This is a genomic window from Dactylosporangium sp. CS-047395, from assembly GCF_050942185.1.
GTDB lineage: Bacteria > Actinomycetota > Actinomycetes > Mycobacteriales > Micromonosporaceae > Dactylosporangium.
This window is the reverse complement of record NZ_CP192015.1, coordinates 5,990,791-6,047,097: the sequence shown is the minus strand read 5'-3', so window position 1 is coordinate 6,047,097 and position 56,307 is coordinate 5,990,791. Positions and strand designations below refer to the sequence as shown.

At 72.6% G+C, this 56,307-nt stretch carries 53 protein-coding genes and 1 pseudogene (2 of these 54 cut by a window edge); 30 read left to right on the top strand and 24 right to left on the bottom strand.

The genetic code is table 11. The features are described from left to right. Positions 1-3,935 carry the 5' portion of a tetratricopeptide repeat protein gene (locus ACQP00_RS28490; protein ID WP_433200289.1) on the bottom strand. Its footprint begins 1,828 nt before the window's first position, so the window shows 3,935 of its 5,763 coding nt (coding positions 1-3,935); the start codon lies at positions 3,933-3,935; its stop codon lies beyond the left edge, outside the window. Between the two features lie 76 nt (positions 3,936-4,011). Here ACQP00_RS28490 and ACQP00_RS28485 point away from each other — a divergent pair, with 76 nt between their 5' ends. From ACQP00_RS28485 to ACQP00_RS28475, 3 genes are all read left to right on the top strand, one after another. Further along, the gene (locus ACQP00_RS28485; RefSeq protein WP_433200286.1) at positions 4,012-4,614 is read left to right on the top strand and encodes a hypothetical protein; all 603 of its coding nucleotides are present in this window, start codon (positions 4,012-4,014) and stop codon (positions 4,612-4,614) included. 164 nt (positions 4,615-4,778) lie between these two features. Further along, positions 4,779-5,441, top strand: a complete 663-nt coding sequence (locus ACQP00_RS28480; RefSeq protein WP_433200283.1) for a pentapeptide repeat-containing protein — start codon at positions 4,779-4,781, stop codon at positions 5,439-5,441. Between the two features lie 375 nt (positions 5,442-5,816). After that, positions 5,817-6,614 (top strand): hypothetical protein, encoded by a 798-nt coding sequence (locus ACQP00_RS28475; RefSeq protein ID WP_433200280.1) that lies wholly within the window; start codon positions 5,817-5,819, stop codon positions 6,612-6,614. Positions 6,615-6,725: 111 nt separating this feature from the next. Here ACQP00_RS28475 and ACQP00_RS28470 read toward each other — a convergent pair whose 3' ends face one another. Further along, positions 6,726-7,124, bottom strand: a complete 399-nt coding sequence (locus ACQP00_RS28470) for a hypothetical protein (RefSeq protein ID WP_433200277.1) — start codon at positions 7,122-7,124, stop codon at positions 6,726-6,728. A gap of 48 nt (positions 7,125-7,172) precedes the next feature. On the opposite strand from ACQP00_RS28470, the gene ACQP00_RS28465 reads away from it, so the two are divergent. Both ACQP00_RS28465 and ACQP00_RS28460 read left to right on the top strand, forming a co-directional pair. Next, on the top strand, positions 7,173-7,808 hold the full coding sequence (locus ACQP00_RS28465) for an ATP-binding protein (protein WP_433200274.1): 636 nt from the start codon (positions 7,173-7,175) through the stop codon (positions 7,806-7,808). Further along, the gene (locus ACQP00_RS28460) at positions 7,805-8,509 is read left to right on the top strand and encodes a response regulator (protein WP_433200271.1); all 705 of its coding nucleotides are present in this window, start codon (positions 7,805-7,807) and stop codon (positions 8,507-8,509) included. The genes ACQP00_RS28465 and ACQP00_RS28460 overlap by 4 nt, the downstream gene beginning before the upstream one ends. Here the strand turns inward: ACQP00_RS28460 and ACQP00_RS28455 are convergent. From ACQP00_RS28455 to ACQP00_RS28405, 11 genes are all read right to left on the bottom strand, one after another. After that, positions 8,483-9,148, bottom strand: coding sequence for a LuxR C-terminal-related transcriptional regulator (locus ACQP00_RS28455; protein ID WP_433200268.1), 666 nt, complete (start codon positions 9,146-9,148; stop codon positions 8,483-8,485). The genes ACQP00_RS28460 and ACQP00_RS28455 overlap by 27 nt on opposite strands. Beyond that, complete coding sequence (locus tag ACQP00_RS28450) at positions 9,133-10,881, bottom strand: sensor histidine kinase (protein WP_433200265.1); 1,749 nt, start codon at positions 10,879-10,881, stop codon at positions 9,133-9,135. The genes ACQP00_RS28455 and ACQP00_RS28450 overlap by 16 nt, the downstream gene beginning before the upstream one ends. A 54-nt stretch (positions 10,882-10,935) precedes the next feature. Then, positions 10,936-11,448, bottom strand: coding sequence for a hypothetical protein (locus tag ACQP00_RS28445; RefSeq protein ID WP_433200262.1), 513 nt, complete (start codon positions 11,446-11,448; stop codon positions 10,936-10,938). Between the two features lie 21 nt (positions 11,449-11,469). Then, positions 11,470-12,579, bottom strand: coding sequence for a TRAP transporter substrate-binding protein (locus tag ACQP00_RS28440; protein WP_433200259.1), 1,110 nt, complete (start codon positions 12,577-12,579; stop codon positions 11,470-11,472). Between the two features lie 108 nt (positions 12,580-12,687). Further along, the gene (locus ACQP00_RS28435; RefSeq protein ID WP_433200256.1) at positions 12,688-14,157 is read right to left on the bottom strand and encodes a sensor histidine kinase; all 1,470 of its coding nucleotides are present in this window, start codon (positions 14,155-14,157) and stop codon (positions 12,688-12,690) included. Between the two features lie 20 nt (positions 14,158-14,177). Then, a complete protein-coding gene (locus ACQP00_RS28430) occupies positions 14,178-14,825 on the bottom strand; it encodes a LuxR C-terminal-related transcriptional regulator (RefSeq protein WP_433200253.1) in 648 nt (215 codons plus the stop codon). After that, on the bottom strand, positions 14,810-16,015 hold the full coding sequence (locus ACQP00_RS28425; protein WP_433200250.1) for a histidine kinase: 1,206 nt from the start codon (positions 16,013-16,015) through the stop codon (positions 14,810-14,812). The genes ACQP00_RS28430 and ACQP00_RS28425 overlap by 16 nt, the downstream gene beginning before the upstream one ends. Positions 16,016-16,088: 73 nt before the next feature. After that, the gene (locus tag ACQP00_RS28420) at positions 16,089-16,640 is read right to left on the bottom strand and encodes a hypothetical protein (protein ID WP_433200247.1); all 552 of its coding nucleotides are present in this window, start codon (positions 16,638-16,640) and stop codon (positions 16,089-16,091) included. 57 nt (positions 16,641-16,697) lie between these two features. After that, the gene (locus tag ACQP00_RS28415; protein WP_433200244.1) at positions 16,698-17,423 is read right to left on the bottom strand and encodes a hypothetical protein; all 726 of its coding nucleotides are present in this window, start codon (positions 17,421-17,423) and stop codon (positions 16,698-16,700) included. A gap of 185 nt (positions 17,424-17,608) precedes the next feature. Further along, positions 17,609-18,643, bottom strand: coding sequence for a DNA glycosylase AlkZ-like family protein (locus ACQP00_RS28410; protein ID WP_433200241.1), 1,035 nt, complete (start codon positions 18,641-18,643; stop codon positions 17,609-17,611). Further along, positions 18,643-19,563, bottom strand: a complete 921-nt coding sequence (locus ACQP00_RS28405) for a TerC family protein (protein WP_433200238.1) — start codon at positions 19,561-19,563, stop codon at positions 18,643-18,645. Before ACQP00_RS28405 ends, ACQP00_RS28410 begins: the two co-directional genes overlap by 1 nt. Before the next feature lie 202 nt (positions 19,564-19,765). On the opposite strand from ACQP00_RS28405, the gene ACQP00_RS28400 reads away from it, so the two are divergent. Then, positions 19,766-20,320 carry a Chromate resistance protein ChrB gene (locus ACQP00_RS28400; protein ID WP_433200235.1) on the top strand — a complete coding sequence of 185 codons (555 nt, stop codon included), beginning with the start codon at positions 19,766-19,768 and terminating at the stop codon, positions 20,318-20,320. A gap of 25 nt (positions 20,321-20,345) precedes the next feature. After that, positions 20,346-20,759 carry a YkvA family protein gene (locus ACQP00_RS28395; protein WP_433200232.1) on the top strand — a complete coding sequence of 138 codons (414 nt, stop codon included), beginning with the start codon at positions 20,346-20,348 and terminating at the stop codon, positions 20,757-20,759. Between the two features lie 64 nt (positions 20,760-20,823). Here the strand turns inward: ACQP00_RS28395 and ACQP00_RS28390 are convergent, their stop codons facing one another. Further along, on the bottom strand, positions 20,824-21,006 hold the full coding sequence (locus ACQP00_RS28390) for a hypothetical protein (protein ID WP_433200229.1): 183 nt from the start codon (positions 21,004-21,006) through the stop codon (positions 20,824-20,826). Positions 21,007-21,040: 34 nt separating this feature from the next. Next, positions 21,041-21,406: a DoxX family protein gene (locus ACQP00_RS28385; protein ID WP_433200226.1), complete on the bottom strand. Its 366-nt coding sequence runs from the start codon at positions 21,404-21,406 to the stop codon at positions 21,041-21,043. Between the two features lie 43 nt (positions 21,407-21,449). Here ACQP00_RS28385 and ACQP00_RS28380 point away from each other — a divergent pair, with 43 nt between their 5' ends. Next, on the top strand, positions 21,450-21,836 hold the full coding sequence (locus tag ACQP00_RS28380; RefSeq protein WP_433200223.1) for a winged helix-turn-helix transcriptional regulator: 387 nt from the start codon (positions 21,450-21,452) through the stop codon (positions 21,834-21,836). Here ACQP00_RS28380 and ACQP00_RS28375 read toward each other — a convergent pair. From ACQP00_RS28375 to ACQP00_RS28365, 3 genes are read right to left on the bottom strand one after another with little or no spacing between them, the layout of a single operon-like run. Next, the gene (locus ACQP00_RS28375; protein ID WP_433200220.1) at positions 21,812-22,240 is read right to left on the bottom strand and encodes a hypothetical protein; all 429 of its coding nucleotides are present in this window, start codon (positions 22,238-22,240) and stop codon (positions 21,812-21,814) included. The genes ACQP00_RS28380 and ACQP00_RS28375 overlap by 25 nt on opposite strands. Beyond that, positions 22,237-22,512, bottom strand: a complete 276-nt coding sequence (locus ACQP00_RS28370; RefSeq protein ID WP_433200217.1) for a RidA family protein — start codon at positions 22,510-22,512, stop codon at positions 22,237-22,239. Before ACQP00_RS28370 ends, ACQP00_RS28375 begins: the two co-directional genes overlap by 4 nt. Then, positions 22,470-23,840 carry an RNA-guided endonuclease InsQ/TnpB family protein gene (locus ACQP00_RS28365; RefSeq protein WP_433200214.1) on the bottom strand — a complete coding sequence of 457 codons (1,371 nt, stop codon included), beginning with the start codon at positions 23,838-23,840 and terminating at the stop codon, positions 22,470-22,472. Before ACQP00_RS28365 ends, ACQP00_RS28370 begins: the two co-directional genes overlap by 43 nt. Positions 23,841-23,988: 148 nt before the next feature. Here ACQP00_RS28365 and ACQP00_RS28360 point away from each other — a divergent pair, with 148 nt between their 5' ends. Then, positions 23,989-24,123: a hypothetical protein gene (locus ACQP00_RS28360; RefSeq protein WP_433200212.1), complete on the top strand. Its 135-nt coding sequence runs from the start codon at positions 23,989-23,991 to the stop codon at positions 24,121-24,123. Between the two features lie 96 nt (positions 24,124-24,219). On the opposite strand, the gene ACQP00_RS28355 is transcribed toward ACQP00_RS28360, so the two are convergent. Both ACQP00_RS28355 and ACQP00_RS28350 read right to left on the bottom strand, forming a co-directional pair. After that, complete coding sequence (locus ACQP00_RS28355) at positions 24,220-25,290, bottom strand: IS110 family transposase (protein WP_433200209.1); 1,071 nt, start codon at positions 25,288-25,290, stop codon at positions 24,220-24,222. 345 nt (positions 25,291-25,635) lie between these two features. Beyond that, a pseudogene (locus tag ACQP00_RS28350) lies at positions 25,636-25,731 on the bottom strand (IS5 family transposase); the annotation flags it as partial. Between the two features lie 440 nt (positions 25,732-26,171). Between ACQP00_RS28350 and atzF the strand changes: the two are divergent. From atzF to ACQP00_RS28335, 3 genes are all read left to right on the top strand, one after another. Next, complete coding sequence (gene atzF / locus ACQP00_RS28345; RefSeq protein ID WP_433200206.1) at positions 26,172-27,776, top strand: allophanate hydrolase; 1,605 nt, start codon at positions 26,172-26,174, stop codon at positions 27,774-27,776. A 174-nt stretch (positions 27,777-27,950) separates the two neighbouring features. Next, positions 27,951-29,687, top strand: a complete 1,737-nt coding sequence (locus ACQP00_RS28340) for a sensor histidine kinase (protein ID WP_433200203.1) — start codon at positions 27,951-27,953, stop codon at positions 29,685-29,687. Between the two features lie 122 nt (positions 29,688-29,809). Then, positions 29,810-30,466: a response regulator transcription factor gene (locus ACQP00_RS28335; protein WP_433200200.1), complete on the top strand. Its 657-nt coding sequence runs from the start codon at positions 29,810-29,812 to the stop codon at positions 30,464-30,466. Here the strand turns inward: ACQP00_RS28335 and ACQP00_RS28330 are convergent. After that, entirely contained in the window at positions 30,432-30,800 is a 369-nt protein-coding gene (locus ACQP00_RS28330; RefSeq protein ID WP_433200197.1) for a response regulator, read from the bottom strand. The genes ACQP00_RS28335 and ACQP00_RS28330 overlap by 35 nt on opposite strands. Before the next feature lie 85 nt (positions 30,801-30,885). Here ACQP00_RS28330 and ACQP00_RS28325 point away from each other — a divergent pair, with 85 nt between their 5' ends. Together ACQP00_RS28325 and ACQP00_RS28320 are read left to right on the top strand one after the other, a co-directional pair. Next, positions 30,886-31,362 (top strand): hypothetical protein, encoded by a 477-nt coding sequence (locus ACQP00_RS28325; RefSeq protein ID WP_433200194.1) that lies wholly within the window; start codon positions 30,886-30,888, stop codon positions 31,360-31,362. Between the two features lie 67 nt (positions 31,363-31,429). Beyond that, on the top strand, positions 31,430-33,739 hold the full coding sequence (locus tag ACQP00_RS28320; protein WP_433200191.1) for an Hsp70 family protein: 2,310 nt from the start codon (positions 31,430-31,432) through the stop codon (positions 33,737-33,739). Positions 33,740-34,001: 262 nt separating this feature from the next. Here the strand turns inward: ACQP00_RS28320 and ACQP00_RS28315 are convergent, their stop codons facing one another. Then, positions 34,002-35,576, bottom strand: a complete 1,575-nt coding sequence (locus tag ACQP00_RS28315) for an ankyrin repeat domain-containing protein (protein WP_433200188.1) — start codon at positions 35,574-35,576, stop codon at positions 34,002-34,004. A gap of 556 nt (positions 35,577-36,132) precedes the next feature. Here ACQP00_RS28315 and ACQP00_RS28310 point away from each other — a divergent pair. The 5 genes from ACQP00_RS28310 to ACQP00_RS28290 all read left to right on the top strand — a co-directional run bounded on the left by ACQP00_RS28310 (position 36,133) and on the right by ACQP00_RS28290 (position 38,602). After that, the gene (locus tag ACQP00_RS28310) at positions 36,133-36,399 is read left to right on the top strand and encodes a phosphopantetheine-binding protein (RefSeq protein WP_433200185.1); all 267 of its coding nucleotides are present in this window, start codon (positions 36,133-36,135) and stop codon (positions 36,397-36,399) included. 63 nt (positions 36,400-36,462) lie between these two features. Beyond that, a complete protein-coding gene (locus ACQP00_RS28305; protein WP_433200182.1) occupies positions 36,463-37,242 on the top strand; it encodes a hypothetical protein in 780 nt (259 codons plus the stop codon). 39 nt (positions 37,243-37,281) lie between these two features. Then, positions 37,282-37,599: a PadR family transcriptional regulator gene (locus ACQP00_RS28300; RefSeq protein WP_433200179.1), complete on the top strand. Its 318-nt coding sequence runs from the start codon at positions 37,282-37,284 to the stop codon at positions 37,597-37,599. Between the two features lie 5 nt (positions 37,600-37,604). Then, on the top strand, positions 37,605-37,793 hold the full coding sequence (locus ACQP00_RS28295; RefSeq protein WP_433200176.1) for a hypothetical protein: 189 nt from the start codon (positions 37,605-37,607) through the stop codon (positions 37,791-37,793). Beyond that, positions 37,787-38,602 (top strand): hypothetical protein, encoded by an 816-nt coding sequence (locus ACQP00_RS28290; RefSeq protein WP_433200173.1) that lies wholly within the window; start codon positions 37,787-37,789, stop codon positions 38,600-38,602. The genes ACQP00_RS28295 and ACQP00_RS28290 overlap by 7 nt, the downstream gene beginning before the upstream one ends. A 29-nt stretch (positions 38,603-38,631) precedes the next feature. Here the strand turns inward: ACQP00_RS28290 and ACQP00_RS28285 are convergent, their stop codons facing one another. Further along, complete coding sequence (locus ACQP00_RS28285) at positions 38,632-39,204, bottom strand: hypothetical protein (protein ID WP_433200170.1); 573 nt, start codon at positions 39,202-39,204, stop codon at positions 38,632-38,634. Between the two features lie 9 nt (positions 39,205-39,213). Further along, complete coding sequence (locus ACQP00_RS28280; protein WP_433200167.1) at positions 39,214-40,572, bottom strand: condensation domain-containing protein; 1,359 nt, start codon at positions 40,570-40,572, stop codon at positions 39,214-39,216. Between the two features lie 126 nt (positions 40,573-40,698). Between ACQP00_RS28280 and ACQP00_RS28275 the strand changes: the two genes are divergently transcribed. The 11 genes in view from ACQP00_RS28275 to ACQP00_RS28225 are tightly spaced (at most 13 nt apart) and all read left to right on the top strand, a layout consistent with a single transcriptional unit that may run on beyond the window. Then, complete coding sequence (locus ACQP00_RS28275; RefSeq protein WP_433200164.1) at positions 40,699-41,400, top strand: hypothetical protein; 702 nt, start codon at positions 40,699-40,701, stop codon at positions 41,398-41,400. Next, the gene (locus tag ACQP00_RS28270) at positions 41,397-44,459 is read left to right on the top strand and encodes a non-ribosomal peptide synthetase (protein WP_433200161.1); all 3,063 of its coding nucleotides are present in this window, start codon (positions 41,397-41,399) and stop codon (positions 44,457-44,459) included. The genes ACQP00_RS28275 and ACQP00_RS28270 overlap by 4 nt, the downstream gene beginning before the upstream one ends. After that, positions 44,456-46,147: an AMP-binding protein gene (locus ACQP00_RS28265; protein WP_433200158.1), complete on the top strand. Its 1,692-nt coding sequence runs from the start codon at positions 44,456-44,458 to the stop codon at positions 46,145-46,147. Before ACQP00_RS28270 ends, ACQP00_RS28265 begins: the two co-directional genes overlap by 4 nt. Beyond that, positions 46,140-46,625: a phosphopantetheine-binding protein gene (locus ACQP00_RS28260; protein WP_433200155.1), complete on the top strand. Its 486-nt coding sequence runs from the start codon at positions 46,140-46,142 to the stop codon at positions 46,623-46,625. The genes ACQP00_RS28265 and ACQP00_RS28260 overlap by 8 nt, the downstream gene beginning before the upstream one ends. After that, on the top strand, positions 46,622-47,143 hold the full coding sequence (locus tag ACQP00_RS28255) for an acyl carrier protein (protein ID WP_433200152.1): 522 nt from the start codon (positions 46,622-46,624) through the stop codon (positions 47,141-47,143). The genes ACQP00_RS28260 and ACQP00_RS28255 overlap by 4 nt, the downstream gene beginning before the upstream one ends. Further along, positions 47,140-50,391 carry a condensation domain-containing protein gene (locus ACQP00_RS28250; RefSeq protein ID WP_433200149.1) on the top strand — a complete coding sequence of 1,084 codons (3,252 nt, stop codon included), beginning with the start codon at positions 47,140-47,142 and terminating at the stop codon, positions 50,389-50,391. Before ACQP00_RS28255 ends, ACQP00_RS28250 begins: the two co-directional genes overlap by 4 nt. After that, entirely contained in the window at positions 50,388-51,752 is a 1,365-nt protein-coding gene (locus tag ACQP00_RS28245) for an AMP-binding protein (RefSeq protein WP_433200146.1), read from the top strand. Before ACQP00_RS28250 ends, ACQP00_RS28245 begins: the two co-directional genes overlap by 4 nt. Beyond that, complete coding sequence (locus tag ACQP00_RS28240) at positions 51,736-52,890, top strand: 3-dehydroquinate synthase family protein (protein WP_433200143.1); 1,155 nt, start codon at positions 51,736-51,738, stop codon at positions 52,888-52,890. The genes ACQP00_RS28245 and ACQP00_RS28240 overlap by 17 nt, the downstream gene beginning before the upstream one ends. Next, complete coding sequence (locus tag ACQP00_RS28235) at positions 52,887-53,924, top strand: glycosyltransferase family 2 protein (protein ID WP_433200140.1); 1,038 nt, start codon at positions 52,887-52,889, stop codon at positions 53,922-53,924. The genes ACQP00_RS28240 and ACQP00_RS28235 overlap by 4 nt, the downstream gene beginning before the upstream one ends. A gap of 2 nt (positions 53,925-53,926) precedes the next feature. Next, complete coding sequence (locus ACQP00_RS28230) at positions 53,927-54,703, top strand: SDR family oxidoreductase (protein WP_433200137.1); 777 nt, start codon at positions 53,927-53,929, stop codon at positions 54,701-54,703. A gap of 13 nt (positions 54,704-54,716) precedes the next feature. Then, positions 54,717-56,307: the 5' portion of a non-ribosomal peptide synthetase/MFS transporter gene (locus ACQP00_RS28225; RefSeq protein WP_433200134.1), read on the top strand. Its footprint extends 3,605 nt past the window's final position; the window shows 1,591 of its 5,196 coding nt (coding positions 1-1,591); it begins with the start codon at positions 54,717-54,719; the stop codon falls past the right edge of the window.

Genomic DNA, 56,307 nt, shown 5'->3' with positions numbered 1-56,307 from the left:
TAGACTTCCAGCTCCTCGAGCTGTTCGGCGAGCATCAGACCGGCCAGTCTCGCCCCGACCCGCGTCTCCAGAGTCTTGTAGATCCACGCGACGATCTGGCGGCCTTCGGCGTCGGAGCCGTACTCGATGCCGAGCTCGGTCAGCAGGTCGGTGTTGATGGCAATCCTGGAATCCGTGGTCGGCTCGTCCTGCCCCTCCAATTGGCGGGCAGTGGCCACCAGGTCTTCCACCACTCGCAGTTCGACTGCGGCCCGCTGCAGGAACTCGAAGATGATCCGGTAGCCGGCGCGTTGGTCTCGGGCGATCGCCACGAACTCGCCGAGATCGGGCGCCAGCCCGTTGCGGGCCAGGGCGAGCACCAGCCGGTTGTGCCACATCGGCGGCATCTGCGCGATCGTCGTATCGAGCGGGCCGAGCGCCGGCGCGGCGCCGGACGTCTTCAGGAGGGCGAGCACGGCGTCACACCGCACGTTCCACGCCAGGTCTGGGTCCTGGGCAACGGTCTCCAGGCATCGGCGGCCGACCCGGCCGGCCTCGGCCAGGCGTTTCGACATATCGGGCCAGGAGGTGACGCCGCCGCTGCGCTCCCGGAGCACACTCATCAGCGCCATCGCGGCCGATGGCCGACCGTGCCGGGCCATCTCCACGATGATCTCCAGCCGCTCCCGCTGATCTACCGACTCCATCGTGGACAGCTCGATGCACGAGTCCTCGTCGGCGAGCGAGGGATCGTGCCGTAACAGGGCGTCGGCCAGTCGGACCCGGATCCACGTCGGCACCCCGCTGTCGGCGTGCAGGCTCAACGCGTGGGTGAGGCCACGCTCGTCGTGCACCTCCACCAGCGCGCAGAGGTGACGGATCTTCACCTCCAGCTCGACACCGCCGTGGTTGAGCTGACCCACCAGGAGGTCCCGGCCCGCGTCGCCGTGGCGGGCGAGGGCCCGGGCAAGTGCTTCCCGGACGGTCCAGCTCACGTTGCGATTCGCCAGGGCCAGCGCCGCGTGCGAGAAGGAATCGGGGACCCCGTCCTCGATAAGCGCCAACGCGAGCTCGGCCCGGTCGTCGTACTTCGGCTGCTCAGTGGCCAGCAGTCGTAGGCTGCGCTCGACAACGTCCGGGACCGCCGCCCGGACCAGGTCGGCATAGAGCTGGCAGCGCAGGCCGACCGTCATGGTGCGGTCGTCGGCGGTGTCGCGGACCGCCTCCACGGCAGCCTGGCCGCACTCCAGAAGCGCGCGTCCGATCTGAACCCGCCGCTCGGTCCGGAATTGGCGGTTGCCCAGCAGCTTGATTGCGACTGCGACGGCAGGGTGCGAATGTGGTCGCAAGGCTGTGAGGAACGCGGTCAGCTCCTCCTTGACCGATACCTCACGTTCCAGCACGTCGCGGACCGCCTCGGCGGCTTGCGCGGTGTTGAGCGCGACCAGTCCCGAGATGAGCCGTAGCCGCAGCCGCGCCGGGCAGTTCTCCGCGGCGACGAGGGTCAGCGCGCGCCGCACCGCCGTTTCGTCGCCGGCGTCGAGCAGGCTGGACATGGCCACGTAGGCGATGTCGGTTTGGGCGTCCGCCTCCGCCCTCTTCTCGACCGGCTCGTCCAGCGCCGCCGCTTGCTCGCCGGCCCACACGCGCAGCGGGCGGACGGGCGAACGCAACAGGATGCCGAGCGCGTCGAGGGCGCGACGGCGCTCGAAGACGAGCGGCGACTGGGTGGCCGCGAGGATGGCGTCGCGCACCGCCTCGGCCGACGCCTCGTCCCGGTAGTGGCTCGCCTCGGCGACGACTTGGGCCGCCAGTGTGCGCTGGGTGACCCACGGATCGCCGTCCTCGGAGAGAATGTGCGCCACCAGCGCGGCCGGATCAGCGGCGAGGCTCGCCGCGGCCACGAAAACCCGGGTCCAGCTCGTATCCATCCAGCGGTGTCGGTCGATGCACTTGACCTGCTCGTCGAGGGTCAGCCCGGCGAAGTAGGCGGCCAGCAGCGTCTCCCGCAGGATCGGGTGGATGAAGCGGACGGTTGGGCGCAGCGACACGTCGGCGGCGTCCAGTAGGAGCCCGTCGTACAGCAGCTCCCAGAGGACCGGCTCCGCCACGTCAGCGATCGGATTGCGGGCTGTCTCGACTTGCGTCCGCATGCGCACCGCGGCCGTCGCCGCCACTGCCGGATAGTCGGGATGGCGGCGGATCTCGGCGCCCAGCTCGGCCTTCGCGATGTCCTCGACGCCGCCCCGCCAGCGGTCCTGGAGCCGGCCGAGCACCTCGGCCAGCATCCGCATGCGCAGGACCGCATCGGGCATCGCCTCCGGGCCAGCCGCGCTGCGCCCGCCGTGCCACCGTCCGGACAGCAGGTGCCGGACCACGTCGCCGTACAACTGGGGCAACGTCGAACGGCGGTAGTTCTCGTGTTTGCCCGGATCGGCGAGCCGGCAGAGGAACGACAGAAGCAGCGGCACCTCGGCCAGCTGGGCCAGTTCGGGGCGGTCGCCGAAGGCCGCCAGGAGCCCATCGGCGTCGTCCGGCCGGTCGCCGAGCCAGGCCCGCACGAAGTTGACCGTTTCCCGCGAGGAGAAGCCGACCAGCTGAAAGTCCTCGCGGTTGCCGACGGCGATGTCGTCGATGATCCCGAGGGAGACCGGACGGGAGGTCACCAGCAAGGTGTTGTTCAGCGACAGCAGTGTGATCAGGCTCTGCTTCAGCCGCGCGGCCAGGCCGGTCGGCATCTCGTCAAGGCCGTCGAGGCACAGCAGTACCCGCCCGTCGAGGAGGGCGCGCTCAACCGTCGGAACGTACCCGCGGCCATCGCTGTCGTCGGCCTGCGCCGGGGACAGCGTGGCGGCGACGAGGGTCTTGGCCAGCCCGAGTGGTCCGGCGCCGTAGCCGTTGTCGGACGCGAGCGTCATGCAGGTCAGCCGCAGCGGGATGGTGCAGTCGTCGACCGACTCGGCGGCCGCGAGCTGCTCCTTGGCCTGCCGGGCGGCGGTCAGGGCGTGGTAGCGCAGCAGCCAGGACTTGCCGAAGCCGGGATCGCCGCTGACCACGGTCAGGCTTGGCATGGTCCGATCGCCACGCCAGCGATGCCGGACCGGGACGTCCTCTTCGGTTGCACGGCGGCGCCCGGAACTGCGGCGGCGCATCCAGATGGTCTGGTGCAGCGCCTCAACGTCGACGCCGTCCGGCAGCGTGTCGCGCTGAAACTCCGCCTCGTGGATGACGGCGTCGAGGATCTCGCGAGTGGCGGCAACGGGGTCCGGTCCCACGAAATCGCCGGCCACCGCCGCGCGCCAGGCCGGGTTGTTCTTGTGGTGGATCTCGTGGCGGGCCCACACCGTGTGCTCGAGTTGCTGGAGCATGGTCGCGGCGACGACGTAGGCGCCGTGCGGTTTGCCGGCGCCACGGGTCGCCTTCACGATGCCCACGACGCGGCCGGCCTCGCGGTCCAGCACCGGCGCGCCGCTCATCCCGGGGTCGACGGCGCCCAGCTTGACCTTGATGAGGTCGACGCCCTGCTCCTGGAAGGTTCCCTCGAAGGTGAACAGAGCAACGTTCTCGCCGATCGTGGTGCGCGGATCGACGGGCCGGCCGTTGTACCCGACCGCGAGCAGGTCCGCGGTGTCTCCCACCCCGCCCAGCTGCACGCACGGGGTGTCCTCGAACTCGCCGTCGCGGGCGACGAGCACGGCCAGATCGGGCAGCGGATAGCGGTCCGGTTCGGTGCCGGGCGCGACGTGCTTCGGGTGCCTCGGCCCGATCTGCAGCGCGCGCAGCACCCCCTGCCGGTCCGGCGCGAAGACGGTGTCGTCCACCGCGTCGAACAGGACGTGGGCGGCCGTGATCGCGATGCCGGGGGCCACGAAGAAGGCGGTGCCGAGCAGCGCGCCGGCCGCATCGGTCAGCGGCACGGTCGCCGACCGGACGAGGGTCTCGAGCTTCGTGGCCATTCGCGTCGCCACCCATCCGATCCGAGATGCGGGTACGAGTGGCCGAAAGCCTACGGTGGCGGCCACCGCCCGGTCCGTGCATCGTCACATCTCGAACCGTTTGGCCGATCCGCGCCGGTCGAACGACGCCGCAGGTGTCCCGTTTCGACGGCGTCATTCCGGATGCGTCGACCGATCCGATCAGCTAAGAATTGTGCGGTCGATCGCACTCGCCACGATCGGAAAGGTGACCATGCAGATCCGCTCCGCTCGCCGCCTCCTGGGCACACCTGTCCGCTCGTCCGACGGCCGGCCGCTCGGCCGGGTGGGGGTCGTCTACATCCCCGAGGGGCGGGTCCAGCCGCTGCTGATCGCGCTGCCGGCCGAGCGATCGGCCCCGTGGGTGGTGCCGCTGTTCGGTGCCCGGCTCGACGAGGACGGCCTGGTGCTCGCATACCGGGCGGACCTGATCACCGCGGGGCCGACGGTCGACGCGGAGATTCCGCTGTCGCTCGGCGAGGTCGGTGCGGTGCTGACGCATTACCGGCCGGGCATCGCCATGGGGTTCCCGGTAACGCGGCGAGCGCCCGAGGTCGGTGACGTCGGCGCCGGTCTCGTGCATCGCATCCCGCCGGTTCCCGGAGTCGAGGACGACGACCTGCCGCCCATCGTGATCATCAACCCGGGCGCGACCGGATGACCGCGTCGGAGCCGGGCGCGTCGCCGCTGAGCGCGGCCAATCAACGAATCCGGGACACGGCGAAGTGGCTTATCGCCAGCGCCGCGGGGGTCGGTGCCGCGCTCCTCGCGGGGAGCCAGCTGTCCAACATCGGCCGGCTCGACGCCGGTACCGTCCGGTTCTGGGTGGCCGCGGCCGGCATCCTGCTGGGGCTAACCGGGGTGGTGCTCGCGATCGGCGCGGAGATGCGCGTGCTGCTGCCGACTCAGGTGCTGGTTTCAGACCTGGACCGGCACTGGGACCATCCGACGCGGGAACTGCGGCCGGTGGTGGCGTTCTTCCAACGGGACTCGAAGTTCCTGCAGGGCACTGCGAGCCCGGCCGAATTGATCAAGCGCCGCGACGATCTCGTGGCGAAGCTGCGCGAGCCGAACCCGCCCGGCGACCTCCGCGCACGCATCGAAGCGCTCGACAAGCGCATCACCGCAGTCGAGGACCTGGCCAATCACCAGGCGCTGAAGGCCGCCTTCGAGCGCGGACTGCACCGCCTGCTGCTGGCCGCCGTAATCGCCGGCGCCGGGATCGTCGCCTTCGCCTGGGCCGCGAATCCGCCGAACCAGTCGAGCGGCCCTGACCTGCGCAATGCGTCCCTCGTCGACGCGCGGCTGCGCGATGCCGACCTGCGCGGCGCGAAGCTCGACGGGGCCGACCTGACCCGGGCCGACCTGACTGGCGCCGACCTCAGCGGGGCGTCGCTGGTCAAGGTGACCTGGTCACGAACCGTCTGCCCGGACGGGACCACGAGCGACGCCGATGGCGGCACCTGCCTGGGGCACCTGAAACCCTGAATCAGGGATGTCCAGGCAGGCGAGCGCGTCCAGGACGCGGCAGTTGGTGCAGCTCGGGCCTTCTCACCTCGCACCCCAGTGCGGAACACACGGACGAGATCGACCAGGCCAGCCGGTCCCCGACGACCGTCTGGCCGGGCTCACCGCGCAACAGTCCATCACACCGCAGGTACGGCTCGACCAGTTCGTGGCCAACGATCATCACCTCGCTCACGGACGCCATCGTGGGCATCCGGCATACTCGGAACGCCAGACCGAGCACGGAATGCGGCATGTGCGCGCATGCTCGCTCGCGGGCGGAACGGCTGGGTGAGCAGCCTGTTGTTTCCGGGGGTCACGATCCGCGGCGACAGTCTGTCCTCGCGAGGACCGTCGATGCAGTTCCGACCGTGGTTTCTGAAGCTCGGCCCCCGCTGCCGCCGGCTGATGCGTGACGGTATGAAGGCCGAGGCGGTGGTGCTGGAGTCCGAGAGCTGGGGCTGGGTCAGCGGCGCTCTGCAGCCCAACACCAAGCTCAGGCTCAGGGTGCATTTCGACGACGGCACCACAGCGGAGGTCGAACGGATAGCGCGGTACACCGTCACCCTCGGCCGCCACACCGCCGGGTCGACGCTGCCGATGCGCTACGAGGAGAAGGACCGGTCCTATGTCGAGATCGACGCGGCCGAGCTGCGGCGGCGCGAGACGGCCCGGGAGGCGAAAATCCACCGGGAGCTCGTCGCGTCCGCCGAGAGGCGGATCGCCCGCGGCCGGTCGACGGCCGTCACACGGCTGGGCTTGCCGGCAACCTCCGGCGCCGGTGACGCGGTCACCGCGGCGAGTGCCAAGCTGAATGACGACGTGATCCGGCTGAAGGTCGACCATCAGGCCAACCGGATCGGCGACGACGACTACGCGGTTCGGCATTCGGTACTTGCCGCGCAGGTCCGCGAGCTGCCGGACACCGACGATCCCGACGAGCACCGGCTCGCGGTGCTGGGCCGGATCGTCCTCGGCGAGCCCAGCGGCGTGGACGAGGCGGAGGAGTCCGAGGTCCGGCTCGGCGCGAGCTTCCTGGAGCGGACCGTCCGGCTGAAGGTCCGCCACGAGCGCGGTGAGATCACCGACGAGACGTTCGGCCAGGAGGCGGCGACCATCGCGGCGGAGATCGCGGCCTATGAGGACGACGCCTGAGCACGGCAGCACGCCCCGTGGCGCTTCGAGCCGGACGGCCCGGCGGCGGACCGTCCGCCGGGGCCGCCCGGGCGAGAATCGCGCCACCACCGGCCGGCTGGCCGTGGGTCGTCACCGGCCGTTGGCGGCGGCCGAGCGTACGGCCCAGACCAGCGCCAGGCCGGCCAGGACTCCGGTGGGCGGGTGCGGCGGGAGCAGCGACACCACGGCGGCCAGGCCGAGCAGCGCGCAGGCGCCGCGCGAGATGGCCCGCCGGCGCCAGCCCGCGATCGCCAGCGCGGCGAAGCCGGCCACGCAGAGCACCATTTTCGGCAGCCAGAACAGGTCCAGGTAGGTGCCGGACCGGTTGACGAGCTGTTCGACCTGCTCGTCGGTCAACAGCACGAGCACATGGTTGGCGTACATCGTCATGGTCCATGCCCCGGCGGCGATGAACGCGCAGCCGGCGGCGGCGATTTGCAGGGCCCACCCGGGCAGGCGGGTCGCCGGGGCGAGTCTCGGCAGCGTCACCGCGAGGGTGACGAAGGCGGCGGTGATGCCGCTCTGGTACTCCTGGCGGTGCTGGGGAGCCTGCCGCTGGCCTTACGGCGGCGGTGGCCGTCCGCGGTGTTCGGGGTGATGCTCGGTGCCTGGCTGGTGATCGAACTGCTGCGGTGGAATCAGGGCGTGGTGCCGGCATGCGTGCTGTTCGCGTCGGCCTCCTGGCAGCCGCTGAAGGCCGCGCTGGCCTGCCTGGCGGCGTTGTACGCGCAGTCCGGCGTCCTGGCGCTGCAAGGCGGCCCGTTCGCCGATCCGCTGAGCGTGTTCACGCTGCTGGGGCTCACGATCGTCTGGGCGAGCGGGCTGTCGGTCCGGCACCTGCGGCAACGACAGCAGCAGGCGGTCGCCCGGGCCCTGGTGGTCCGGCTCGTGCAGGAGGCGCTGACGAACGTCCGCAAGCATGCTCCGGGTGCCCGGGCGTGGGTCGACGTCGCCGCGGACGGCGGCGACGCCCGGATCGAGATCGGCAATGACGTCCCCACGCCCGGTCCACGCGGCGGGAAGGCCGCCGGCACCGGTGGGTACGGGCTGATCGGCATGCGCGAACGGGTGGCGATGTTCGACGGCCGGCTCGACGTCGGGCCGAGCGCCGGCGGCGGCTACCGGGTGCGGGCGGTGCTGCGCGACACCAGCGGGCGGGCGGCGTTCGGATGAGGCCGGTGCGGGTTGTCGTCGTCGACGACCAGGACCTCGTCCGGGTGGGCTTCGTCGCGCTGCTGTCGGCCACCGCCGGCGTCGAGGTCGTCGGCGAGGCCAGGCAGGGCGAGGAGGCCGTCCGGCTGGCCCGTACGAGCCGCCCGCAGGTGGTGCTCATGGACGTCCGGATGCCGGTGCTGAACGGCATCGAGGCGACCCGCCGCATCACCGGCGACCCGGAGTGCGCCGGCTGCCACGTCATCATGCTGACCACGTTCGGGCTGGACGATTACGTCTTCGGCGCGCTGCGCGCCGGCGCCGTGGGCTTCCTGCTCAAGGACACCCCGCCCGAGGACCTCATCCGGGCCGTCCGGACGGTCGCCGCCGGCGATTCGCTGCTGTCGCCCTCGATCACCCGAAGGCTGATCGAAGCCTTCGCCGCCACGCCGCCACCGCCCACGCTCGACCAGCCGGCCACGGTACTACCCGCCCGGGAAGCCGACGTGCTCGTCCTCGTCGGCCGCGGCCTGTCGAACGCCGAAATCGCCCGTAGCCTGCACATCGGCCCGGCGACCGTGAAGACCTACATCAGCCGCCTGTTCAGCAACGTCGGCGCGACGACGCGGGTGCATCCGGTGATCCACGCCTACGAGACCGGACTGCTCGGCAGCGGCCCGGCCGGCCGCAGCCGGCTATCCGGGCGGTCGGAGCGTGGATGAGCGCAGGTACGCGAGCACCACGAGCACGCGGCGATGAGCGTCCGGATCGTCGGCCACGCCCAGCTTTGCGAAGGTCCGGGTGATGTGGGTCTCGACCGTGCGTTCGGCGATGTGCAGCCGGGCCCCGACCGCCCGGTTGGACAGCCCCTCGGCGAGCAGCTGCAGGACCTCGCGCTCGCGGGCGGTGAGCGTCCCGAGCGGGTCGTCGTGACGAGGCCGGTTGACCAGCCGGCTGACGATGGCCGGGTCGACCACGGTCTCACCGGCGCGGATGCGGACCAGCGCGTCGGTGATGACCGCGGCGTCGAAGATGTGCTCCTTGAGCAGGTAACCGACGCCGCCGGGGCGCACCTCGAGCAGGCGCAGCGCGTAGCTCGGCTCGAGGTACTGCGAAACGATCAGCACGCCGACGCCGGGCTGCCGGGCGATGATCTGCCGGGCGGCGACCAGCCCTTCGTCGGTGTGGGTGGGAGGCATCCGGATGTCGACGATCACCGCGTCGGGCGCGTCGAGCCACGCCGTGCGGAGCAGCTCCGCAGCATCGGCGGCCTGACCGACGACGTCGTGCCCGGCGGTGGTCAGCACCCGGACCAGGCCCTCGCGGGTGAGCATGGTGTCGTCGGCTACGACCAGTCGCATGGGAGCTCCGCCCGCAGCTGTTGCCCGTCCGAGGTGACCTGTCCGCCCAGCGCGAGGACCCGGTCGTGGACGTGCTCACCGGGCTCCCCGGTGACCCCGTCGACGGTCACCACCACCCGCCCGGCGACGCATGCGACGCGCACCCGGAATCGGCGGACCGGATCGGCGGGCGCGGCACCGGCGGTGTGCTGCACGACGGCGTAGACCGCCCGTTCGAGCTCGGTGGGCAGCCGTGCCGCGACCACCTCGTCGATGTCGATCACGGCGGCGGCGGTCTCGGCGAGCGTCAGGAGCGCCGCCTCCAGGCCAGCCTCTTCAAGGATGGTGGGAAATATGCCGTGGGCGATCTCGCGCAGGTCGGCCAGGGCGGCACGGATCTCGATCAGCGCCTTGTCGATCAGGGCCGCGTCGGCACCGGCGCGCGCGGCCGAACGGGCCAGGTGCAGTTCGGCGGTGACGGCGAGCACGCGCTGCTGCGCGCCGTCGTGCAGGTCCCGTTCGAGCCGGCGGCGGGTCTGGTCCGCCGCCATGACGATCCGGGCCCGCGATGCACGAAGGTCGGCCAGGCGGGCGAGGAGGGAGGCACGCAGGCGCTCGTTGTCGATCGCCAGCCGCGTGGCCGAGCCGAGCTGCGCCGACAGGTCGTGCTCGTCGTGCCGGGAGCGATCGTGGACCAGGATCGCGAGCGGCTCACCGTGCCGCCGGATCGCGGTGGTGGCCTGGCCGGGTCCCGGTGCCGGGTCGAACGGGCCGCCGTCGGCATCGACGTATCCGGTCGAGCCGGGCAGGCGATAGCCGATGTCGAGGTGCTCGTCCCGCAGCATCGTGGCCAGTGCCCTGCGCAGCGCACCCGGCGGCGGCGAGGCGCCCAGGTCGGTGATCAGACGGGCGACCGCGGAGCGGCTGCGGTACCGCCGCTGCAGCGCCCAGCCGAGGCCGAGCGCGATCAGCGAGCATCCGGCTGCCCGCACCAGGAACACCGTCATGAAGGGGGCCAGACGTGGGTCCTCGGCCGGGTCGCGCAGCAGGGCCGCGGCATACAGCGCCTCGGCCAGGCCGGCGGCGGTGGTCGCGGCGAGCACGCCGCCGAGCAGCCGTCGTCCGGCCACGGTCGCTTGCGACACCCGCCGGATCGCGGCGATCACCACGACCGCGGCGGCGGTGACGGACCCGACCAGCCCGGCCCGCGCGAACAGGGCCGCCGCGGCCGGCATGGAGCGCACCAGCAGCGTGTTGCCGGTGCAGTCGCGCCAGCAGTCGGGATCGAAGAACGGGTCGTAGACGAGGGCGTGGCCGAGGCTGACCGATCCCGCGACGGCGTAGCCGATCGCGACCAGCCGGCGCTGGGTGGGTGCGGTGAGACGACCGGCCGGCGCCGTCAGCGTCAGGTGGATGAGCAGGGGACCCATCATGGGCGGCAGCAGCATGGCGACACTGCGCACTGCGAGCGGGCCGGAATACCAGCCGGCCCACACGGGAGACAGCCACACCGTGCCGATCGCCGCGACGAGCACGGCGACCGAGCGGCCGCCGCGGCTGAGCCAGGTGACGGACCCGGCGACGAGCAACGCCCATCCGACGCCGAGCTCGGCGGTGGCGGCGACCGGCCCCGTCGCCGCATAGGTCGTGATCAGCCGGTCCGGTCCGGCGATCACCGTCGAGCCGAGCCCTGCGGCCAGCGCGGCCAGCGGCAGCGCCAACGCGGCCGCGGTACCGCCGAAAACAGCTCTCATATGCGCCGGCCGCCTTCACCGATGCGTCACCTGGTCATCGCGTCACCCGGCCGCTCAGCCGATCCGGGTCCACGGGTTCGTGCTCCACACGAACCGGTCCCCGGCGTCCATCGGCTCCATCGCCCGCAGGGTCAGCTTGCCGCCGTCGAACGCGTATGTGAAGAGCAGGACGCTGTGTTCAGCCGGCCAGTTGAAGGTGATCCGGTCGGCGGTCGCCCCGTACGTGCCGCCGTAGAGGTCCGAGGAGGTCGTCTGCTCCATCGACCATGTCCCGTTACGTAGCGTCACCGTCATGGTGCTGGGAAAGTCGTGCTCGAGGGCCGTCTGGGTCTGGTCGTTGGGAGTGCCGTGGGCCAGGGCGTCCTCATCGGTCAACGTCCACCGGTAGATCCCTTCCAACTTGCGGGTCGTGGCGTCCGGGCCGGTCGCCCCGGCCGCGGCCGTGGTGGCGACGACCGGCGCCGGGGCCGGGCCGCCGTCCGAACTGTCGCAGGCGGTCGTGCCGAGGACGGCGAGGGTGATGATCACGGCCAGCGGATGGTTCCTTCGATAGGTCGAGTTGGGCACAGCCGCGCTCCGTTCGGTCGGTCAGGCGGGACTCGGCGCGGCCGGTGCCGGGCCGGTGCAGCCCGGGGGGATGACGAGCGGCGGCTCAGCCGTGGTGGTCTGCCGCAGTTGCCGCAGCCGCTCGATCGCCGTCTTCGTCGTCGGGTCCTCGGAAAGTTCGCGGTACAACGGTTCGAAGGCCGATCGCAGCGCCTCGATGTCGGCCGCGGACGCGTCGGTGAAGCGGGCGCCCGAGGCGCAGGCCTCAGCCACGAGCTGGACGTCCCGGTCGGCCAGGGCGGCCGAGCCGGCGGCGGCGTCCAGGGCCGCCCGCTGCAGCCAGCCGCGCTGCCGGTCGGTCAGCCCGGCCAGCCGGTCCGGATTGGCCAGGAGCGCGACCGGCTGCGGCCAGAGGTTCACGTTGGCCGTCACGTACGGCACCCGCGGGGCCATCGCGTTGATCTGCAATGCGAGCAGGCTCTTGTCGAAGCCCTGGATCTCACCGCGCACGATCCCGTCATTGAGCGAGCCGAACGCGTCGCTCGGCACGGCGCCCAGGGCACTGATCGCCCGGGAACGTCCTCGGGAGCGAAAGGTCTGGAAGGTGATGCCCTGCCAGTCCGCGGGCGCCAGCAGCGGCCGCCGCACCGCGATCGGCTTGCGCAGACCGCCGGGCAGGACGGCGACGCCGACCACGCCGAGCCGCCCGAGATCGACGAGCATTTTCCGGGGTACTTCGCTGTCGATCACCACCTGCTCCAGCGCGTAGCTGTCCACCAGCAGCGGCGCCGTCAAGGCCTGGAAGCTGTCCACGCCGAGGGTGTCGAACACGCCGGTGCCGACCCAGCCGAGATCGGCCCGGCCCGACGCCACGTCCCGGGTGATCCGCTGCTCGAAGTCGGGGGCGTACCCGCCCCAGCCGTCGGCCGGACGGACCCGCAGCGCGCCATTGGAGACCTGCTCCACCCGCTCCACGAACCGCGCCACGGAAGGCTCGTACGACAGATTCGAGTAGCCGTTGGCCAGCGACAACACGACCGGCGCGCCCGGTCCGCCGGCCTTGTCCCCGCCCCAGCCGGTGCAGGCCGTCACCGTGCCGGCCACGGCGATCGCCACCAGCCGGCGCAGGCCTCGCCCCGTACGCGATGCCATGCTCGCCACCACCAGTCCTCGATGTGCGCGACCGCTCGTGCCCCGAGCGGGTCCGACGGTACGCAGCGCCGCCGCCGGGGACATCGTGGCCAGCCACGACGCGTCCGGCTAGGAAACGTGCTGGAGCGGAATCCGCGCGACCAGCCGGGTGCCGCGCTCCCGCGGCGACTCGACCGTGAGCCGGCCACCCAGCGCCTCGATCCGATCGACGAGGCCGGCGATACCGCGTCCCCGCGCGACGTCGGCCCCGCCGGCCCCGTCGTCACTGACGACGATCGCCAGGCCTCCGGCCCGCTCGTCGATCTCGATCACGGCCACCGAGGCCGCGGCGTGCTTCTCCACGTTGGCCACCGCCTCCGAGCAGAGGAAGTAGGCCGCCGCTTCGACCTCGGCGGGGAAACGTCCGGCCGGCACCCGCAGCCGCACCGGGACGCCGGACCGGTCGGCGAGCGCACGCAACGCACCGGCCAATCCGTCGTCCAACTCCCGCGGATACAGCCCGCGACCCAGGGCCGTCAACGCCTCCACCGCCTGCTCCAGCTGCCGCTGTGCGCGGTGCAGGGCCGGCGCCTGACCGGTCTGCGGGCCGGGGCCAGCGGTCCGCAGGAGTTCACGGACGCGTGACAGCCGCCACTGCGGCCCCGTGTGGAGGCGCTGTTCGAGCCGCCGCTGCTCCTCGTCGCCGGCCCGCACCAGCCGTCGCCTGGATGCCGCGACCTCGTCGGCCAGGGAGCGCAGCTGTGCGTTCAGCGTCGCGTTGGACGCGCTCAGCTTGATCGCCGCCTCCACCGCCGCCGACAGCGCCGGGTCGTGCAGTGCGGCCGGGTCGTGAATCAGCACCGCGAACGGCTCGGCGTTGCGGGAGATGAACCGTACGGACTGCTCGGCACCGCCGCGCGGCACGGCGATCGGTTCGCCGGCCCAATCCGCATACCGGCCCGGGCTGGGCTGCCAGTAGCCGAACTGCAACGACGGATCCCCGAGGGCCCGCGCCAACGCGTCGCGCAGCGAGCCGGGCCGACCCTCGGTGAGGTCCACGACGAGGTCGGTGACGGCCGGCCCGCCGCGCCACCGGATCCCGGCCGCCAGCCCGGCCGCGAGCACACCCAGCACTGCCTCGTAGGCCAGCAGTACCGGCACGGCGGCACCGCCGGAGGGCACCAGCAGCCGGGCCGCCGCCGCCGCGGCCACCACACCACCGAAGGCGATTCCCGCCCGCTGCGCCACGGCCCGCAGCCGCCTACCGGTGCGGGCCCGCTCCGTGACCATGACCAAGAGGAACAGGCTCGACAGGCCGATCGCGGCGAGGTCGTCGTGCCAGATCGGGCTGAGGGCTAACCCGTAGCCGATCACCACGACGGCCGCGGCGCCGCCGGTGCGCGGTCGCCAGCCGGGGTAGGTGATCAGGAGATGCATGAGGAAGCCGCGATGCCAGTACAGGGCCACCGATTCGACGCTGCCGGCGAACCAGCCGATCCCGGTCAACGCCAGCAGCGCGCCGGTCGCCCGCCGGGCCGGCCAAGCCCACAGCCCAACGCCGATGAGGACCAGACCGGCGATCAGATCCGAAACCCACATGTGGAGACCGTTCGACGTGGTCAGGGGTTGTTGAGGTAGGCGAGCACGGCGAGGACGCGGCGGTTGGTGGTGTCGTCGTCGTTCAGGCCGAGCTTGCCGAAGAGCGATGTCGTGTATTTGCTGATCGCGCTCTCGCTCAGGAACAGCCGCGCCCCGATGGCCTGGTTCGACAGGCCCTCGGCCATCAGCCGCAGCACGTCGAGCTCCCGCGGCGTCAGCCCGTCCAGCAGCCGCTGCGAGGAGCCGCTGCCGAGCAGCCGGGCGATGACCTGCGGGTCCATCGCCGTTCCGCCCGCCGCGACGCGTTCCAGGGCGTCCATGAACTGGTCGGCGTCGAAGACGCTTTCCTTCAGGAAGTATCCGATGCCGCCCACCCCGTCGGCCAGCAGTTCGCGGGCGTAGAGCTGTTCGACGTGCTGCGACAGGATCAGGATCGGCAGGCCGGGAACGGCCCGGCGAGCCGCGAGCGCCGCGCGCAGGCCCTCGTCGGACTGGCCGGGCGGCATCCGGACGTCGACCACGGCGACGTCGGGGCGGTGGGCGAGCAGCGCGGCCAGGGTCTCCTCGCCGTCACTGGCGGTGGCGACGACCGTGTGGCCGAAGGCCTCGATCAGCCGGACCATGCCGTCGCGCAGCAGGTACAGGTCTTCGGCTACGACGATTCGCATGGCACCGTCATTGTCGCACGGGTCGGTCCACCGGGCGGGCTGGCGACCTGGAGGGTCCCGTCGAACGCGGCGAGCCGTCGGCGCAGGCCGGCCAGCCCGCCCTCGGCCGGGATCGTGGCACCGCCGCGGCCGTTGTCGGTGACCTCCACGACGAGGGCCGCGGCGTCGAGGCGAAAGGCGACCGTGGCTGACTTGGCTCGGGCATGTTTGACGGCGTTTGTGAGGAGTTCGGCCAGGCCGAAGTACACCGCGGCCTCGATCGGCGGGTCCAGCCGGACCGATTCGGGGGCGTCGACGGTAGTCTCCAGGGGACAGTCGAGGGCGAAGGCGCGGACCGCGTCGACCAGGCCGCGCTCGTTCAGCACCGGCGGGCTGATCCCGCGGACGAGTTCGCGCAACTCGCTCAGGGACGTGGCGGCGCCGGCGCGGGCGTCGCGCAGTACCGCTGCGGCCTGGTCTGGATCGGTGCGCATGAGGCGCTCCGCGGTGGCCAGGGACAGGCCCAGGGCGACGAGGCGGGCCTGGGCTCCGTCGTGCAGGTCGCGCTCGATGCGGCGGATCTCGGCGGCCTGCGCGACCGTGGTGTCGGCGCGCTGGGCCGTGAGCTGGTCGACCCGTTCCGCGAGGCGCATCGCCGGCGTGGGGCCGAGGAACCGCCGGCCGACCGGCGCGGCGACCCGCCACGCGAAGGGGGCCGTGGCCGCGGCGACCGGCACCAGGAGCAGCCACCAGCCGCCGAGGAACGCCAGGCCCAGCGCGACCGGCGGGACGGCGCACACGACGCCCGCCGTGCAGGGCGCGAGAAGGGCGAAACGCAGGTCCCGTCGTACCGCCGGATCGGTCAACCATCCCCGCAAGCGCTGGTCCTGCTCGGCGCGGCGGCGGCTACGCTCGTAGGAGTGGCCGTTCCACCAGTAGCCGGTGGACAGGCGGGTGATGGGGGCCGGCTCGCGGTACCCCGGCGGGATGCGCGTGCCGGTCCAGCGTCGCACCAGCGTGCGGTACCAATGGCAGACAGGGCGCGACAGCAGGACCGTCCCGGCGACCGCCCACACCGCGGGGGCGAACCACGACCAGGGGCTCTGCCGCCACAGGAAGGCCACGAACACCGCACCGGCCCAGACCGCCGCGACGGGCAGCGTGACGGCGGCGACCAGGCAGGACCGCCAGAAGCCCACGATCACCTTCATGCGCCCTACTGTGCACCCGCCGGCGGCCACCGGACGAGTGGGGCTGGACCCACCACCGCTGCCCCGGGGCGTTTCACCGGCTGGTGCGCAACTCCAGGGTGCGGACCGCGCCCATGACATCGAGCGTGACCGTGCCGCCGTCGACGCGGTACGACCATGGGGGCTCCACGAACGTCGACCACAGCTTGCGGCCGTCGCACGTCCACGCGGCGAGTTCGAGCTCGGCGCTCATGAGCACGGTCTTCCCGTGCCGCCGCCACTGCCAGAAGCCGCCCTCGGCGCGGTCCTCCCACTGCCGCCGCCAGGTCCCGCCTCGTGCCTCATAGGCCAGGAGGCGGGAGCCGGCCCCGATGAACACCTGCCGGCGCTTCGGCACGAGCAGGACCCCGGGCGCGAATCCGCCCCCGGCAGGGGAGTAGCGCTGCGTGACGACGAGCCGCGGCCAGTCCCCCTCGTCGCGGACGGCGACGAGGCTGAAGCCATCGGTCTGGGCACCCGGGAAGTCCTCGACAAGTTCAGCCTGCCGCTTGTACAGGCTGAGGCTCGCCGGCGCCGCCCCTCCCACGACGACGGTGAGGCCGCCGGCTCCTACCTCGACCAGCCCGTCATCGCGCACAGCACCCACCCGTTGATCATGCCCGCCGAGGCCTGGTTTGCCACGTGATCAACGCCTCTTGGTGAGCTATTCGCGGCCGGCGCCGCACCAGTCGACGACGACGAGGTCGAGGGCGCGGGCCAGGCCGGCGACCGGCGGCGTACCGATCAGCCCGAGCACGGTGACCCGCTCGCGCTGGACGATGCCGTAGCAGACCGCGCCGGCCCCGTATCCGAGCGCGAACGACCCGGCGACGCGGTTGGGGGCGTCGCGGAACCGGACCCCGCCGAGCTCCCGCTCGGGCCGCGGGAGGTTCGCCTGGACCTGCGCCCAGGACGGCAGCGGCTCACTGATCGCGGCAATCTCCCGGAGGTGGATCTGGTCGAACCCGGCGCCCCGGCGGTGCTCGGCGAAGATGCGCCGGATCGCCGCGAGCTCGCCGTCGACCGCAGCGGCGTTCGCGCGGGACGCGAGCTCGACCTGCCGCCAGTCGTCCTCGTGCAACACCAGCGCATCGGCCCCGGCGGGTTGATCGGCGAGCGGCGGCAGCTCGGCGCAGAGCGTCGGCAGCGAGTACAGGATGTCCTGCGGCGCCATCATCTCGACCCGGCGCAGCGTGAGCACCATCCGCCCGCGGGCGGTCGCCTCGGCCCGGGTCTCGGGCTCGGCCCGCTCGACAATCCACTGGTCCTCGCCGAGCTGGAGCGTGGTCTGCGCCGCGAAGCTCTCCGGCAGCTGCCCCGCCGGCATCTCGGAGCGCGCGAACGGCTGGCCGCTGGCGGCATCGACGAAGGTTACCCGGACCGTGGCCACGCGCCGACTGTACCGCCGTGCCCGGGGCGGCTTTCCAGCACCGGCTATTCGTCCAGGCCAGTCAGGAGAGCTGACGCCCGCCCGGGCCTGTACTGCTGAGCGGAACCGGCGGGCGCACAAGGAGCGCCGAGGGCCCGCGGACTCGCACGGACGGTGAGACCTTCCGCGGACCACCGCGCGAGGCGTTACAGGTCGAGGTGAAGCCAGGCGGCGAGGGCGGTGAGCTCACGCCGTACCGCTGCGGCCTGGGCTTTGGAAAACGGCGCGTCCTCGTGGACCGCATCGACGCGCAACACCCCGGCGCGGTGGTCGGCGGCCGCGTCCAGCTTTCCGATGAGGCGGTCGCCGTGCAGGATCGGCAGGGCCCAGTAGCCCCAGCGGCGCTTGGCGGCCGGCTTGTACATCTCCAGCTGGTACTCGTACTCGAACAGTTCGGTCATGCGTTTGCGGTCGTAGACGAGGCGGTCCAGCGGGGAAACCAACGCCGTGCGGCCGTGGAAGGCGGTATCCAACAGTTCGGGGATTACCCGCCACTCGCCGCGGACGCCCTCCACCACGGCCGGTTCGCCGGCGGGGCCGCCGCGGGCGATGCCCAGCGCGCGCAGGCGGCGCTCGGCGCGGATCCGCCGGGCCTCGTCCAACGGGACGATCTCATCGGGGTAGATGCGTTCGGCCAGGTCCCAGAGGCGCTCCTGACCCCGCCGGCCGGCCGCCGCCACCTCGCCGCGCTGGACCATGGCGTCGAGCATCCGGCCCACGTTGCGGTTGTTGGACCAGCCCGAGGACCGCCACGGTACGTCGCAGGTGTCCGGCAGGTCGCGCACGGTCAGCGGGCCGTCGGTGCGCAGCCGGGACAGGATGTCGAGACGGCACCCGGTGTTCGCCTCGACCCAGACGCTCAGACCCTCCTGCCAGTCCTGCGTCGGCCACGCCTCCATCTCGGCGCGGTACAACGCCAGGTCGCCCGGCACCATGATCATGCCCTGCAACTCCAGCAGCGCCTGCTCGTCGAGGGCGTCGCGCAGGTCGGAGGGCTCATACGCGGAGCCGAGGCGGGTCCACAGGACGAGGTCGGCGTTGCGAGCCACGTACGCCGTCGGGTCGTTCTGCAATTCCGCCAGGTGATGGATGACCTCGAACATGTCGGTCGGGCGTTGGTTCTCCAGCAGTTGGGCCCGCACGGCCAGGCGGCGGGCGTCGGTGCGGGACAGGGTCAGCATCAGCGGTCCGCCCGGGCGTCGCGCTTGGACTTGATGAGCGAGGCGACCGTGGTCACGGCGAGGGTGCCGATGATGACGCCGAGGGAGAGCGGGATGCCGATGTGCGGCGCCCAGTGCACGGGCTCGCCGCCGTTGACGAACGGCAGCGAGTTGTCGGCCAGAGCCTCCAGGAACAGCTTCACGCCGATGAAGCCCAGCACCACGGCCAGGCCCAGCGACAGGTACACGAGGCGGTCCAGCAGCCCGCCGATGAGGAAGTACAGCTGGCGCAGGCCCATCAGGGCGAACACGTTGGCCGTGAACACCAGGTACGGCTCGGACGTCAGCCCGAACACCGCCGGGATGGAATCCAACGCGAAGATGAGATCCGTCGTGCCGATCGCCACCAGCACCACCACGGTCGGCGACAGCACCCGCCGTGACCAGCGGACGAGCGGGTTCTCCTTGAATCCGTCGCCGTCGGGCTCGCCGTCGGTGACCAGGCGCACCGCGGTGTACACGAGGAACAGGCTGAAGATGTAGAACACCCACGAGAACCGGCTGATGGCGGCCGCCCCGGCGGCGATGAACACCCCGCGCAGGACCAGGGCCAGCAGGATGCCGACCATGAGCACGCGCTGCTGCTGCTCGCGCGGCACCCGGAACCGGGCCATGATGATGACGAATACGATCAGGTTGTCGGCGGACAGGCTGTACTCGGTGAGCCAGCCGCCGTAGAACGCGCCGGCCGGGTCGCGGCCCCACTTGAGCAGCACGAACAGGCCGAAGAGCAGCGCGAGCGTGATGTACACGCTGACCCAGATCGACGACTCCCGGATCGAGGGCTCATGCGGCCGGCGGGCGACGATCGCCAGGTCGACCAGGAGCATCACGCCCACGCCGGCCAGCGTCACGGCCCAGACCCAGGCGGAGACGGTCACGACGCACCACCTTAACAGCGGATACTCCCGTCCTTGGATACCCGAGCAGCGCGCCCACCAGACCTCCTGCGCAGTCCGAGTGTCAGTTCCTAGTTTCCTAGGACACGAGGCGCGGTGTGACCTCCCCGACGTGCGCACCTTTGGAGTGCGCTCACGGCAATGGGATGCAACGACCGTTGCGCTGTCGTGTTACGTTCGTTGCGTGGTGGATGCCGAGCCCTTCCTGCTGATCTCGGTCTCGACCGCCGGCGGCACCTCCGGCCTGCGTGTGACCGTGTGGCGTAACCTGCGCGCGCTCGGCGCCCTGTACCTGCAGCAATCGGTGTGCCTGCTCCCGGCCCGCGAGGAGATCGCCCGCCAGGTGCGCCGCCTCGTGGGGCAGGTGCTGGCCAAGGGCGGCACCGGCCAGGTCCTCACCGTCACGTTCGCCGACCCGCGCGAGCTGGCCAGCGTCGTGGACCAGTTCAACGTGGCCCGCGACGCCGAGTACGGCGAGATCCTGGAACGGACTCCATCGCTGCTGGCCGAGCTGGCCGCCGAGACCGTCCGCGGCCGCGCGACGTACGCGGAGGTCGAGGAGTCCGAGGCCGACCTGGAACGGTTCCGCACCTGGATCGCCAAGATCGCCGCCCGCGACTACTTCGGCGCCACCGGCCGGGCGGAGGCCGAGGCCGCGATCGCCCAATGCGCCGAGGCCCTGGCCGAGTTCGAAGCCGCCGCCGTGGCGGCCGAGACCGGCGACGGCACCCGGCCCTGACCCGCCGGCGAGAGGAGACACCGGCATGGCGTGGTGGTGGCAGGTTCTGATCAGCCTGGGAATCGCGCTGGCGGTCATCTGGCTCGCGCTCATCGCCGCGCTGCTCCTCGCCAGGCCCGGCATGGCCCAGCTCGTCGAGGCGCTCCGGCTGCTGCCCGACCTGTTGCGGCTGTTGCGGCGGCTGGCCGCCGATCGGTCTTTGCCGCGTGGCGTGCGCGTCCGGCTTGGCTTGCTCCTCGTGTACCTCGCGATGCCGATCGACCTGGTGCCCGACTTCATCCCGGTGCTGGGGTACGCCGACGACGCCATCATCGTCGTAGCCGTCCTACGATCGACGGTCCGCCGCGCGGGCCTCGACGCCGTCCGCGCGCATTGGCCGGGCACCGACGATGGATTCGCGGCCGTATGCCGCCTCGCCGGCCTCCGCGAAGTCGGCTGACCGGCACGCGAAGAGCCGACGCAATCAGCTCATCTGTCCAGAGTGGACACGCTGATACGAACCGTCAATGCGACGCCAGGGGCCGGAGGTAGAGGCTGACGCCCACGGTCAGCAGGACCAGGCCAACGGCGATGGCCACGACCATGGCGAAGCGGGATTTCAGCATGCCGACCGATGCGGCCAGCCCGATGAGGATGAAGACGCCGCCGGCGATCATCAGCGTCAAGGACTGGACCGAGGGTTTCATGCGGGGGAGTATGGCACCGCGCGGTGCCGGAACATCAGAGCCAAACGGTGGCGAGCCAGGCCGTGACGGCGGCGGCGAGCAGCAGGCCGATGTTGAGGCCGATGAGCTTGGCCTCGCCGCGGCGCAGGTGGGTGACGATGCCGCCGACCTGGATCAGCACCAGGCCGACGGCCGCCGCGAGGGCCAGGGGCGGGGCGATGCCGGTCAGCGGGGGCAGGATCAGGCCGAGGGCGCCGAGCAGTTCGAGGACGCCGATCGTCCGTACCAGCGGCATCGGCATGGTATCGACCCAGCCCATCATCGGCAGCAGCTGCTCGCGGCGCTGCACGACCTTCTTGCCGCCGGCGTAGACGTAGAAGAGGGCGAGCAGTCCGCCGAGAATCCAGTACGCAAGCTCCATGGGACCGATGATGGGGCACGGAATCGGGGCGTACAAAAGGAACATGTATGTGCCCAACCCCAGCAAGCTGTGCCTGATCCGCGGCGACGGCGGGCGGACGATCCGCCCCATTCTCGACCAGATCTGCAACAAGTGGACGCTGCTCGTGGTCGCCACCCTCGATCAGCGCACGGTGCGCTTCACCGACCTGCAGGCGCAGATTCCCGGCATCTCCCAGCGCATGCTGACGCTCACGCTGCGCAACCTGGAGCGGGACGGGCTCGTCGCGCGGACGGTGCATGCCGAGGTGCCGCCGCGGGTCGAGTACAACCTGACGGACCTCGGCCGCAGCCTGATCGCGCCCGCCCTCGCGCTGGCCGGCTGGGCGAGCGAGCACGGGCCGGACATCGAGAGCAGCCGCGCCGCCTACGCGAGCCGGGCCAGGGCCTGAGCGAGCACCGGCCGCAGCTCGTCGTCGGGCTCGTGGTCGCGGCACCAGGTCAGGAAGTCCGCGGCCGCGGCGGCCGCGTCCGGTCCGAGCGCGCGGGCCTCGTCGACCAGGCCGGCGACGATGCGGGCCGGGTTGAGGGCGCCGGCGCGGACGAGGACGGTGCACGCGAACAGCCGTACCAGCGGGGGCGCCCCGTGGGAGGCCAGTTCGAGGACCTCCCGCGGGGTCCAGTCCAGCTCCGTCGGCAGGTGCTTGACGAGCAGCAGCTCCCGCAGGGCGGCCCGGTGGGCGTCGACCTGCATGCCGTGGTCGCGGCGGGCGAGGTCGTCGAGCATCGCCGGGGTGAGCCGCGGCCGGAGCCAGTCGCGCAGGGCGAGCTCACTCCCAGCACCGTGCGAGGTCACGGCAGGGCGGCGGTCAGGTCGACCTCGATCAGCTGGCCCTCGTAGCCCAGCGCGGCGACGCCGAGCAGGGTGCTGGCCGAGGTGAACGCCGGGCCGAGCGGGGAGTCGTTGAGCCGCCGCCACACCGCCGACAGCACCGCGCTCTCGGCGCTCACGACGTAGATGACGGAGCGGACCACGTCGGCCGGGGTGGCGCTGGCGGCGGCGAGGACGGCCAGGCAGTTGGCGATCACCTGGTCGGTCTGGGCCGCGTGGTCGCCGACGCCGACCACCGCGCCGTCGAGGTCCAGGGGGCACTGGCCGGCGAGATGCGCGAGCCGGCCGGCGGCGGAGACGGTGAGGTGGCTTTGACATCCTCTTCGCCCAAAAGGGCGGAGATTCCCTCGACGCTGTGCGTGGACCGCGCGGCGTCCGGGTGGGTTACCGTTTCGCTGCGCGGTGCCGGGACGAGTCCCGGTCTTACCTGCGCTCCACGGTCGTTTGGGTTGTCCGCCTGTCCGGCGGCCAACACGTTCTTCCCGGCGTTGACGTCCCGGTCGTGGGTGCTGCCGCACGGGCAGCTCCATGCTCGGACGTTCAGGGCCATCGTGCCGGTGATCCGGCCGCAGTCCGAGCACATCTTCGTGCTGGGAAGGAACCGGTTCACCCTGGCGAAGGTGCGCCCGTACCGGCTGGCCTTGTACTCCAGCATGGCTGTGAACGCCGCCCAGCCGGCATCGTGCACGGACTTGGCTAGGCGGGTCCGGCCGAGACCGGCGACGCACAGGTCCTCGACGTACACCGCTTGGTTCTCGCGGATCAACGTCGTGGACAGTTTGTGCTGCCAGTCGCGCCGGGTGTCGGCCACCCGCACGTGCGCGCTGGCGAGCTTGAGGACGGCCTTCTTGCGGTTCTGGCTGCCCCGCTGCTTGCGCGAGACTGCTTGTTGCAGCAGTTTGAGCTTGCGGGCGGCGCGGCGCAGGAACTTCGGCGCGGCGATTTTCGTGCCGTCAGACATGACCGCGAAGTGCGTCAAGCCCAGGTCAATGCCGACCTCGGAGTCGGCCGGTGGCAGCGGCTCCTCATGGGCGGTGTGCACGACGAACGAGGCGAAGTACCGTCCGGCCGCGTCCCGAATGACGGTGACCGAGCTGGCCTCGGACGGCAGGCCGCGCGACCAGCGCACCTCCACGTCCCCGACCTTCGGCAAGCGCAGCCGACCGTTTCCGAGGACCTTGAACTTGCTGTTCCTGGTGAAACGGATGGCCTGCCGGCCGTTCTTCCGAGACCGGAACCGGGGCGGTGCCACCCTGCGGCCCTTACGTTTGCCCGTAACCGAGGCAAAGAAGTTCCGGTACGCGGTGTTGAGGTCGGCGAGGGCCTGCTGGAGCACCACCGACGAGACGTCTCCCAGCCATGCCCGCTCCGTGGTCGCCTTGGCCCGGGTGATGACCTGCTTCGACAGGTCTCCGTCCGAGATGTACGGCAGTCCCTCGGCTCGCGCCTGCTGCCGTGCGTGCAGCCCGTCGTTGAACACCACCCGAGCACACCCGAACGCCCGCGCCAGCGCCTCCTGCTGGGCGGTGTCCGGGTAGAGCCGGTACTTGTAGCGAAGCTGCACCCGCGCACCGTACCAACGGCCGACAGCAGAACGCGAAACGTCCAGACCGACCGACAGATGTGCTGCGCTGCACGCCCAGGTGGACTACGGGACGAAGCTCCCGCACAAGGTGTTCAGCGATCGGCACCCGACCAGGATGGAAAGCGTCATGCGCGACCTGCGCCGTGACTTCGAGGCGGAAGTGGCCGGGTTCAACGGCGAGAACAACCATGCGCACCTCCCTGTCAACCTTCCGCCCAAGGCGGCCGCGACCCGGCCGGTCAACCCGCTCACAGACGACTGAGGCGTGTTTGGTAGGTCGCGTCAGAGCCACTCGTCGATCGCGCAGAGGATGACGGTGGCCTGGTAGCGCACGGCAAGCTTGATGCCCCTATGGATGTCAAGCGGTTGAGGGCTGGGTCCGGGTGATGAGTTGGAAGAGCTCGCGGGCGATGTAGCGCTTGAGGCACCGGATGGCTTCCCGGCGGGTTTTTCCTTCGTTGGTGCGTCGTTCAACGTAGGCGCGGGTGCGTTGGTCCCAGCGGAGTCTGGCGATGGTGATGGTGTAGAGGGCTGAGTTTGCGCGGCGGTCGCCGCCTCGGTTGAGGCGGCGGCGTTGGGTCTTGCCCGAGGAGGCTTCGATGGGGCTGACGCCGCAGAGGGCGGCGAAGGCGGCTTCGCTGGTCATGCGTTCGGGGTTGTCGCCGATGGCGAGCAGGAGCGCGCCGGCGGTATCTGGTCCGACGCCGTACTGCTGCAGCAGAGCCGGCGTGTGGGCGCTGATCGCTTCGCTGATGTGGGCGGTCAGCTCCTCGATCTGCGTGGTGAGTTGGGCCACGCGCGTGGCCAGCAGCTGCAGCGTGTAGGCCGCTGCTGAGGCTGGGTCAGTCGGTGTTCCGGTCGGCAGTTCACCGCATCGGCGGATGAGCTTGGCCAGACTGAGTCCGGAAAACGCGTCGCGCAGGGCTGGGTCGGCGCGGACGAGGACGGCCTTGAGCTGGTTGATCGCCTGGGTGCGGGACTTGGTTGCGGAGTCTTTGGCCAGTCGGAACATGCGCAGCATCTCCACTGGCCCGTCGCTGGACTTGGCCAGGGTGGTGGCTCGGCCGGCCAGCACTGCGCGGGCTGCGGCTTCGGCGTCGATGGCGTCGGTCTTGCCGCGCCGGCGCCGTTCGCCGTGGTCGGGCTGGTTGACCTCGATAACCTCGACGCCGTCCTGGTGAAGGTGCCGGGTCAGCGCAACTCCGTATGAACCGGTGCACTCAACACCAGCGCGTCGCACCGGCCCGAACGTTCGCGCCCAGCGCAGGAGTTGCTGGTAGCCGGACGTGGTCATCGGGAAGGTTCTGGTGCCGGCCAGAGCGCCCATCGTGGTCACCACTGCCGCGACGTGCACATCCTTGTGCGTGTCGACGCCGAGAATAACCTCAGCCGCGTGGGGATCGTGACTGACAGCGGTGCGGTCGGGCATGCTGGACATGGTCAGTCGGCTCCTGAGGGCTCGGGAACGGATGGGCCGTCACCGGGCCGGCAGGGCGGTCAGGACTGTGATGGTGCCTTGTTCGCAGCAAGGCCCCTATTGAGACACGTCGGCCGGTCCGGTGGCAGCGCGTCGCCTCGGAGCCTGGGCCGACAGATCAAACTCAGGGCACGAACGTTCCGGCCGGTCGAAGCGCGGGTCAGGCCAAGGCTCCGAGGCGACCCATCAATATCCTCACAGTCGAAGCGGGTGGCCATGCCACGGTTGCGTTTGAGCTGGTTGATGCCACACTCCACGGCGTGGCGCTGCTTGTAGCGTTCGGGGTCAAAGGGCGTGCGGACGGCCGCCCGACGCCGCAGGCAGCACCACGGCCAAGACCGCCCACTGCGCGTCGGTGAGATCGTGCCGCCTCGTCACCGCTACGCTGGCCACGAGGTTTCCGGTATGAAGGTTTGCTTGGTCGCTAACCCACTTACCGGAGACCTCCCCATCTATCGACCACCGCCACACCGACGATCAGATGGCTTACCAAACACGCCTTAGTCACGCCGACTGCGACAGGGCCCTCTGATCTCGTGCACAATCACTATCAGGCCAATAGACTCCGGCCGGGCCCGTACTTCGGGGACTCCGCTGGCGGGGCATCGCTGAGCATTGTGCAACAGGACATTGAGCAGCAGAACCGCCCGGGATACGGTTCTGCTCGGCCTGGCGGCCCCTTCCAGCATGGGTCTGCGCGCTCGGCCTAATGGCCAGGGCGCTCGCCCGCATTCCAGTAGCCGGCCGTCGCGTGCGCGCCCGGCGGATTGCGGCGTTCGATCACCGGATCAGTATTCACGCGCGGGAAACACGGCGGTGGTCCCATTACAGCCATGATCTGGATCAGCCGCCTCGGTCCCGCCGAGGTCGAGCGGCGGCGCAGGGACGCGCCCGACGGGCCGCTGCACGGGCAGGCGTTCGCGGTCAAGGACAACATCGACGTCGCCGGGCTCGCCACCACCGCCGCCTGCCCCGCCCTCGAGGACCGGGTCGCGACACGGTCGGCGGCCGCGGTGCGGCGGCTGGAGGCGGCGGGCGCCGTGCCGCTCGGAAAATCCAACATGGACCAGTTCGCGACCGGCCTGGTGGGGACCCGCAGCCCGTACGGGATGAGCGGTTCGGTCTTCAGCGCCGCCCATGTGAGTGGCGGCAGCAGTTCCGGCAGTGCCCTGGCCGTCGCCGGCGGGGAGGTGCCGCTCGCGCTCGGGACCGACACCGCCGGGTCGGGGCGGGTGCCCGCCGCGTTCAACGGGATCGTCGGGTTCAAGCCGACCCGGGGGCTGGTCTCCGCCGCCGGAGTGCTGCCGGCCTGCCGGTCGTTGGATTGCGTCAGTACGTTCACCCGCACCGTCGTCGCCGCCCGCCAGGCCCTCGACATCCTCGCCGGGCCCGACCCGGACGATCCGTGGTCGCGGGCCGCCCCGCCGCGGCTGCCCGCGCACGTCGCCGCCCGGCCGCGGGTCATCGGCGTCCCCGACGGGCCGATCGACCTCGACCCCTTGCACGCCGTCGCCTGGGAGGCCGCGCTCGCCCACGCGGCCCGGGTCGGGCGGCTGGTGCCGGTGCCGATCGCGGATTTCCTGGCCGCCGCCACGCTGCTGTACGGCGGGCCCTGGCTCGCCGAACGCTGGAACGGCTTCGGCCATCTCCTCGAAGCCGCCGGAGCACACGCCGACCCGATCGTGCGCGGCGTCGTCACGCCGGGGAGGGACGTCACCGGCGCCGAGGTGTTCGCGGGCCTCGACCGGCTCGCCGGGTTCCGGCAGGCGACCGAGCCGCTCTGGTACGGCATCGACGCCCTCCTGCTGCCCACCACCCCGGGCCACCCGACGTTCGCCGACGTGGCCGCGGAGCCGGTGGCGGTCAACGCGCGGCTGGGGACGTACACCAATTTCGTCAACCTGTTGGATTTGTGTGCGGTCGCCGTGCCCGCCGGTCACCGGCCCGACCGGCTGCCGTTCGGGGTGCAGTTCATCGGGCCCGCGTTCGCCGACCGGCCGCTGCTCGACCTGGCCGCGCGGTGGACCGGGGAGGAAATCCAACAGCGTGAGGAACCGGGCACGACGCTGGTGGCCGTGGTTGGGGCGCACATGTCCGGGCTGCCGCTCAACGGGGAACTCGCCGCGCTCGGGGCGGCGCTGGAATTCCGGGCGCGCACCGCCGCCGGGTACCGGCTGTTCCGGCTCCCCGGCCCCGGCGTGCCCCGCCCGGGTCTGGTCCGCACCGGCGACGGGCCGGCCGGCGGGATCGCCCTCGAACTGTGGCGGCTGCCCCGGGCGGCCGTCGGCGCGCTGCTCGACACCGTGCCCGCCCCGCTCGGCCTCGGCCGGATCACCCTCGACGACGGCACGGAAATCCTCGGCTTCCTCGCGGAGGAACACGGAATCCGCGACGGCACGGACATCAGCGCGGCCGGCGGGTGGCGGCAGGCCGTCTGACGAGGCCGAGGAAACACGGAATCCGCGACGGCACGGATATCAGCGCGGCGGGCGGGTGGCGGCAGGCCGTCTGACGAGGCCGCGGCTCACGGGACCGCCCGAAAGCGCGGGCCTTCTGACGGATTTCCGTCGGGCGCAGGCACGGGACCGCCGGGGTGCACGACAATCCCCGCCATGCGCTGGTACCGTGCGCTGGTCCCGGTGGTGGCCGCGGCCGGCGCCGCCGTCGGGGTCACCGGCCTGACCCTCAAGGCCGCCGACGGTTCCCACCCCACCGCCGACCTGGTGTTCGGCGGCATCACCGGGTTCGCGTTCCTCGCCGCCGGCCTCGTCGCCGACCGCCGCCGCCCCGGCAACCGCGTCGGCCTGCTCATGGTCCTCTACGGCACCGGCTGGTTCGCCGAGGACCTGCAGTTCTCGTGGGTACCGTGGATCTTCGCCGTCGGCGGCCTGTGCGCGCACGTGTCGACCGCGCTCGGCGCCCACCTGGTGCTCGCGTACCCGACCGGCCGGCTCACCACCCGCGTCCAGCGGACCCTGGCCGCACTGTCCTACGTGGTCGCCGTGGTGTGGCCCGCGTTCGGGATGCTGTTCTACAACCCGGCCAGCCGCGGCCAGACCAAACCGCCGAACCTGCTCATGGTCTGGGACAACCCCGGCTTCTGCCAGTTCGTCGCCGACAGCATGGAACTCGGCGGCGGGATCGTCGCGGTCGGCGTCCTCGTCGTGCTCGTGCGCCGCTGGTTCACCGCCGGCCCACCGATGCGGCTCATCCTCGCCCCGGTGTTCATCACCGGCGTCGGCGGCGCCCTCGCGACCGCGGTCGGCGGCGTCGCCGGCTACGACAGCCCGAGCGGCCAGGCGGTCCTGCTCGCGTACAAGGCGTGGTGCTGCCTGCTGCCGCTCGGCTTCCTCGCCGGGGTGCTGCGGCTGCGGATCGGCCCGACCCGCGTCGACGAACTCCTCGTCGAGCTCGCCACCCCGGCCGGCGCCTCGGTCCCGGCCCTGCGTGCCCTGCTGCGCCGCAGCCTGCGCGACGACACCGTCGAGGTCGGCGTGTGGGACCCCGCCTCGCAGCGCTACCTCGATGCCGAAGGATCCGCGTTGGTACCCCCTGACGCCGACGAACCCCGCACGTCCACCCGCATCGACTTCGACGGGCGGCCGCTCGGCCTGCTGGTGCACGATCCGGCGCTGCGGGAGGACCCGGTCCGGCTCGACGCTGTGGTCGCCGGGGCCGCCGTCGCGCTGGAACGTCACCGACTCGCTGGGGCGATGCTAGCCGAGGTCGAACGCTCCCGGGAGCGCATCGTGGCCGCCACCGACGCCGAGCGCCGCCGCTTCGGCCAGGACCTGCACGACGGCGCCCAACAAAATCTTGCCGTCGCCGCCGCTTACCTCAGTCAAGCCGTGCACCGCCTCGACGGTACCGCCGACGAGCCCGCCCTCGACGCCCTGCGCCGCAGCGACCAGGCCCTGCGCGACGTCACCCGGGAACTGCGGGAGATCGCGCACGGCCTGCGCCCCGCCGCCCTGACCGACCTCGGCATCGGCCCGGCGGTGCGCTCCCTGGCCGCGACCATGCCGATCCCGGTGACGCTGACCGGCTTCGACGTGCCGCGGCTGGCGCCGACCGTGGAGTACACCGTGTATCTGCTGGTCAAAGAGGCCTTCGCGAACACCCTCAAGCACGGAAACGCGAGCCGCGCCGAGGTGGTGCTGCGGCACACCGGCACGGCCCTGCACGTGCGCGTCACCGACGACGGCACCGGCGGCGCGGCCCCGGACGGCGGTCGCGGGCTGCTCGGCCTGCAGGACCGCGTCCACGCCGTCGGCGGCACGTTCACCGTCACCAGCCCGCCCGGTCAGGGCACGGCCGTCGCCGCGGTGCTGCCCGCGCCCGGAGCGTGACGTGATGCGCGTCGTCATTGCCGAAGACCATCACTTGTACCGTGAACTGCTCACCGTCCCCAGCCCGCCCGGCCGGGGCACGGCCGTCGCCGCGGTGCTGCCCGCGTCCGGAGCGTGACGTGATGCGCGTCGTCATTGCCGAAGACCATCACTTGTACCGTGAACTGCTCGTCGAACACCTCAAGCACCAGGGCGTCGACGTGGTCGCCGAGGCCCCCGACGCGCCGCGGCTCGCCCAGGCCGTGCGGGCGGCGAAGCCCGACGTCGCCATCATCGACATCCGGCTGCCGCCCGGACCCGGCCCGACCGGCCTGCACGCCGCCGTGGAGATCCGCCGCCGCGACCCCGGCATCGGGCTGCTGCTGTTGTCGCAGTACGTCGAGGCCGAGTACTTCATGACGCTCGTCGCCGGCGGCATGCACCGCGTCGGGTACCTGCTCAAGGAGCGCGTCAGCGGCAAGGACGGGCTGCTCGGCGCGGTCCGGCGGATCGCGGGCGGCGGCTGCGTCGTCGACCCCGAGATCTCCGCGCTGCTGCTGCGCGGCCGCGCCCCGGCCGGCCTCGGCGCGCTCACCGACCGGCAGACCGACGTCGTGGAGCTGATGGCCGACGGGCTGAGCAACAGCGCGATCGCGGCCAGGCTCGGCATCAACGACCGTACCGTGGAGACCCACACCCGCGCCGTCTACCGCGCCCTGGGCATCGAGGACGAGCGGGACACCCACCAGCGGGTGCTCGCGGTGCTCATGTACCAGCGACTCCGCCAGGCCCGCGCATGACCCTGTCCGCCGTGAATTCGTCCTTCGGTACGAAGCCGTCGGCGCCGCACTCGGCGTAGGCGGGACCGTAGTCGGCGACCGGGTGGACCGAGCACAGCACGACCCGCACCGCCGGCCGCAGCGCGCGGATCGCCCGGCAGACCGCGAACCCGTCGGCGTCGGGGAGGCGGATATCGAGCAGTACCACATCAGGCGAAATCGTCGCGAGCAACCGCAGGGCCTCGGCTGCGGTCGCGGCCTCCCCGGCGACCGTGCCGCCGGCGGCCTCGAGGGACGTGCGGGCCAGTAGGCGGAACCCGGCGTGGTCGTCGACGATCAGCACCCGGGGCCTCATCGGGCCACCATGACCGGGTCCGTGCGCGCTGTCATCCGTGCCAGCCCTGACGACAGCGACCGGCCGGGCCGCGATCGTGGGGCGCATGAAGGTCCGCCTCGCCGCCGCCGTGGCCGCCGTGCTCCTGCTCGGCTGCGGGTTCACGAGCAAGCCGCAACCGCAGACCCAGCCCGAACCCGAACGGCCCGCGCCGGCCACCACGGCCACCAATCCCCAGGCCAAGGCCACCACGCCGCAGGCCAAGGCCACCACGAAGGCCGCCAAGACCGGAACGCTGTCCTCGCGCAGCACCGCGCAGACCCGGCAGCGGGTGTCCTGTTCGGACATTCAGACCGAGCTGCAGCTGGTCGCGGCGAACGGATTGGTCACCTGGACCTCGCGGGTCGTCGAGCCGGGCGGCAGCGTGACCGTCACCCCGGCCACCGGCACCCTCGCCGCCGGCGCGAGCGTCGTGGTCAGGATCCGCGGCACGTACCCGGCGGACCGGCGGACCTTCAGTGTCAAGTTCGAGTACGAGACGAATGTCGGCTCGGCCGGGATCGACTTCGACATCAATTGCTGAGCCTGTATCAAACGCGGGCCGCGTTCATCCGTCACACGGTGGACGTCGTCTTGGAGGTAGAACGATCATGCAGACCGCCCGGCTCGGGATCGACTTCGGCACCTCGCACACCGTCGCCGTCCTGGCCCGCGACGGCGGCCGGGCCGACGCCCTGCTGTTCGAGGCTTCGCCGCTGCTGCCCTCGGCCGTGTACCTCGGCGCCGACGGCCTGCTCGTCGGCCGCGACGCCGAACGCAGCGCGCGGATCGAGCCCAGCGCGTACGAGCCGCACCCGAAACGCCGCATCGACGACGGCAGCGTGCTGCTCAACGGGCACGACGTGCCGGTGCCGCGGCTGGTCGAGGCGATCCTGCGCCGCGTCGCCGAGGAGGCCACCCGCACGCTGGGCGGCCCGCCGGGCGCGACGGTCCTGACCCACCCGGCCGGCTGGGGTGCCACCCGCCGCACCCTGCTCACCGACGCCGCCACCGCCGCCGGGCTGCCCGCGCCGGCCCTCGTCGCCGAACCGGTCGCCGCCGCCATGTACTTCACCGGCGTCCTCGGCCACCGCGTCCCCGACGGCCACGCCGTCGTCGTGTACGACTTCGGCGGCGGCACGTTCGACATCAGCGTGGTCCGCCGCACCGGCGACGGCTGGCACGTGGCCGCCGCCAACGGCCTCGACGACGTCGGCGGCATCGACCTCGACGCCGCCATCATCGACCGCATCCGGGCCGGGATCGCCACCGGCAACCCGGAGGTGTGGCAGCGCCTCGAACAGCCGGCCACGGTCGCCGACCGCCGCCACCGCCGGGCCCTGTGGGAGGACGCCCGCTCGACCAAGGAACTGCTGAGCCGTTCCACGACGGCGGCGATGGCGATTCCGCTGCTGGACGTCGACCTGTACCTGACCCGGCCGGAGTTCGAGGCCCTCGCGCGGCCGTGGCTGGACCGGACGATCGCCCTGACGACCGCGACGTTGTTTGCCAGCGACGTCACCGCGGGGCGGCTGGCCGGGGTGTTTTTGGTGGGCGGCGGCAGCCGGGTTCCGCTGGTCGCGACGCTGCTGCACCAGGCGCTCGGGATCGCGCCGGTGATTCTGGAACAGCCGGAACTGGTCGTCGCGCACGGCAGCCTCCTGGCGGAAGCCCCGGCCACCGCTGCCTTCGCTGTTGCGGCCGCCCCGGTGTCGGCTGCCCCGGTGTCCGCTGCGCCGGGCGGTGGGTTCGACGCTGGGTTTGAGACGACGCCCGCGGCTGGTCTCGTCTCGGTGTCCGGGAACGGTTCGGCGTCGCGGACTGCCGTTGCGGTGGCCGCGCCGGTCTCGCCGCCGCCGGCTGCTCCGACTTCGCCGCCGCCGTCATCGTCATCGTCATCGCCGGACGCTGAGGCTGCGGTGCCGGAGGCTGCGGTGCCGCGGCGGTTGCCGGGGTTGTGGGCGGTCATCGCGTTCGCGGTCGTCGCCGGGCTGGGGGCCCTGTCGCTGCTGCTGCGCGAGACGTACGATCAGGTGTCCCCGCCCTTCGTGTCCGGACTGCTCACCCCGCTGCAGCCGGCCTCCGTGCTGGTCCTGCTGGCCATGATGACGGCCGTGGTGGTGGGCGGGCGGCCGGGCGACCCGGGCGGACCGGCGTACCGGGCGCTGGGTCCCGCCGTGGTCGCCGCCGCCGGAGGCGTCCTCGGGCTGCTGGTGCTCGCCCTGACCCACGAACCCGACGACGCCCTGTCCATCGACGGCAACGGCAACTCCGGCGGCGACCACGAGTACGCCGGCGCCGGCCCATGGATCCTCACCGTCGCCGGCGTCCTGGCCCTCCTCGCCGTGCTGTACCGCATCGCCCGGCCGCACACCGCCGACCCGCTCACACCGTCCCGCCCCGGCCGGGCCCGCTGGTTCGCGACGTGGGCCGCGGCCGGGGCGGTGCTGGTGATCGCGAGCAACAGCCCGGTCCGCCTGCCCTACGCCGCCCTCGACGGCGACGGCATGGAGGACATGCAGCCGCTGGGCGGGCTGCTCGGCTCCGGCGGCGAGCTGGCCTGGTGGGGCGGGTTCCTGTTCGGACTCACCCTGATGCTCACCGCCGGCCTGGCCCTGGCCGCCCTGCTGCGCCCCGCCGTGGTGCGCGACCCCGCCGTCCACACGGCCGCGTCGCGCGTCGGGTTCACGCTGATCGCCGGGCTCACGGTCCTGCTGCTCGTCCAGGCGGCCTGGGAGCAGTCCGAGGATCGCATCGCGCCGATGGTGCAGAGTTGGTACTGGTACACCTTCATCGGCCTCGAACCTAACTCTAACGGCCACCCGTGGTTCTGGCTCGTCCTCGCCATCGGCGCGTCCGCCGGCGTCGTGGTGCCTTCACTCGTTCGCAATGCTCGCCGTAAGGGCACCGGGCAGCCGTGACCGCGCGCGCGGCGTTGTCGCGCCGATTCCTCATCCGCCGCGGTCGACGCGTGTTCGCCGCGTTCGCGCCGCGTTCGCCGCGGCGCCGTGGCCGCGCGCGGCGTCGTCGTGCCCATCCCTCATCTGCCGCGTTTGCCGTGCGTCCGTCGCGCCAATGTGACCGCGCGAATTTTCCTGGCGCCGCCGTGAACCGAATCGGCCGCTCGATCCGATGAGGGTGTAGGAGCGAGCGAAGGGGGACAGGATGGAACACGGCAGCGGATCAGCCACCGGGCGCGGATGCCGTCAGGAGCGCGATCGTCGCCTCCTGCTGGAAGTGCCGGGCCCAGTCCAGCGGGGTACCGTCGAAGCGGCGGTCGTGTAGGGCCGGGTCGGCGCCCAGGTCGAGCAGCAACCGGGCCAGGGCCACGTCGCCGTTGGCCGCGGCGTGGTGCAGGGCGGTCTCCCAGGCGCCGTCGGCCGGGGCGTCGCCGCGGCCGTAGGCGTTGACGTCGAACCCCAGCTCGGCGAGCAGCGCGACGACCGCGGTCGGGGCCACGGCGGCGGCTGCCGAGGCCGCCGCATCGTCGCCTCCGGCGTCCGCTGAGGGGCGGCCGGCGGCCCACACCATGAGGCCGGGGCGGCGGCGCTTGGCCTCGGTCGCGGCACCCGGGTGCGCGGCGGTCAGGCGCTCCACAGTGGACCGGTCGGCCCGGAACACCGCGGCGATCAGCTCGTGGGCCGGATCGGCGGCCGGCCGCGGCACGCCCTGCGCGACGAGGAAGGAGGCGATCTCCGAGGAACCGTACAGTTCGGCCAGCTCCAGCGGGGTGCGACCGTCGCCGGGGGCCCAGGGCGGGCCGTCGTCGGTGAACGGGGCGGCCACGTCGACGCCGTGCGCGGACAGCAGGCGGACCCGGGCCGCCTGGCCGTGCTCGACCGCCCAGCGCAGCTGGATGCGCAGCATCTGCGCCGGGGTCTGCAGGGTGTCGATCCGGGCCTTCCACGGGCCGCCGTCGCCGGTGCCGAGACCATACTCGAAGAGCAGTTCCAGGTGGCTGTCGTCAGGTTCGAACATCCGGTTGTACAGCGTCTGCGCGTCGTTCGGGTCCGCGCCCGCGTCCAGCAGCAGCCGGCCCAGGGCGCGCCAGTGCGGCTGCGTCGGCTGGCGGTGGCGGCCCTGTTCGCCGGAGCCGAAGACACCGGTGAGGAGGGTGAAGGGGGAGGGGAGGCCGTCGAAGAGGTACCCGTCGTTCGGGTCGGCGCCGGCGTCGAGCAGGGCCCGGGCCGCCGCCAGCACGTCGGCTTGCGGCACGCCGGGGTCGAACCGGGAGTACACGAGGCAGAACAGCGGCCGCCAGCGCAACGGGCCGCCGGGTGTCGAGGCCAGGTCGGGACGGTCGGCGAGCAGCCGGCGCACGTCGTCGGGGCGGGCCGCCGCGGCCGCCGCCCAGATGTGCCCGCTCGTCAGGTCGGGGTGGCGGGTGAGCAGGTCGCGGGCCCGGGTCCAGCGGTCGGGGCCGTCCTCGCCGCTGTACGTCAGGCAGGCCAACCGGCAGAACTCGTCCGCCGGGTCGGCGGCCGCGACCGAGCCGAGCCTCGTGTTCCAGCCGTGCTCGGCGACGGTCCGGATGTAGCGGGTGAGCCGGGGCCAGCTGGCGAACCCGTACTCGCGGGCCACCACGAGCAGGGCGGCGCTGAGTGGGAAGGTGGGCAGTGGGGGTACCGGAGAAGGATGGAGCGCGGTGATGCGCTGCACGGCGCCGGTCTCACCCGCGCGGACGGACCGCTGCAGGGTGCGCGCCAGGCGGCGGAATCGCTCCAGGTTGGGGCGTTCGGGCATGCCTCGGGTCGGCACGATGGCCTCCTCTCGTCTGCCTGTGTCCGCGTTCAGGCCGAAAGGAAGCGAGGGTGTTGCTAGGTGCTCGCACCAGGTGGGCTGCGCCCATTCCCGCGGACCGGCGGCTCCCTGGAAGCCGGACCCCAGTGTAACCGCACCCGCCGCGGAGCCGTAGCGCCACACCCCGGCCTTCACGCCACACCGGCCGTAGCACCCACACCCGCCGTAGCGCCAAACCAGCCGTAGCACCCACACCGGCCGTAGCGCTGCACCGGCCGCGGGGGCCGTAACGCCACGCGCGTCAGGGACCCTTAGCCGCGGGGGCCGTAACGCCACGCGCGTCAGGGACCCTTAGCCGCGCCCGCCGCCCGACCGCAACCGCGCGCCGTAACGCCACGCGCTGCCGGGCCGTAACGCCACGCGCGCTGCGGTGCCGTAACGCTGCGCGCGTCGCGGAGGCCGTAACCGCGCCCGCCGCCGGGCCGTGACCGCGCACTGCGGGCCGTAACGATGCGCGCTGCAGGGCCGTGACCGGGGCCGCGGTGGATCGCCGGGGACCGATATGCTGGCGGGCGTGTCCGTGCCCGACGGTGAGTTGCCCCGCACGACGTCCGAGGAGTTCGTGGCCGAGGTCTGGTCGGAGGTGCTCGGGATCGAGCGGATCGGGGTGCACGACGAGTTCTTCGCGATCGGCGGGCACTCGGTGCTGGCGGCCAGGGTCGCCGCGCGGTTCCGGGCCGCGCTCGACCTCGACGTGCCGCTGTCGATGCTGTTCGTGAACACCACCGTCGAGCAGGTCGCCGCCGCGCTCGAGGAGTTGCTGGCGGCCGAGGCGGGCTGAGCCGGTGTCCGGTTGGCGTCCGTGGTTGGTGTTGATCGCCGTGGTTGCCTACCGTCGGGCGGCATGACGAAGGTGTTCTCGATCGAGCATCTGCGCGCGCTGCTGCTGGTCGTGCTGGGCGGGTTCCCGCTGTTCGGGGTCGCGATGTGGGGGTTGCTGCGGCTGACGCTCGGCGACGACGGCGAGCCGGGGGTGGTGACGCTCGTGAACTGGCTGGTGCCCGGGACGATCCTGGCGCTCATGGTGCTCACGCTGGGGATCACGGCGCTGGTGATGAACCCGGGGCGGTACCTGCGCGACTACGCGCGGCTCGCGGACGGGCGGGCGTGGGCGATCTGGCCGTACAGCCGGGAGGAGTGGGCCGCGGCGAAGCAGGTCGAGGCGGCGCGGCTGCGGCGGAGCCTCATCGGGCTGTACGTGACCATCGGGCTCGCGGTGCTGCTGGCCCTCATCGGGCTGGCCGCCGGGGACATCGCGCTGGCCGGAGTCGGCGGCGTGTTGTTCGTCCTCGCCGCGGTCATGCTGGTCATCGCGTACCTGAGCAGTGTCTCGCTGCGGCTGGCCGACGACGACTCCGGCGAGGTGCGCATCGGGGCGCACGGGGTGTTGCGCAAACCCGGCCGGTACACGGCGCTCGCGGCCGGCGGCACCCTGCACGCGGTCGAGGTCACCGGCGCGCCGGCGCGGCTGGTGTTCACCAGTGCGGTCCGCGGCCGGTACGGCGTGCAGCACCACAAGACCGTCGACCTCCTCGTCCCGCCGGGGCGGCAGGACGAGGCCCGAGCGCTGGCCGAGCGGTTCGACGCCGAGGTCATCCACGGCTGGAAGCACGACATGGACTGAAGGGCTTGACCCTATGTAGAGCGGCGATATAGTAAGCGCATGCGGATCACCGTGCCGACGGCCAGGGTGCTCGCCGCCCTGCTCGCCCGGCCCGAGGACGACCACTACGGGCTGGAGCTGATGCAGGCGGCCGGGCTGGCGAGCGGCACGCTGTATCCGATCCTGACCCGGCTCACCGAGGCCGGCTGGCTGCAGCGGCGCTGGGAGGACATCGACCCGGTCGCGGCCGGGCGGCCCGCGCGGCGCTTCTACCGGCTCACCGCCGAGGGAGTGATCGCGGCGCGGCAGGGCCTCGCGGAGTTGCGTGCGCAGCTGGACGGGCCGAGCGTGACCGGCGAGACGCGGCCGGCGTGGTGACGTGGGTGCGTACGGCCGAGAGGGTCACGTCGGCGCGGCAGGGCCTCGCGCAGCTGGACGGGCCGAGTATGGAAGGCGTGGTGACGGGGGTGCGCACCGCCGTGGACGTGATCGCGGCGCGGCAGGGCGTCGCGGAGTTGCGTGCGCAGGTGGACGGGCCGAGCGTGACCGGCGAAGCGCGGCCGGCGTGGTGACCGGGCTGCTGCTGCGCCTCGCCGGCCAGCGCTGGCCGGGGGAGCTGCGCGGGGAGATGCTGGCCGAGTGGTCGGCCGAGGTGCACGAGCTGGCCGCGGCCGGGCGGCACTGGCGGGCCTTGACGTTCGCGTTCAGCCTGGCCGCGACCCGCCCCCGGGTACGCCGCTTCTCGCTCGTGCCGGCCGCCCGCCAGGCCTGGTCCGGGGTGCGGCTGCTCGTGGTGCTGCCGGTCGCGGCGGTCCTCGTCGGGCTGACGGCGACCTGCCTCCCGGTGGTCGGGCCGCTCGTCGGGGCGGTGTTCATGGCGGTCGTCGGCGGCCGGTTCGTGCCGCGCCGGGTGCCGATCGCGCTGCTGATTCCGGCGGTGACGCTGCCCGGCGGCGCGCTGTACGTCCTGGCCTACGACCTGGGTGCCGGTCGGCCGGTCACCTTCGACAAGACGGCCCGCGAGGTCATCGTGTTCGGCTGGCTGCTCATGATTGCGCTGGCCGTCGCCGCGCTGCTCGTCCGCGACGGCCGGCAGCGGTGGGCCTGGATCGCCGGCATCGGGGGCTCGCTCGCCGCCGCCGACATAGGCTATGCGCTGCGGTACTTCGGGGACCCGTTCTCGCCGTACGATCTGGCGGGCTGGCCGCTGTGGATGCCGACGTCGCTCGGTGTTGGCGGCTTGGGCCTCACCTGGTCGGACAGCTTCGGGATCCGCGATGACGTGAACCCCGACGCGCCGGTGTTCCTCGTCCTGGCCGCCTACGCGCTCGGCTCAGTCATCGCGGCCCGGCTGCACGCCCGGCCGCGACCAGCACGCTGACGGCAAGGCGCCGCGCCGTCGCTGTGCCGTCAAGGTGTCCCCGGTGCATGCTCGGGCGCGAGCAGCAGGCTGACCGCAGTCGCCAGGTCGGCCGCGGACTCCGAACCGTCCACAGTGACCACCCGATAGCCGGCGTCTCGCGCCTGGTCGGCCACAATGCACGCGAAGGTCTCGTCCCGCCGCATCCACCGGTCGAACGCGTCCTCGGGATCGGCGGTGGCGGCAAGGAGCGTCCAGACCCAGGAGCGGCGACGGTACAGGCGACGCTGAAACTCCGCCGTGGGCACGACGAACACGGCGCGGTCGCGGGGCACCCCGTGGCCGGCGAGCGACTCCGGCAGCAGGGCCGCACCCTCCACAATCGACGGTGCGGTGAGCTCGGCGAGGATTTGCGGCCACTGCTCGCGGTACAATTGGAACTGCTCTTCGACCTGGACCTCGATCGGCTGGGCCAGGCGCTGCCCGACGCTCATTGCCCGGACCCGGTCGAACGTCGGGCCGCCGTGCCGGTCGAACGCGTCGTCGCAGGAGTAGACGGGGCCGCCGAGCATGGCCGCGACCGTGCTCTTGCCCGAGCACGGCGAGCCGCCGATCCACCACATCGGCCCAGCTTACGGCAGCTTGAGCTCGCCGATGCGCTGATCCGGGTCGGCGAGCAGGGCGCTGAGCACGGCCGTGTAGCCCTCCAGCGTCGCGAGCATGTCCGCGCGCGGGTAGATGGTCGGGTTGTAGTTCATCGATGCGCCGCGCCGGTCGTGGCGGACGATCAGGCCGGGCTCGCCGCGCTTGGACCACAGCATCGTGGCCCGCTCGTCGAGGACGGTGCCCGCCGGTTTGCGCGCGCGGGAGCGGTGCTCGCGGCGGTCCGGCGGCGGGTCGGTGGTGGGCGCGGCCGACTGGAACCAGGAGTGGTACAGCAGCAGGAACGGCCACGGCCGCTCGCCGTCGAAGGACGGGTTGACGGCCCGCGCGATCTCGGTGAACGACGCGGTGTGCCGCACGGCGTCGTACATCGCGCCCCGGACGAGGCCGATCGCGTCCAGCAGCGTCGTGTCGGGGCCCATGCTCGTCGCGATGTAGACGTTGTTCGTGAACTGCCCGACCAGGTCCTCGGCGCCCGGCTCGTCGCGGCCCGCCGTCGCCGTGCCGAGCACCAGCCGCGGCTCCCCGGTCCGCGCGCCGAGCAGGATCCGGTACGCGGCCAGGTACAGCAGGAACGGCGTGATGCGCTGCGCCCGCGCGAACGCGTGCAGCCGCCCGATCAGGTCCGGCTCGATCGGCAGGCCCAGCGTCGCCTCCGCCGTCACGTCAGGTGTACCACCCGAGCGCGCGAACGGCCACCGCGACGGCAACGGCGACAGGGTGCGCCGCCAGAACTCGTCCCGGCGGCGCCGATCCGCCGGGCCGAGGTCCGGAGCCGCCGTCACCGCCGCGTACGACAGCTTCAGCGGCGGCAGGGCCGGGCCGGTGCCGATCCGCGCCCGGTACGCGGCCCTGAGGTCCCGCAGCAGCACGCTCGTCGACCAGCCGTCGGCGATCAGGTGGAACAGCGTCACCGCCACGGTGTGCCGGTCCGGCGCCTCGCGCAGCAGCACGACACTCCACAGTGGACCGGTCTGGAGATTGAAGGGCCGGCCGCGCTCGTACCCGAGGATGCTGCCGCGCAGCAGCCCGCGCCGCGAGGACGGCTCGGCGGTGAGGTCGGTGAACGCAACCGGCGGCTCGACGATGTCCGGAAAACGAATCGACGGTTCGATGTCGATCGAATCGAAAACCATTCTCAGGGCATCGTGACGCGCGCCGACATCGGCGACGGCAGCACGAAACGCATTGACGTCAACCGACTCATGCCAGGTCGTGATCTCGAAAACGTTGTAGCCCAGCACGCCCGGATCGGCAGGCGCGAAGCAGGACACGAACTCCCACAGCGCCTCCTGACTACGCGCCAGCCGAGAGGCACCCCGACTCATGGTCACAAAGCCTTGCCCGGCCCCGCGCGCATTGTCAAGGCCCGGGACAGACATTGAAGTTTCGAAAAAAGTCGAAGTGCCCGAAACCCTCGACGTCACCCTAATGGGTGATTTACCGTCGTCGGCGTGGCGATCGGGGGATGGCGCCTGCTCAGCAGTGCGTCCAAGGCACGGACCGTGGTGGCGGTCGACTTCACCCTGGCGAAGGTCCGGGCCCAGGCCAACTTCGGCGACCTGGCCCCGCACCTGCCGGGCGACTGCGCGATCTGGGGCACCGACGAGACCGGCTGGCCGACCGGCCCCGGCGACCCGCGCGAACACCTCGCCGCCTGGCGCGAGCGCAGCGCCGCCCTGGGAAACTTTCACACCGCGCTCGGCTTCTGCGCCGGCGGCGCCCTCGCCGGAGCCCTCGCCGGTCCGGGCGGGCGGCTGGTGCTGTTCGACCCCGTGGCCGTGACCGCCCGCACGATCGCCGAGCACTACGCCGACGCGGTGCGCCGGATGGGCGCCGAGCCCGAACCCGAGCCGGGCGGCGATGCGGACGAACTCGCCGAGCGCTACGGCGTCGTCGCGCGAAAGGTCCTCGGCGAGCAGGGCGTGCCCGACTCGATCGCGGGCGAGCTGTGCGCGCGGGTGGGCGCGAATCTGCGGTACCTCGCGATGTGCCGCGCCGCCGGCCTCGACGGGCTCGCCCCCGACCTGGTCGTGCTCTCCCGTGACCACGAGCTGCCCGCCGCGCTCGCGGACCGGCCCCAGCTGCGCCTCGACGTGCCGCAGGAGCGGCTGCTGGCCGAGCCCGGCGCCGCCCGGGCGGCGATGCCGCGATGAGTGCGCTGAGCCGCAAGGAGGAGGCGTTATGGCTCTTCCAGCGCCTTGCCCCGGGCGTCGCCGTCGACAACCAGCCGCTCGCGATCCGCACCTCCGCGCCGCTCGATCCGGCCGCGCTGACGTCCGCGACCGCTGAGATTCTTCGCCGGTACCCCACGTTGCGCACCCGTTTCCCCCAGCGCGACGGGGTGCCCTATCGCTCCGTCGCCGCCCCGCCGTCCGACACTGTTCCGGTCGCGGTCCTCAGCGCGTCCGCCGCGAAACTCGGGACGGTGCTCACCGAGCTGGCGCTGCGGCCGTTCGACCTCGAGACCGACCTGCCGCTGCGGGTGTACGGCATCGCCCTCGACGAGGGCGGCAGCGTCCTGTGCCTGGTCTCGCACCACATCGTCTTCGACGGCGCGTCGGGCGGCGTGGTGCTGCCGGACCTCGCGACCACCTACCACCGGCTCGCCAACGGGATCCCACTTGAACCGGCCGCGGTCAGCGAGGCGTTCTCGGAGTCGCCGGCGTCGGAAAAGAGTCTGCGGTACTGGCTGGATCGGCTCTCCGGCGTGGATCCCGCCCGGCTGGCGCTCGCCTCCGCCCGGCCGGAACCGGCCCGGCCCACGTTCGCCGGAGCGCGGTTCGAGCGCGACCTCGATCCGGCGCCGGTCGCGCGGCTGCGGTCGCGGTTGCGGGTGACCGACAACATGGTGCTGCTGGCCGCGTACGCGACGCTGCTCGCCCGGCACGGCGCCGGCCCCGACCTCGTCATCGGGGTGCCCGCGAACGTGCGGCGGCCCGGTAATCCAACCGCTGTTGGATATCACATCAACACGTTGCCGCTGCGGCTGACCGTCGACCTGACCGGCGGATTCGCCGCGCTGGCGGCGCAGGTCCGGGACCGGATGGTGGAGGCGATCGAGCACGCCGACGTGTCCTTCGAGCATCTGCTGGGGGAGGTGCCGGGCGGGACCTGGCGCTCGCCGCTGTTCCGGCACATGTTCAACTTCCTGCCGGCGGCGCAGAACGCGGCGCCGGGGGAGCTGCCGGACGCGTCCTGGGTGACCGTCGACCTCGGGGCCGATCGGCACGACGTGCAGTTCGTCGTGGTGCGCTCGGCCGGGCGGGTCGCGCTGCAGGCCGTCTACAGCACCGAGATTCACGACGACGCCACGGTACGGTCCCTCGCCGACCGGTTCGAGCTCCTCCTCGCGGGCGCGGCCGCCGATCCGCAGCGTCCGCTCGCTTCGCTGCCGATGTGGACTGCCGCGGAGCGGCTGGCGGTGACGCGTGCCGTCGTGCCGGTGCCGTCGGTTTCTGTGGCGGCGTTGATCGCGGGGCGTTCCAGTTCGGACGAGCCGGCGCTGATCGACGCCGATGGGACTGTCCACACGCGACGGTCCTTGCTGGCGCGGGCCGCCTCGGTTCGGGGCGGGCTTGTCGCGCGGGGCGTCGGCCGGGGAGATGTCGTCGCGGTGGCGTTGCCGCGCGGGCCCGACCTCGCGGCCGCGGTGCTTGCCGTCTGGTCGCTCGGGGCGGCCTACCTGCCCGTCGACCCTCGGCAGCCGCCGGCCCGGCTCGACGATCAGCTTGCCCGGGCGGGTGCCGAGGCGACGGTCGATGGCCGAATCGTCGTTCGCGAGTCCATTGTGGACGTTGACGCGGTCGTGGCGGGGTTGGAGAATGTGGGGGACGAAGACCTCGCCTACGTGATCTTCACCTCCGGGTCGACCGGCCGGCCCAAGGGTGTGCAGATCCCGCACCGGGCCCTGGCGAACCTGGTGCGCCACTTCGCCAGCGAACTGGACGTCTCGGCAACCGACAGGGTGCTGTGGCTGACCACGTTCGGGTTCGACATCTCCGCGCTGGAGCTGTTCCTCCCCCTCGCCTACGGGGGCGGCGCGGTGGTCGCACCCGACGAGGCCCAGACCGATCCGGCGCTCATGCTCGACCTCGTCGCCCGGCACGACGTCGCCATCGTGCAGGCCACCCCGACCATCTGGCGCCTCGCCGCCGGCTCGACCAGTCCGGCCAGCGGCGGGCTGCGGGGGAGAAGGGTGCTGTGCGGGGGTGAGCCGCTCAACGCCGCGCTCGCCGAGCGGCTGCTGCGGACCGGGTGCGTGCTCTACAACGTGTACGGACCGACCGAGACGACCATCTGGTCCTCCAGCGCCCGGATCGGCCCCGGCGTCGCCGACCCGGTCAGCATCGGCGCGCCCATCGCCGAGACGTCGTTCCACGTCATCGACGAGCACGGCCAGGACGCCCCGCCCGGCCTCGTCGGCGAGCTGTGGATCGGCGGCACCGGCCTCGCCCGCGGCTACGCCGGCGCGCCCGACCTCACCGCCCAGCGGTTCGTCGACGACCCGGACCGCGGCCGCCTGTACCGCACCGGCGACCTCGCCACCTGGCGCCCCGACGGCACCGTCACCCTGCTCGGCCGGGCCGACCGGCAGGTGAAACTCCGCGGCCGCCGGATCGAACCCGGCGAGATCGAGGCCGCCCTCGAACGCCACCCCTCCGTCACCGCCGCCGCCGTCGTCCTCGCCGGCGACCCGCAGGGCGACGGGCGCCTCGTCGGCTACCTCCAGCCCGCCGACGTGGACCTGAACGCGGTGCGGGCCTTCGCGCGCGAACACCTGCCGTACTGGCTGGTGCCCGCCGACCTCGTCCCGCTCGACGCCCTGCCGCGCAACGCCAACGGCAAGGTCGACCACAAGGCCCTCCCGGAGCCACCGGCCGCCCCGGTCGCGACGAAGGAACCGGCGCCCGACGCACCCGACGCACCCGACGCACCCGACGCCGATCCCGTCGTGGCGCTGTTCCGCGACGTGCTCGGCCGCGACGACCTCGGCCCGGACAGCAACTTCTTCACCAGCGGCGGGCACTCGCTGCTCGCGGCCATCCTCGCCGCCCGCCTCGGCGGGGGCGTCACCCTGCTCGACGTGTTCGACGCACCCACCCCGGCCGAACTGGCCGCCCGGCTGCGCGCCGGCGGTGGCGGCGGGCCGGTGTCGCTCCACACGCCAAATCAGGCCGAGCCGGCCATCCGACCGCGCGAGGAGGTCTCATGAGGACGGTGCCCGATCTGCTGCGCCAGTCGGCCCGGCTCGTTCCGGACCGGCCCGCCATCGTCCTCGACGGCGACTCGCCCGACGCCAGCGCCCGCACCCTCACCTTCGCCGAGCTCGACGCCCGCTCCGACGCGTTCGCCCGCGGGCTGCGCGAGCACGGCGTCGGCCACGGCGACCGGGTCGCGCTGGCGCTGGGCGGGGCGGACTGGCCGCAGTACGCCATCGCCTATTTCGGCACCCTCAAACTCGGCGCCGTCGCCCTGCTCGTCGGCACCCGGTTCGGCGCGGACGAACTGGCCCGGATCGCCGACGGCTACCACGTGGCGAAGGTGGTCAGGGCCGGCGACGACCTCGGTGCCGGCCAGCCCCGGGAACCCCTGGCGGCGAGCGTCGCACCCGAGGACGCGGCCGAGGTCGTGTTCACGTCCGGCACCACCGACCGGCCCCGCGGCGTCGTCGCCACCCACGCCAACCTGCTGCGCGCCCAGGTCGCCTGGCCGACCGCGAAGCGCGCCAACCAGCCGTGCGCGCACGCCCTGCCCGTCGGGTCCGTCGCCGCGCAGGCGGTGCTGCTCAACTGCGTCGGCGGCCAGCACACCCTGCTCGCCACGCCCACCTTCGACGTGGCCCGGTTCACCGCCATGGCCGCCCGCGAGCGGGCCGTCACCGTCTGCCTCGTCCCCGCGATGGGCCACTGGCTGGTCCGCGCCGCGCCGGGCGAGGCGACTCCGATGCCCACCGTCAAGGGCGTCAGCTTCTCCGGAGCCCCTTTGCCGGTACCGATCATGGCCGACCTCACCGCCCTGTTCCCCAGCGCGGCGTTCCACAACTTCTACACGTCGACGGAGACGTACCCGGCGCGCGTCGCCACCCGCTTCGACCCCGCCCGCCCCGAGGCCGTCGGCCGGCCGGTCGGTTCCAGTGCCATCCGCATCACCGGTATCGACGGCGACGAGTTGGATTCCGGCTCCCCCGGCGAGGTGTGGCTGCGCGCCGGTGGAGCACCGCCCCGCGAGCTGCTGGACGCGGGCACGGTCGACGTCAACGACGGCTGGACCAGGACCGGCGACCTGGGCTACCTCGACGCCGACGGCACCCTGTTCCTCACCGGCCGCGCCTCCGACGTCGTCATCGTCGGCGGGTTCAACGTCTCCACCGGCCGGGTCGAGCAGGTCCTCACCCGCCACCCGGCCGTCGCGGAGGCCGCCGTCTGCGGCGCCGACCACCCGGTCCTCGGCGAGATCGTGGCCGCGTTCGTCGTGCTCAAACAAGGACACGACGACGCAACGGTACGGGACCTGCGCCGCCACGCCGCCGAGCAGCTCACCCGCGCCGAGCTGCCCGCCGTGGTACGACTCGTCGCCGACCTGCCCCGCAACGAGGCCGGCAAGGTCGTCAAGCGGGACCTGCCGGCGCTACTGGACGAGCCCGGCGCCGCCGAATTCGTCGCCCCCCGCACCGAGCTCGAACGGGGCCTCGCCGCCGTGTGGGCCGAGGTGCTGCAGACCGGCGCGGTCGGCGCGGCCGACAACTTCTTCGAGATCGGCGGCGACTCGCTCGCCGCCACGCGGATCGCCGCCACCGCCCGCGAACGGCTCGGCGTCGACGTGGACACCATCGCCGTCCTGGAGGCGCCGAGCGTGGCCGAGCTGGCGCAGTACATCGTGGAAAGGGATTCACATGTCTGAGTTGGATAACGCCGTCAAACTGCTGCGGGAGCACCCGGGCGTCACCGACGTCGCCGCCCAGCGGGCCCCCGACGGCCGCCGCGTCCTCGCGGTCGTCCCCGGCCTCGCCGCCGCCCCGGTCGACCTGCGCGACCACCTGTGGGACGCGCTCGACCGGGCCGACCTGCCCGACGTACTCGTCGCCGTCGACGCGCTGCCCGCCGCCGACCCGGACCTCGACGGCCCCGGCAGCCACACCTTCCGGGCCCCGTCCACCCCGACCGAGGAGGACCTGGCCGAGATCTGGGCCGAGACCCTCGGACGGACCCGGGTCGCCGCCGACGACAACTTCCTCGACCTCGGCGGCGACTCGATGACCGCCGCGCTGCTGCTGGACCTCACCAACGAGCGCCTCGAGGCCGACCTGACCCTCGGCGACCTGCTGTCGGCCCCGTCCCTCGCGGCGATCGCCGAGACCATCGACAACGCGCGCCGATGACCACCGCCCGCGCCGTGTACGCCATCGTCGACGAGGTGCTCAAGCGCCCGGTCCTTCCCGAGGACGACCTGTTCGCCCTCGGATTCGACTCGCTGCTCATCGCCCGCACCGCCGCCCGGGTGCGGGAGCGGCTGGGGGTCGAGCTGCCGCTGGCCGAGTACTTCAACGCCGGCACCGTCGCCGACCTGGCCACCGCGGTGGATTCGCACGCCGCCGGCACTGCCGCGGTGGATTCGCACGCGGCCGGTACCGCCGCCGGGGTGGAGTCGCACGCAGCCGGAACCGCCGCCGGCGTGGAGTCGCACGCGGCCGGTACCGTCCACGACGCGGTGGATTTGTACGCAGCCGGCACCGTCGCCGACCTGGCCGCCGCGGTGGAATCGCATGCCGCCGGTACCGTCGCCGACCCTGCGGCCCCGGTGGAGTCGCACGCAGCTGGCACTGTCGCCGCCGTGGTGGGTTCGCACGCAGCCGATGCCGTCGCCGCTTCCACGGCCGCGGTGGAGTCGCACGGATGAGGGCACCCGTCACCCCGGCCCAGCGCCGCCTGTGGTTCCTGGCCCAGGTAGACCCGGACGCGCTGGACTGGCACATCCCGCTCGCGTACCGGCTGCGCGGCCCCCTCGACGCCCCGGCGCTCGCCGCGGCGCTGCGGGCGGTCGTGGCCCGGCACGGCGCGCTGCGGACCCGGTTCCCGCTCGACGGCGCCGGCCCGGTGCAGGAAATCCTCGACGACTGGCGCCCAGACGTGCCAATCCTCGACGCGTTGGATATCACAACACTGGCCAACACCCCGTTCGACCTGACGGCGGCGCCGCCGGTCCGTGCCGCGATCCTGCGCACGGCACCCGACGAGCACATCTTTGTGTTGGTACTGCACCACATCGTCGCCGACGCCTGGTCCCTCCGGCTGCTGCGGGACGAGCTGGCGGCCCTCTACGCCGGGTTGGATTTGCCGCCGCTGGTCACGCAGTACGCGGATTTGGCCGCACTCCCACGCCCGGACGGAGCGGCGACCCTCGCATACTGGACCGACCAGCTCGCCGGCGCGCCAGTCCTGGAACTGCCCACGGACCGGCCCCGCCCCGCCCGGCGCGGCAGCGAGGGAAGCTTCGACGGCTTCGAACTCGGCCCGGAGCGGGCCGCGGACCTGCGGACCCTGGCCATGGCGGGCCGGACCACCCCGTTCATGACCGTGCTGGCCGTGTATCTCGCGCTGCTCGGCCTCACCACCGGCCAGGACGACATCAGCGTCGGCTCGCCGGTCAGCGGCCGCGACCGGACCGACGCCGAGCCGCTCATCGGGTACTTCCTCGACACCGTCGTCCTGCGCGGCGACCTGGCCGGCAACCCCACGTTCCGCGAGCTGCTGGGGCGGGTGAAGGCCACGGCACTGGCGGCGTACCAGCATCGGGAGCTGCCCTTCGAGGACCTCATCGCCCGCCTCGACGTGCGCCGCGACCCCGCCCGCACCCCACTGTTCGACACCATGCTGGTGGTCCACAGTGGATCGCCGGACGAAGGCCTTTCGCTACCGGGGATTTCGTCGTCGTACGTCGACCCGGGCCACCGTGCGGTCAAGTTCGACCTCACGCTCGAATGCGTCACGGGTGCTGAGTTGAAAGTGGTCGCCCAGTACCGGCGGGAGCTGTTCGACGCGGACACCGTGGCGGTGCTCGTGCGCCGGTTCGGCGAGCTGATTCGTTTGGCTGCCAACGATCCTGGCGCCCGGCTGTCGGAGCTATACACTGGTCTTGCCGCCTCAGAACAGGGTTCCTGGGAATGTAGCCGGTCCACAGTGGACCGGCGATTGTTGGATCTCATCGACTTCTCTTCAACGTCGACCGCACTGGTATGCGGCGACGATTCGTTGTCCTACGCAGAACTCGACGCCCGCGTCCGCGCGATGGCGGCGCAGCTCGACGGACGCCTCACCGGGGTCCGGCTCAACCCCGGCATCGACCTCGTCGTCGCGCTGCTCGCCACCTGGCGGGCCGGCGGCGGATACCTGCCCCTCGACCCCGACGCGCCGGCGAGGCGGATCGAGGAGCAGCTCGCCGACAGTGGCGCCGGGGCCGTCATCACCGCCGACGGCATCGAACAACGCACCGGCCAGCACGTGCCACCCGTCGCCTACGCCATGTACACGTCAGGATCGACCGGCCGTCCCAAGGCCGTCGCCGTGCCACACGCCGCGCTCGCCGCGCGGGTCGAGTGGATGCGCGAACGGTACAAGCTCACGCCGGCCGACCGCGTCCTGCAGTTCGCGTCGCCGTCCTTCGACACCTTCGGCGAAGAGGTGTACCCATGCCTCGCCGCCGGCGCCACCCTCGTCATCCCGACCGGAAACCGGGCCGAGCTCCCCGACTTCCTCGCCACCCCGCAAGGGCAGGGCATCACCGTCCTCGACCTGCCCACGTCATACTGGCACGAGCTGTGCGCCGACCCCGCCACCGTCGCGTGGCCCAAAAACCTGCGGCTGCTCATCCTCGGCGGCGAACAGGTCCGCGCCGACGCCCTGCAGCGCTGGTTCGCCCACGTCGGCGAGGGCGTCGAAGTGCTCAACACCTACGGCCCGACCGAAGCCACCATCATCGCCACCGCCGCCCACCTCACACCCGCCGACACCCACGGCCGCCCGCCGATCGGCCACCCCATCGACGACACCTGCGTCCACGTCATCGGCCTCGGCAACGCCCCGGTGCCAGACGGCGTCGCCGGCGAACTGGTCATCGGCGGCGTCGGACTCGCCGACGGCTACCTGAACAAACCCGACCTGACCGCAGAACGATTCATCGACATCGGCGGCGTCCGGCATTACCGTACCGGCGACCGCGCCCGCCGCCGCCCACACCACAACGAATCCGATCGCACCCGCCCCCACGCCAACGACGCGACGCACCGCGACGGCGCGCACCACGACGGCGGACAGCACGACGGCGGACACCACAGCGGCGGGCACCACGACGGCGGACACCACGACGGCGGACACCACGACGGCGGACACCACGACGGCGGACACCACGACGGCGGACACCACGACGGCGGACACCACGACGGCGGACACCACGACGGCGGACACCACGACGGCGGACACCACGACGGCGGACACCACGACGGCGGACACCACGACGGCGCGTTCGAGTTCCTAGGCCGGATCGACGAGCAGCTCAAGGTCCGCGGCTACCGCATCGAACCCGCCGAGGTCGAGGCCGCCCTGCTCACCCACCCCGCCATCGGCCACGCCGTCGTGTCGGCCGACGACGGGCGGCTCGTCGCCCACCTCGTCGCCGCCCACGCCGCCACCGCACCCACCCCGGCGGAGATCCGGGCGCACCTGGACCAGCTGCTGCCGGAGTACCTGCAGCCAAGGGCGTACGCCGTGCTCGACCGGCTCCCGATGACCCGCAACGGCAAGGTCGACCGCGCCGCCCTGCCGCCCGTCGCCGCCGAAGCCGGCGAAGGCCGCCCGCCCGAGACCGACGCCGAGCGGCTCGTCGCCGAGGTCTGGCAGGACGTTCTCGGCGTCGACAACATCCGCGCCGGCGACGACTTCTTCGACCTCGGCGGGCACTCCCTGCTCGCCACGCGGGTCGTCGCGCGGCTGCGGGCGGGCGCCGGCATCGAGGTACCACTGCGGACGATTTTCACCGCAACAACCGTTGGATTACTCGCCGTCGCCGTCGAAGACCTCCTCCTGGCCGAGATCGAAGCGCTCGACGACGACGAGGTCCGCCGCCTCCTGGCCGAGGAAGCGGGCCGATGACCAGCCGCACCGAACCGGGCCCCACGACCCCGAGAAGCGACCAAACCACCGGCGTCACCGGCCCGGGCGCCAGGCCACCGGTGACCGACGATTCCACCGGCGTAATCGGCCGCGGCGCCCGGACGGCGGCGAGCGACGAGACCACCGGCTTCATCGGCCCCGGCGCCCGCCTGATCGACGCGGTCACCGGCACTCAGTACACCGGCGCCCAGCTCACCGCCGCCGCTGACCTGCCGAAACATGGCGTCGTCATCTGCCCCATGCGCGCCGACGCGCCCTCCGTGCTGCGCTACCTGGCCGCCCGCGCCGCCGGTCGGCCGGTGCTCGTCTGCGACCCGGCCGCCGCCGGCGAGCTCGCCGCGCGGTTCGGCGGCGCGGACGACATCCACCCCGACCTGGCCCTCATGCTCGCCACGTCCGGGTCGACGGGTGCGCCCCGGCTCGTGCGGCACTCCGGGCCGGCCGTCGTCGCCGCCGCCACGGCGATCGTCAAGGCGCTGCGCATCGGTGCCGAAGACGTCGCCGTCACCAGTCTGCCGCTGTTCCACACCCTCGGCCTCAGCGTCCTGCACAGCCACCTGCTCGCCGGGGCCACCGTCGTGCTCGAACCGCGCGGCGTCATCGACCCCGGCTTCTGGGCCACGGTCAACGAGCACCGGGTCACCGCCATCACCGGCGTCCCGCACACCTTCGAACTGCTGTCGCGACTGCCGTGGACGCCCGTGAGCAGCCCGTCCGTGCGCAGCATGTCGGTCTCCGGCGGGCGGCTGCGCGACGACCTGGTGCGGCAATTCAACACGGCGGTGCCCGCGTTCTACCCGATGTACGGCCAGACGGAAGCCGGCTCCCGGATCTGCGTGCTGCCGCCCGAGCACCTGCCGGCCAAGGTCGGCTGCGTCGGGCCGCCCGTCGACGGGATGCGCCTGAGCGTCACCGGCGGCGGCGAGGTCGTCTGCCACGGAAAATCCATCATGCTCGGGTACGCCGAGACCGCCGCGGACCTGGCCCGCGGCGACGACCTCGGCGGCGTCCTCGCGACCGGCGACCGGGGAAGGCTCGACGCCGACGGGCACCTGTGGCTGTCCGGGCGGCTCAACCGGATCGGCAAGGCCTATGGGGTGCGGGTCGACCTCGACGCCGTCGAGCACGCCGCCGCCGCGCTCGCGCCGGCCGCGGCCCTGGCCGGCGACGACCGGATTCTCGTGTGGTGCGAGGGCCTGCCCGCCGCCCGCGCCTCCGAGGTCGCGGCGCACGTCGGCCGCGCGCTCGGCATCCACCGCACCGCGGTGCGGGTGACCGCGATCGACCGGCTGCCGCGCCGGGCCAACGGGAAGGTGAACTACGATGCGCTCCCCGTATGAGGAGCTCGGGCTCGCGTTCGGCGACGCCTCGGTGCCGTACCTCTACGGCACCGGCTGCACCCCCGCGCTCGCCGACGCCGTGGTCGACCGGCTCGGCGACGTCGACACCGTCCTGCTCGTCCTCGACGACGGGGTCCGCGGGCACGCCGACGCCGTCGCCGCCGAACTCGGCCGCCGGGTGCGGGTCGAGCCCGTCGCCGTCGAGGCCCATGAGCGGCACAAGACCCTGCCGACCGTCCAACACCTGTTGGAATCCGCGGTCGCCCGCGGGCTGACCCGCCGCTCGGCCGTGGTGGCCATGGGCGGCGGCACCGTCGGCAACATCGCCGGGCTCGCCGCGGCGCTGCTGTTCCGCGGCACCCGGCTGGTGCACCTGCCGACGACACCCGTCGCCGCGTTCGACGCCACCGTCTCGCTCAAGCAGGGCGTGAATCTGAGCGCCGGCAAGAACCTGGCCGGCACGTACTTCGTGCCCGCCCTCATCGCCTGCGATCTGGCGTGGCTGTCGACGGTACCGAGGCATGACCTTCTGACCGGGCTGGCCGAGATGGTGAAGAACGTCCTGGTCGCCGCGCCCGCCCTGGAGGCCAAGCTGCTGCGGGCCCTCGACGACCTGACGCTCGACCCGGCGGCGGCGCTGCGGGCGCTGCTGGAGGTCGGGGTCGAGGCCAAGGCGCCGTACGTGGCCGCCGATCCGCGGGAACGGGGCGGGGCGCTCATCTTCGAGTACGGGCACACCGCCGGGCACGCCATCGAGTTCGTCAGCGGCGGCGCGATCCGCCACGGCGAGGCGGTCGCCTGGGGCATGCTCGTCGCGGCCGAGGTCGCCCGGCGCCGCCACGGCCTCGCCGACACCGACGTGGCCGCCCACCACCGGCTCATAGCCCCGTTGGATTTACCCGACGCCGCCGCCCGCCTCGACAGCCTGGACCGGGCCGCGATCCGCGCCGTGCTCGCCGCCGACAACAAGCGCGGCTACGGCCCGTGCGCGCCCGGCGAGGTCCTCATGGTGCTGCTCGACCGCATCGGCCACGCGGTACCCGGCCCGGCCGGCGGCCCGCCGCTCGTCCCGGTCGCGGTCGAGGCCGTCATGGACGCGTTCGAATCCGTCGCCATGAACGCATTGGAGGCCGTATGAGCGACAAGGGACTGTCCGTCGTCATCCCGGTCAAGGGCCGCGTCGCCGAAATGCGCCGGCTGTTGGAAAGCCTCGGCCCGGCCATCGCCGCCTGCGACGAGCCGGTCGAGATCCTCGTCGTCGACGACTCCGAGCCCGCCGACGCCCGCGCCCACCAGGAGCACTGCGCCACCTTCCAGGCCCAGTACCTGCGCGGCCCCCGGCACGTCGGGGCGAAACGCAACGACGGGGTGCGGGCCGCCGCGTACGACCTGATCCTGTTCATCGACTCCGACTGCCTGGCCACCGAGCAGCTGCTGCAGCGGCACGTGGCGACGCTGCGCGCCGCCGACGACAGCGTGGGCGCGGTCGCCGGGCCGACGTTCGTGCAGGGCGTCGACAACGCCGTGTTCCGCGTCATGTCCCGCTCCAAGCTGTTGAATTCCGCGTTCGAGTGGCCGTCGCAGGCGAGCCGGGTCGGCTGGGCCACCACCTGCAACCTGGCCGTGCGCCGGTCCGCGTTCGAGGCGGTCGGCGGCTTCGCCGAACGGCCGCTGACCGTCGTCGGCGGCGAGGACGTCGACCTCGGGCTGCGGCTCACCGAGGCGGGCCACGCCATCGTCTGCGACCGCGAGGCGCTCGTCGTGCACGACAAGAGCAGCATCGAATCCATCGGTACCGTCTGCCGCCGCCTCATCACCTACGGCAAGTCGGGCCAGTGGCTGCTCGACGTGCACCCGGGCCGCGGCCGGTTCAAGCTCAACCGGGTCACCACCCTGTCCGCCACCGCCGTCGCCGGCCCGCTGCTGCTGCCCGCGGTCGCCGCCGTCCTGCTCGCCGTCGACGCCAGGGAGCGCCTCGGCGAGGACGCCCCGACCGTGCGCTCGCTCGCCGAATCCATCGCCTGCGCGGGCCTGGACTGGTGCTTCGACCTCGGCGAGTTCCTGGCCGCGTGGCAGCTCGGCCGGCCCGACCGGCTGCTGACCGGGTTCGGCTGGACCGACGACCCGGCGTTCGTCTGGGACACCGAACCCGCCAAGCGGTACGGGGGCTGAGCGTGCGCTTCGACGGGCGGGTGGCCGCGGTCACCGGCGGTACCAGCGGCGTGGGGGAGGCCATCGCCCGGGCCCTCGCCGCCGAGGGGGTCGCCGGCCTGACGATCGCCGGGCGCGACGCCGGCCGCGGCGAGCGGATCGCGGCCGAGCTGAGCTCGAAGGGCTGCCCGACCCGATTCCTCCAGGTTGACCTGTACCGTGCGGAGGACGCGCGATCGGTGGTCCTGCGCACCGTCGAGTGGTTCGGGCGCATCGACGCCCTGGCGAACTGCGCGGCCAGCACCGAACGGTCCACACTGGACGAGACGACACCGGAGCTGTTCGACCGGATGATGGCCGTCAACGTCCGCGCGCCGCTGCTCACCATGCAGGAGGCGGTGCGGGACATGCGCCGCCGCGGCGAGCCGGGGGCGATCCTCAACATCGTGTCCGTCGCGGCGCTGGGCGGGCAGCCGCACCTCACCGCGTACGCCGCGTCCAAGGGCGCCCTGGCCACGCTGACCCGCAACGTCGCCCACGCGCACCGCTTCGACCGCATCCGGGTCAACGGCATCCTGCTCGGCTGGACCGACACCCCGCACGAGGACGAAATCCAACGCCGGGCCCACGGCGCCGGCGACGGCTGGCTCGCCGCGGCCGAGGCCGCCCAGCCGATGGGCCGGCTCGCCAAGCCGGACGAACTCGCCGACCTCGCCGTCCTCATGCTCTCCGAACGCGGCGGCATCATGACCGGCTCGCTCGTCGAGTACGCCCAGGACGTCGCCGGATGCACAGATTGACGGGGGACCACAGTTGACGACCGATATCGACCGCACCGCCCGCGCCGAGCTGCTGCGCCGCCGGCTCACCACGCGCCGGCCGGCGGGAATCCCGCGCCGCGAGGACGACGGGCACCCGCCGCTGTCGTTCGCGCAGGAGCGGCTGTGGTTCATGGACCAGCTGGTGCCCGACACCGCCGCATACATCGTGCCGATCGTGGTGCGGCTGCGCGGGCCCGTGGACCCCGACCGGCTCCAGGCGGCGCTCGACGCGGTCGCGGCCCGGCACGAGGCGCTGCGCACCCGGTTCGTCACCGACCCCGACGGGCGCCCGGCCGCGACCGTCGACGAGCAGGTCAGCGTCCCGTTGGAATTGCGGGCCGAGTCCGATGTGGACATCGTCGACGCCGTCGTGGCCGAGTTCGGCGCCCGCCCGTTCGACCTGGCCACCGGCCCGCTGGTGCGCGCGCTGCTCGTCCGCGTCGCCGACGACGAGTACGTGTTCAGCGTCATCATGCACCACATCGGCTCCGACGGCTGGTCCATCGACGTGTTCAACCGGGACCTGCTGCACGCCTACGCCGGCGGCACCCTCGACCCGCTCCCGGTCCGCTACGGCGACTACGCGGCCTGGCAGCGGGCCCGCTACACCGGCGAGCGGCTGGAGCGCGACCTCGCCTACTGGGCCGACCGGCTCGCCGGGGTGCCACCGCTGGAGCTGCCCACCGACCGGCCCCGCCCGCCCGAGCAGACGTTCAACGGCTCCGCCCACCCCCTCGAATTCGGCGAGGACATGGCGCGGGCCGTCGCCGCCCTCGGCCGCCGCTTCGGCGTCACCCCGTACATGGTGCTGCTGGCGGCGTACGAGACGCTGCTCATGCGGTACTCGCGGCAGGACGACTTCGCCGTCGGCTCGACCGTCGCCGGGCGCAGCATGCCGGAGCTCGAGGGCGTCGTCGGGCTGTTCGCCAACGTCCTCGCCCTGCGCGCCGACGTCGGCGGTGACCCGACCTTCGCGCAGCTGCTCGGCCGGGTCCGCGAGCGGGTCCTCGACGCGTTCGACCATCCGGAGACCCCGTTCGACCGGCTCGTCACCCGGCTGCGGATGCCCCGCGACGTGTCCCGCTCGCCGGTCTTCCAGGTCACGTTCACGGTGCTCAATTACGGCGGCGGTGCCCCGCCCGAGGCCGGCTTCGCGGTGTTGGATTACCCGGTCCCGGTCCGCCAGACCCGGTTCGACCTCGAGCTCTACATGTACGACCCGGACGCGGGCGGGCTCGAGGGCTTCGTCACGTACAACAGCGACCTGTTCGACCCGGCCACCATCGCGCGGATGGGCGAGCACTTCGGGCAGCTCCTGCGCGCCGTCGCCGCCGATCCCGAGCAGCCCGTGAGCCGCATCCCGATGCTCGGGCCCGACCAGCGCACGTTCGTCCTCGACACCGTCAACGCCTCCACTGTGGACATCGGCCCGGTGCGGCTCCTGCACGAGCTCATCGCCGAGCAGGCCGGGCGCACCCCGTCCGCACCCGCGGTCGTGTTCGAAGGGCAATCCATCTCGTACCGTGAGCTGCTCGCCGAGGCCGACACGCTCGCGACCGAGTTGCGGACCCACGGGGCCGGAC

What these genes read in the sequence shown, in the direction of transcription:
- ACQP00_RS28475 (WP_433200280.1), top strand. Translation starts at nt 5,817, where the DNA reads ATGCAGTTCCGACCGTGGTTTCTGAAGCTCGGCCCCCGCTGCCGCCGG.
- ACQP00_RS28460 (WP_433200271.1), top strand. Translation starts at nt 7,805, where the DNA reads ATGAGGCCGGTGCGGGTTGTCGTCGTCGACGACCAGGACCTCGTCCGG.
- ACQP00_RS28455 (WP_433200268.1), bottom strand. Translation starts at nt 9,148, where the DNA reads ATGCGACTGGTCGTAGCCGACGACACCATGCTCACCCGCGAGGGCCTG.
- ACQP00_RS28450 (WP_433200265.1), bottom strand. Translation starts at nt 10,881, where the DNA reads ATGAGAGCTGTTTTCGGCGGTACCGCGGCCGCGTTGGCGCTGCCGCTG.
- ACQP00_RS28440 (WP_433200259.1), bottom strand. Translation starts at nt 12,579, where the DNA reads ATGGCATCGCGTACGGGGCGAGGCCTGCGCCGGCTGGTGGCGATCGCC.
- ACQP00_RS28435 (WP_433200256.1), bottom strand. Translation starts at nt 14,157, where the DNA reads ATGTGGGTTTCGGATCTGATCGCCGGTCTGGTCCTCATCGGCGTTGGG.
- ACQP00_RS28430 (WP_433200253.1), bottom strand. Translation starts at nt 14,825, where the DNA reads ATGCGAATCGTCGTAGCCGAAGACCTGTACCTGCTGCGCGACGGCATG.
- ACQP00_RS28425 (WP_433200250.1), bottom strand. Translation starts at nt 16,015, where the DNA reads ATGAAGGTGATCGTGGGCTTCTGGCGGTCCTGCCTGGTCGCCGCCGTC.
- ACQP00_RS28410 (WP_433200241.1), bottom strand. Translation starts at nt 18,643, where the DNA reads ATGCTGACCCTGTCCCGCACCGACGCCCGCCGCCTGGCCGTGCGGGCC.
- ACQP00_RS28395 (WP_433200232.1), top strand. Translation starts at nt 20,346, where the DNA reads ATGGCGTGGTGGTGGCAGGTTCTGATCAGCCTGGGAATCGCGCTGGCG.
- ACQP00_RS28390 (WP_433200229.1), bottom strand. Translation starts at nt 21,006, where the DNA reads ATGAAACCCTCGGTCCAGTCCTTGACGCTGATGATCGCCGGCGGCGTC.
- ACQP00_RS28385 (WP_433200226.1), bottom strand. Translation starts at nt 21,406, where the DNA reads ATGGAGCTTGCGTACTGGATTCTCGGCGGACTGCTCGCCCTCTTCTAC.
- ACQP00_RS28380 (WP_433200223.1), top strand. Translation starts at nt 21,450, where the DNA reads ATGTATGTGCCCAACCCCAGCAAGCTGTGCCTGATCCGCGGCGACGGC.
- ACQP00_RS28360 (WP_433200212.1), top strand. Translation starts at nt 23,989, where the DNA reads ATGCGCGACCTGCGCCGTGACTTCGAGGCGGAAGTGGCCGGGTTCAAC.
- ACQP00_RS28355 (WP_433200209.1), bottom strand. Translation starts at nt 25,290, where the DNA reads ATGCCCGACCGCACCGCTGTCAGTCACGATCCCCACGCGGCTGAGGTT.
- atzF (WP_433200206.1), top strand. Translation starts at nt 26,172, where the DNA reads ATGATCTGGATCAGCCGCCTCGGTCCCGCCGAGGTCGAGCGGCGGCGC.
- ACQP00_RS28340 (WP_433200203.1), top strand. Translation starts at nt 27,951, where the DNA reads ATGCGCTGGTACCGTGCGCTGGTCCCGGTGGTGGCCGCGGCCGGCGCC.
- ACQP00_RS28335 (WP_433200200.1), top strand. Translation starts at nt 29,810, where the DNA reads ATGCGCGTCGTCATTGCCGAAGACCATCACTTGTACCGTGAACTGCTC.
- ACQP00_RS28330 (WP_433200197.1), bottom strand. Translation starts at nt 30,800, where the DNA reads ATGAGGCCCCGGGTGCTGATCGTCGACGACCACGCCGGGTTCCGCCTA.
- ACQP00_RS28325 (WP_433200194.1), top strand. Translation starts at nt 30,886, where the DNA reads ATGAAGGTCCGCCTCGCCGCCGCCGTGGCCGCCGTGCTCCTGCTCGGC.
- ACQP00_RS28320 (WP_433200191.1), top strand. Translation starts at nt 31,430, where the DNA reads ATGCAGACCGCCCGGCTCGGGATCGACTTCGGCACCTCGCACACCGTC.
- ACQP00_RS28305 (WP_433200182.1), top strand. Translation starts at nt 36,463, where the DNA reads ATGACGAAGGTGTTCTCGATCGAGCATCTGCGCGCGCTGCTGCTGGTC.
- ACQP00_RS28300 (WP_433200179.1), top strand. Translation starts at nt 37,282, where the DNA reads ATGCGGATCACCGTGCCGACGGCCAGGGTGCTCGCCGCCCTGCTCGCC.
- ACQP00_RS28285 (WP_433200170.1), bottom strand. Translation starts at nt 39,204, where the DNA reads ATGTGGTGGATCGGCGGCTCGCCGTGCTCGGGCAAGAGCACGGTCGCG.
- ACQP00_RS28280 (WP_433200167.1), bottom strand. Translation starts at nt 40,572, where the DNA reads ATGAGTCGGGGTGCCTCTCGGCTGGCGCGTAGTCAGGAGGCGCTGTGG.
- ACQP00_RS28270 (WP_433200161.1), top strand. Translation starts at nt 41,397, where the DNA reads ATGAGTGCGCTGAGCCGCAAGGAGGAGGCGTTATGGCTCTTCCAGCGC.
- ACQP00_RS28265 (WP_433200158.1), top strand. Translation starts at nt 44,456, where the DNA reads ATGAGGACGGTGCCCGATCTGCTGCGCCAGTCGGCCCGGCTCGTTCCG.
- ACQP00_RS28260 (WP_433200155.1), top strand. Translation starts at nt 46,140, where the DNA reads ATGTCTGAGTTGGATAACGCCGTCAAACTGCTGCGGGAGCACCCGGGC.
- ACQP00_RS28255 (WP_433200152.1), top strand. Translation starts at nt 46,622, where the DNA reads ATGACCACCGCCCGCGCCGTGTACGCCATCGTCGACGAGGTGCTCAAG.
- ACQP00_RS28250 (WP_433200149.1), top strand. Translation starts at nt 47,140, where the DNA reads ATGAGGGCACCCGTCACCCCGGCCCAGCGCCGCCTGTGGTTCCTGGCC.
- ACQP00_RS28245 (WP_433200146.1), top strand. Translation starts at nt 50,388, where the DNA reads ATGACCAGCCGCACCGAACCGGGCCCCACGACCCCGAGAAGCGACCAA.
- ACQP00_RS28240 (WP_433200143.1), top strand. Translation starts at nt 51,736, where the DNA reads ATGCGCTCCCCGTATGAGGAGCTCGGGCTCGCGTTCGGCGACGCCTCG.
- ACQP00_RS28235 (WP_433200140.1), top strand. Translation starts at nt 52,887, where the DNA reads ATGAGCGACAAGGGACTGTCCGTCGTCATCCCGGTCAAGGGCCGCGTC.